Genomic DNA, 57,671 nt, shown 5'->3' with positions numbered 1-57,671 from the left:
GATTGATGAACTCCTGAAGAGGGCAGGATGATTTAGGGCGAAAACTGTGAGCTTCCCGATGAGCTTCCAACTGCCCGCGAATGGGAAAGAGTGGAAAGTGGGCGGATGATTGAAAGGCTCACGGTCAGGACTCCCGACCGATTCCTCCTTCGGACATTATTCGGGTTTTATCCGGATGCCACACTGTTCATCCAGGCATTTCAACAGCGTCGACAGATCGATTCCCTGTTCCTTTAGCCTCTGTATGAGTTCATCGCTGATCAAGTCCTTCTCCTGAAGGCAGTGCAGCAGGTTGCAGAAATCGTTGGCTTTGGGTTCGTTCGGATTCCATACATCGCCCCCCGGGGTCGCAACCGCAGTAAGCGTGCGTTCCCGTTCAAAAGGCGTTCCCCGCGCGGTTTCACCGCGTGCGCGCACCCGGATGTGGAAGACGCCTTGTACTTTGAGTGAATAGGCAGCAGTAAATTGCCCCTGCGAATCGTGGCTGAGCGCGATAAGCTCAGAAATCCCATCCGGTCGCACTATTTCGGCCCAGGCGTTTGCATTTCCCTGAAGCGGTGCATCATATTCGTACAGCGCAGCGATCAGGTGAATGACTGCATCCACCTCGAAACTCCCTTGCTTGACGTACGCCGTGAAGGTCAAGCTGGAATAGATGTGCGCCACAAACTCATAGGGTAGCGCCGTGTGCTGTGCAGCAGATAGCGATGTTCCGCCCTGCAACTTCAATATTGCATGCCATTGCCCGGCATGGCTTCCGGAAGCCTGGGCCGGAAGCACTGGCAACGCGCATCGGTAATAAGATGCATACGGGCTCAAGATGAATTGTGAATTGGTTGGCTCCGGTGGTAAAGCCGGCGTAATACTGGAGCCGTCCGGCGCCTCAAGCTGAAAATCGATCGCTCGCGGGAAAGGGCTCAATACGATCAGATCCATTCCATAATCCGCTTCACAGATCGAAACCGGGATACGATGCTCCGATTCTCTATCGAGAACACCCCGCGGATCGGCTGTGATCTGGGCATTCGATACGCCTGCGAGAATCTGCAGGAAATACTTGCTGAGCCGCATGGGTTGGTCGCCCGAAAGTGCGCCGGTCACCAGAAGATACCCGTTATGTCCTTGGCATAGGGTTGTCAATGCGGGAACACTGATATTGGAGGGCAGCCCCAGGCCGACCGCATAAGTATTTGCCGTGATGCTGCCCGTGACGTCGGCTAGAGGCGGGGGACGGTTCCACATTCCGTCGGTGAGCACGACCATGGCGGTAACGTCATAAGGTGTAGCTGCTGCCGCTTGCGCATCATCCAGCATCTGCTTTCCATTCACGACACCCTCACCAATGGAGGTGGCGCCAGCGGGATCGATGTCGCTTCCCGCAATATGTCCAATGGCGATGGTTCGCCCTGCGCCGCCCGGAGCAGCACCAGCCTCCTGGATTTCCATGAGGCGCTGTGCCGCTTCGTTGAAGCGGACAAGGCCGATACCGTCCCCCGGTTGCATGACACTAATGAAAACATTGGCGGCTTCACGCAGTTTCTGTACCTTGGGGATACCATCGCCAGCATCTTCATTCATGCTGCCGGAGCGGTCGAGCACAAGCGCCACAGCGGAGTGAGGACGCGCAATTGTGTTGGCAGCGATGTTGATTACCCAGCTTTCCCCGGTCTGGACGCAGCGCACGGTAACATTGCCGCTGGCAGTATCGCCTGGATTCATGGAGGTGTAGGACAGCCACAGCCGCGCGTAGGTGACCGGCAGAATCGGGTCGCTCGTCACCACAACGGAGGTGCCATTCGGTGTACCGAATCCGCCGGTAGGGCCTGCGGTAATCTCGAATGTGAGGCTTCGGCAGGACACTACTTCCCATACGATTGCCCGATGCGTTGTTACGCCGACACCGCCCATCCCGGCGGGAACATTCAGGAAATTTATACTCGGAGTGGTCAGGGTGATCGATTCAGGGGGAAGAAACAGTTGCAGCGTTTGCCGGATTACGCCTGCGCAGACGGGGCAGAAGGGCGCATAATCCCGCATATAACAGCTTGGCAGGGGGCGATAGGTGTCGCAGTCCGAGTAAATTGCGCCTTCATAGGTGCCTACCGCACCAGGCGCGGGAGGCATCGCGGGTGGGACGCAGGCGGATGCCGCGCATCCGGGGTTGCATTGCGAAGGCATGGGAGTGCTCGGCGCGATGAGGTCGCGCCACTTGTTCGTGGCAAGGTTCGTGTCGCGCGTTACATTCGGCTGAGAGGGTTCTCCCGCCGGTGTGCCTGCGCCATTCCCCCCATACTCATCGGCCAGTCCAAAAGCGCTGTGCCCCATTTCGTGGATCGCTATCTGCGCTGCCTGGGCGTGGGTGGAGCACGTGGCAATGGCTCCACCTGAGCCCCCATACTTGCTCGAATTGACTATGCAAAGTATCTGATGCCTGAGCGGGACCTGGGCGGACGCAACAGACAACCCGAGCACGGTATCCACGGTGAGCAGGCGATCGAGCGGTGTTCCGGCAAAGATGCTGCAAAATGTCGCGTCAAAGTAGGTATTGGCCGTGGCTGGAGTTCCCCCCGCGCATCCAGGGTCATCCGCGCCGCTTTCATTCGACACCACGTCGACGCGGTGCACGTTGATCCCGCAGAAGAGTTCGTCCAGCGGCGGAGTAGTGCGCAGGGCTGTAACAAAGTTCTGTACATCGGTATGGTACTGGGCCAGCTCGGTCGTACGGTATCCATCGCCCAGAATGACCAGGTTCCATCGCACACTATCGGAACCGTGATCAACGATCTTTGTGGTGCCGATGACATACCCGTCACTCGCACTCATTGCATGCCCCCTTTCTCTCCCCTAGGTATGTCAAATCGGGCCAACTCGGTTGAGGTGGCACGCTGCTGTGCGCCTGTAGCGGAAAGAGCAGAAACATTCAGTGACTCACCCATCAGGGCAATGGATTCGGCAGCGGGATTGTCCGGAAGAAGCACTTCAAAAATACTCTCCTTGACCTCCCCGAATTTTCGTTCAATCTTGCCATCGGGTGAGTGCACCTCAACGGAGCCGACGAGCGGCGAATGGATAAGCCGGTGAAACAGGAGCTGGTTGTTCCTGTCCTGGAGTTCCATCCAGAAGCCACCATTTTTTCTGGCCTGCGGCGCTTCTCCAACCGAAGGCGGACAAATCATGGGAAGTCGCTCGTACGAGACAAGGTGAACTACTCCATCTGCAATCCGGAATGTGAGCCTCAGCGTCCTGCGCAGATTGGGGTCGAGCCGTCGGGATTGCTCCGAATTTGGCATGCTTTCTCCTGTGGGTAGGACGGTACAGCTCGCGAGGGATAATGCGTTAAACTGGGTTTGCTGGCCCTAATCCTGATGCCTGCTCTGTTCACATTCGCCTGCACCCTGCTCCTGTTTGCCTTAAGAACTCGCTGAGCCACGCTGAAGTCACTCAGGCTTTCACGGTCTTACGTTCGAGCGCGTCCCTATCCCAGTGTGCGAGAGTGGCAGCTGCTTCATAAGTGGTTTGAAGAAACGAGAGCAGTGTCTGTGCAGGATTCCCGGTTGTTCGAACGGCTTCGTAGGGCAGGATGAATTCGCCGAGCTTGTCATGAAAATAAGCTGCCTCCGGCTGAACCTTGTACTCGTTGAAACCCGCAGGGCTGGGGTAGGCATAAGCATAAAAGGCAGCCTCTCCCAGGCCTGTCCCCGGCCAGAAGCCCGCACTCGATACCTCATGCGAATACGCTTCTTCCATTACACGGGTGGCAACGTTGGGCGCGCCTCCCGGATGTTTCGGCGCGGTACGTCCCGAGAACCGGGTTACCGCGAGATCGAACGCGCCCCAGAAAAAATGCACCGGACTCACTTTTCCTACGAAGCGGGCCCGAAAATCCTTCAAAACGCAGTCCACCTGTACCAGGGCGTGCCAGAAGAGGGAAACCGCGTCTTTATCATAGCTTGCATGCTGATCATCCTTCTCGAAAGGAATAGCCACTTCCACCTCCACCGGCCTGGCAAGGATTTTTACCTCGATGCCGAGTTCGTCGAGCGCCTGCATGGTCTTGCAGTAGAAATCAGCAACCGACATGGGTTCCAGCGCGAAGGTGCGATCGGCACCCTTCGATGTGGTGATATGAAGTGTGTGCGCGATAAAATCGAAGTCGAGGGCGAAGGTAAATATCCCGTAAGGAATAGGCGAAGTGGTGAGGCCGCGAGCGGTGACATAAAGCGTGGAGCCCCAGCAGTGGTTGATATCCGGCGAGAGCATGAGCCGCACCTTCCCGACTATCTGTGTCCACATATGGAGGGTGTTGCAGGTGTCCTGCCAGGCTTCCAGGGGAGGCAGTTTCGGCCAGCCAGTCCCGATATCCGCTATATGTTTATTTGTCATAGGTATTAGGTCGACGCCGAAAAATGGAAAAATCGCATCACTATAACGCCTGCCTACCATTCATCTGGCATATTATATCGGAACCGGATCGAGCGGAGCGATAGAATCTCTCGTTCAGATCAAGGGAAATCCGGGGAAGCTCAAGGCATGGACCACATGTTCCGGCCTCGTGATCGTAGCATCCACATTCGCGGGTTTCATCATTGCACACAACGGTAATTATGCCGGGGCCATCGGTGCTCGTACCTGCAGACCCAGCAGACGAAGAGATGCGGAAGCTTGACCAGCGAACGGGGTGCCATGCAGGCGATTCATTATTGCACTCATCTCCTGCGCTTTCCCTGTAATCTCTTCAAACAAACGACCCATACGCTGCCGGTCATCGCCCTTCAATGGTTCGAGAGGCTTCAATTTTTCCTGTGGGATTCGGACATTTCCAATTCTCCCTGAAACGATTTGATTGAAAGCTTTGCTTACGGAAGTCTACTGGCCTTACAGTTTTTTCTAGTTCATGTTGTTTCAAATAGCAAGAAGCTTTAGAGGCTCTCCGCGACACAAGAAAGCAGGGAGAAATGCAGATCAATAAACCCGTTCCTGAAGGTGAAGGATTTGACCGGATCGGACAAGCCTTCTGCGGGAGCAGGTGGGCGATATACAATATCGACTTACGCTCAATTGGGAGAGAAAGCTGGAATATCCAGAAGGTAGACTATTGCGGGTAAAGCTGATCGCGAAGGGTATCAGGGTTCTGGAGCAAGGCGTCCAAATCCAGCGGAACATTTTGTTTCAGTAATGCAGGGAAGAATAATTGATTTGAATAGTTCGGATGCCGGTTTCATGCATGCTGCATTGGAGCTTGCTGCCCAGGCGGAACAAGCGGGCGAGGTGCCGGTTGGGGCGGTCATGGTCAGGAATGGAACAATTATTGGGCGCGGTTATAATTGTCCCATCTCGACATCAGACCCCACTGCGCATGCAGAGGTGATGGCCTTACGGGACGCAGGCCGTCATCTTGGCAATTACCGGCTGACGGATTGTACGCTCTACGTGACTCTGGAGCCCTGCGCCATGTGCATGGGAGCGATTTTTCATGCACGTATCGCCCGGTTGGTGTACGGTGCAGCGGATCCGAAGACGGGTGCATGTGGAAGCGTGATTAACCTCTCTGCTGAGCTTCGGCTCAACCATCACCTGCAGGTGACGAGAGGGGTGCTCGCGGAGAAGGGGGGATACAAACTGAAGCAATTCTTTTTGAAGAGACGCGAGGCAAGAACAATGAACAGGGAAGAGATTGATGAGAATTGAAGTTAGTATTCCTTCTCAAACACTTGATTTACATGACAAGAACGATGTCGTCAAGCGTTACCGTATCTCCTCGGCGAAAAACGGGGTGGGACAGGAGAATGGCAGCTTTTGTACGCCATTAGGCAGGCACATCATTCGCGCCAAGATCGGGACCGGACAACCGGTCAATACGGTATTCGTGAAACGTCGTCCCACCGGCGAAATTTATACGCCAGAATTTGCCGCAAATTTCCCCCGCCGGGACTGGATACTGACCCGCATTTTATGGCTTTCCGGTTGTGAGCCCGGCTTCAATCGCCTGGGGAAGGTGGACACGATGCGCAGGTATATCTACATTCATGGCACTCCCGATAGCGTGGAGATGGGCAAACCCGGCTCCATCGGCTGTATCCGCATGCGGAACCAGGACTTGCTGGAACTGTTTGATCTAGTGGAGGCTGAAACGGAGGTGGATATCAGGAATACGTAGGTGTTTAGCCCCGCTGTATAGTGATATACGGTATAGGCACCTACAGAGGGGAATTAGAATTAGGGACAAGTATTAATATGGTTGCGCCACAACGACAGAGGTGGGGCGTCCAGCGATACAAAATAGTCAAAAGAATCCTGCCTTGCACTTTCCGCCATTCATTATTTAAACCAGGCTGCCGTTAATATCTCTCTTGCTGTTGGCTGTAATAGCTGTAATAAAGCACAGGTATAAAGAGGGTGAATCTGGTACTTCCTGTTCACTTCATCCATAAAAACGCAGCTTTGCTATCCAGCCCAATTTGAGTGATGATGTGTTTTCAGGTATCATATCCGTCCATGACAAAGTACGCGTTGTGGCTGTCTCCTTATGACAAAGTCGAATCGACCAGAAGAGGTGCGTCGCTGGTTGGGGCAAAGGGCGTATTTATGATCGGCGTCCAATGACGAAGACAAAGTACGTGTTCGTGACCGGAGGGGTGGTTTCTTCTCTGGGGAAAGGTATCGCCGCCGCTTCTCTCGCAGCCATTCTCGAAACCCGCGGCATCAAAGTTACCCTGCTCAAGCTGGATCCTTATATCAACGTCGATCCAGGCACCATGAGTCCCTTTCAGCATGGTGAGGTCTTCGTCACCGAGGATGGCGCGGAAACGGACCTCGACCTGGGGCACTACGAGCGCTTCATCAGTGGCAAGATGAGCCGGCGCAACAACTTTACCACGGGTCAGATTTATGAGAGCGTGATAAAGAAGGAGCGGCGTGGCGACTATCTGGGCGGCACCGTACAAGTCATTCCGCATATCACGGACGAAATCAAGCATTACATCAGGGCGGGTGCCGGAGACGCCCAGGTAGCCATCGTTGAAATCGGTGGAACCGTAGGGGATATTGAATCACTGCCCTTTCTGGAAGCTATCCGGCAGATGGCGGTTCAACTTCCGCGCGAAGATACCTGCTTCATTCACCTCACATTGCTGCCCTACATTGCCTCAGCGGGAGAGCTGAAAACCAAGCCAACGCAGCACTCAGTAAAGGAGTTGCGCGAAATCGGCATTCAGCCGGATGTGCTGTTGTGCCGTGCTGACCGTGCATTGCCTGGGGATGAACGGCGCAAGATCGCACTGTTCACCAACGTTCGGGAAGAGGCGGTGATCCTGGCGCTGGATGTGGACAGCATCTACAAAATTCCCTCGCTGCTGCACGACCAGATGCTGGATGAAATTGTCTGCCACAAGCTGAACCTGCTTGCCAAGGCAGCGGATCTCAGGACCTGGAAAAAACTGGTTCACGCGCTGGAACATCCAGAGCGGACGATAGAAATCGCGCTGGTTGGAAAATATGTCGATCTGACGGAGTCTTACAAGTCTCTTTCGGAAGCGTTGATTCACGCAGGAATTCACACTCGCAGCAAAATCAACATTCATTATGTGGATTCCGAGAGTATAGAAAAGGACGGTACCCGTTGTCTGGAAGGCATGGATGCTATCCTGGTGCCTGGTGGTTTTGGAAAACGGGGAGTAGAGGGCAAGATTATGGCCATCCATTTCGCGCGTACCAACCGCATTCCCTACCTTGGCATCTGCCTTGGCATGCAGCTGGCTGTCATCGAATACGCGCGTAACAAGGCTGGTATGCAAGGGGCGCACAGTACCGAGTTTCACCCTGAGACAGCTTATCCCGTTATTGCACTGACTATCGAATGGCGCTCCCGTGAAGGCCAGCTGGAAACCCGGACTGCGGATTCCGATCTCGGAGGGACCATGCGACTGGGCGGCCAGGAGTGCTTGCTCAAAGAGGGGTCTCTTGCCCGTAAAATTTACGGGTCGGACAAAATTATCGAACGGCATCGGCATCGTTACGAGGTTAACAATCGGTACATCTCCCGTCTGGAACAGGCAGGGCTGAGTATCAGCGCAGTATCGGCCGGAGAGGGATTGTGCGAAATGGTCGAATTGCCGCAAACCGAACATCCATGGTTTGTTGCCTCCCAGTTTCATCCTGAGTTCACCTCGACTCCCCGGACCGGACACCCTCTCTTTGCGGCATTCATCGAGGCGGCGGCAGTGTCCGCGGACAAGAACCTTTCCAGCGAAGGGGTGATACCGGCCGATAAGCCTGAACGCACCACAATGGGCGCCTATATCCAATAACCGTATTGCTGGAGGCGCCTTTCAAGACCGTTTAAGACCATTTAAGGTCGTTTCAGCCTCCCATCCTCCAGTCGTTCCCGGTAGCCCCCGGAAAGCAGCAGAACCGTTTTTAATAATTTACAGATAAATGATCAGGGAAAAATAGCATGAGTGCAATTGTAGATGTCATCGCCCGCGAAATTCTTGACTCGCGCGGGAATCCAACCGTGGAAGCGGATGTTTTGCTTGAATCCGGAGTATTGGGTCGGGCGGCTGTTCCTTCCGGCGCATCGGTTGGCACCCGGGAGGCTGTTGAATTGCGCGATGAGGACGCTCAGCGCTATTTCGGTAAAGGCGTACTGAAAGCGGTGGAAAATGTGAACACCGAAATTTCAGAAGCAATCATGGGACTGGATGCAATGGACCAGGCTTTTATCGACCGCACACTGATCGATCTCGATGGCAGCGGCAACAAATCAAGGCTTGGCGCCAACGCAATTCTTTCCGTATCGCTCGCGGTAGCCAAGGCGGCGGCGGAAGAATGCGGACTACCGCTGTACCGGTATGTCGGCGGCGCGGGACCCATGGCCATGCCTGTTCCCATGATGAACGTCATCAATGGCGGTGCCCATGCCAATAACAATATTGACATGCAGGAGTTCGTAATCATTCCTCTGGGCGCCCAGAGTTTTCGCGAAGCCCTGCGTTGGGGTGCAGAAATATTTCATACCTTGAAAGGCTTGCTCGACAAGAGAGGCATGCATACGGCGGTGGGTGACGAAGGCGGCTTTGCACCCGATCTCCCCAATAATGAGGCGGCATTGCAACTGATCGTGGAAGCAATCGAGAACGCGGGCTATCTTCCGGGGTCGGATGTCGCCATTGGCCTGGATTGCGCTGCTTCGGAGTTTTACCGTGACGGCAAATATCATCTGGAGTCGGATGGCCTGGTGCTCGATTCGACCCAGTTTGCCGATTATCTTGCCACCTGGATCGATAAGTATCCCATTATCAGTATTGAAGACGGGATGAGCGAACATGACTGGGATGGCTGGAAGCTGCTGACCAGCAGACTTGGGAAATCCGTGCAACTGGTGGGCGATGATATTTTTGTTACAAACGCGAGCATTCTGAAAGAAGGTGTCTCCCAAGGCATCGCAAATTCCATATTGATCAAGCTCAATCAGATCGGGACGCTTACCGAAGCTCTTTACGCGATTGAAAGTGCAAAGCGTGCCGGCTACACAGCAGTGGTCTCGCACCGTTCGGGCGAGACCGAAGATACCACGATCGCGGACATCGCTGTGGCGAGCAATGCATTGCAGATCAAGACCGGATCGCTTTCCCGTTCCGACCGCCTTGCAAAATACAACCAACTCCTGCGCATCGAGGAAGATCTGGGCGACACCGCCAGTTATCCCGGTCGCGACGCCTTCTACCAGTTGAAATAAGCCTTTTCAAATCCAAACGGACAGATCAGGAATTCCTCATGGGAGGAGTCCTGGGAGAAGCCGAAGTGAAAGTATTGACTCTTATACTCGTGGCATTGATTGTTCTGCTGCAATATCCTCTATGGCTGGGTAAGGGTAGCTGGCTGAAAGTATGGGAGGTCGATCAGCAGCTTGCAACCCAGTACGAAACCAACGAAAAACTCAAAACTCGCAATTCCGCGCTGGATGCGGAAGTGCGGGACCTCAAGCAGGGGTATGACGCTGTCGAAGAGCGCGCGCGCAATGAACTCGGGATGATCAAGGAGGGTGAGATTTTCTTCCGTACGGTGAACGATAAAAATGATTAGGATTTTGTGAGCAAAGGCTCAGCCATTTTTGTGACAGCGCATTGGCCAGATCTGACTTAAAGTCCAGCTTCGTTTCGTTCAACGCTTTGATGCGGTGCTGTTTGAACGAAATCGGATTTTCCATCAAGATGGTTTTGCAGAATATACCTCTCATGAAGGAAGTTGGTAAGCCACCCCAGACAGTATAATGAAGCTCCAAATAAAACAATGGTTGCCCCCGAGGCCGTGTTGAAAATGTAGCTCAGATACATACCCGCGACACCCGTTATCCCGCCGATGATCAATGCATAGATGAGCATGCGGCTGAAGCAGTCAGTCATAAGGCGGGCCGTGGCCGCGGGGGTGATGAGGGTGGCAGCGATCATGGTGACACCAACAATGTTCATGGAGGCAATGATGGTTAGCGTGAGGAGCAGCGAGAATACCAGTTGAACTCTGGCTGTCCTGATGCCGAACACTTGTGCCGTTTCCTGATCGAACGTAGAGAAGAGCAGCGGCCTGTACATCAAGAACATCGTTGTCAAGGTGGATAGGGAAACGAACCCGATGAGCAGCAGGTCTCCTTCCGTGATTCCAAGGATATTTCCGAACAGAGCTGCTTCGAAACTCTGGCTGAAGGCTCGCACCTGGCTGATGATGGCAATGCCCAGCGCGAACATGGCATTCGTGACTATGCCGATAGCTGCATCCAGCTTGATCGTGCCGCTCCTGGTAATCCGGTTGATCAATAGCAACGCAAGCAAGCCCATTGCCCCGGCACCGGCATAAAAATTGAGATTCAATATGAATCCAACCACTGCTCCGCCGAATGCCGCATGCGATAGTCCGTGCCCTACATAGCTCATCCCGCGCAGTATCACCAGGGCTCCAATCAAGCCGCAGGAAGCCCCCACCATCAGTGTTGCCAGCAGCCCATGCCAGAAAAATTCATACTTCAGCGGCTCAAGAAGAAATTCGATCACTGTCGCCATCTGAAAAGTGAATGGGTGTGCCAGTGGCAATCAGGAAATAGTCTTCATGCCTCACTATGGTGATATCGCCACCGTATGTCCTGGTCAGAATGTCATTGGTAAAGATGTCGCGAGGCTTTCCCTGCGCTATCAAGCCGTTCCTGAAACATATTACCCAAGGCAGGTGTGAAGCAACGGCGTTAAGGTCATGCGTTGTGAGCAAAATGGTAATACCTTCGCTATTGATATCACCCAGCAGATGGAGCACTTCATGTTGAGCCTTCATATCGACCCCTGAGGTAGGCTCATCCAGCACCAGCAGCGCCGGGTTGTTGACCAGTGCACGGGCGAGAAATGCACGCTGCCGCTGCCCTCCGGAGGTATTTGATATCTGCTGGCGCAGGCAGCGATAAATGCCCAGCCTGTGTGCCAGATCATGGACACGCTCTCGCTCTTCCGTGCTTGGCCATGGCCATATCCGCTTTCCGGTATAGAAGCCCATCAGGATGACCTCTTCCACGGTAACGGGAAAACGCCAATCCACGCTTTCCAATTGTGGCACATAGCCGATAATGCCGCGCGGAATGTCGTTCAATGCCTGTCCATTCAGGAGCACGGTGCCGGAAAGGGGCGATTGTGTGCCTAGAATGGTTTTAAGCAGCGTCGTTTTGCCGCATGCGGTTGGGCCCACTATTCCAGTGAATTGACCTCTGTCAATTTTCAACGACAGGCGTTTGAAGACGATATGACGTCCGTAGCCAGCCGTCACATCGCTGAGACTGATTGCGGGATGTATATGCGATTCAGTACTTGATATTGCTCGTGTCGACATTTGCCATGCACCCCGGATTACCGCCGAGTGCTGCCGTCATTATCGTCATGTTGTTCGCCATCATGCCGATGAAAGAGTTTTCCGGCGGCGGAGGCAGCGCATCATCGGAAAGCTGATCTATGAACTTGACGCCCGTCTCGCGGGCGATCTGCTCCATGATCTTGCTGGGGAAAACTTCAGAGCCAAAAATAGCGGGTACGTTCTCGTTCCTGATCTGCTTTATGATGCGGATTACCTCTCGCGGTCCGGGTTCCGAAAAATCGGAGGGTTGAATCGCTGCAATGATTTTCATCCCATAACGGGGAGCGAAATACGCGAAAGAATCATGGTAAGTAACGAGCTTGCGATTTTTCTCCGGAATGGTCGTTACGCAATCGAAAATTGCCTTATCCAGTTTACGCAGCTTGCCCAGATACACCGATGCATTTGCAATGTATCCTTCCTTGTGCACGGGATCGAGTGCAATGAGCTCATCCCGCACGACCTCGACATAACGCATCGCCAGCGCGATGTTGGGCCAGAGGTGAGGATTGGGATGGCCACGCTCGCGGGGAAAGCTGAAATCATACTGCCAGTCTTCCTTGCGCAAGATACGGTTTCCAAGCTCGAGAATCCTTACTCTTCCTTTCGTGATCTTTTCTGCCAGCTTCAGGGTGGGCAACTCGAGATCGAGGCCATTGGCAATAATGATATCGGCTGTTTCCAGTAGCTTTGCATCCCCGGGAACCGGCTCGAAGGTGTGAGAATCGGTCCCATCGGGAACGATTCCCGCGACATTGGCGTACTCACCGCTCACATTCTGGACAATATTCGTGATGGGAGCCACGGTGGTTACAATGAAGAGCCTTTTGGTCGCATCTCCGGAATGAGCAGATAACGGTTGCCCCAACAGAAGCAGTAGAAATGGGATGGCGATCTGACGAAGCTGCACGGCCGTTTTTTTCTGTCAAGGGGAAATGGCAAATGGCGATGGATATTCCCGCTTCTGCCGGAAATCGACCATCCTTGAATGTGCCTGTAGAGCCTACCATCAATCCAGTTCCGGTAATGTAGGGAAATCCTGACAAAGACTTCATTTATTCCTACGGGTTATTTCCACATCCCCTGACAGACATGCGCGTTATCCGCACGTATTTTTAACCGAATGGCGGTTTCCCTGGCTTTCGTCTGAGGGTATTACAAATCTGCAATATTTCTTATCATTTTTCTGTTGCGGCTTGAGCCTCCCCATAAGGAAACCGGGCATTTCGAGTGGGACGTGACCCTAAATCAGAGCGCGTGATCAAGGGCAGTTTCCGCCCTTATTCGACTCGAGCGGCTTGCCGTGTTGTTCTTTCGATTGAGGCAATACTTGCGGGAATGATGGTTCCCTGGTGCAGCAACGCAGCAGGGATCCAGACCTTGAATGAAGTGGAAGTCCGGGCTGATGCCAGAAATCTCATCGGGACAACCCATTCGGCAAACGAGGGTACCGTACTCAAGCGGCAGCTTGAGCAGCGGACGGTTTATCGACCAGGGGAATTGTTCGAAACCGTTCCCGGCCTGATCGTTACCCAGCATAGTGGTGAAGGTATTCAATCTATTCAATACCAGGGCGCACGCAATTGATTACTACTATACCTCCCGGCTTCCCGGCGAGCCCGATGCGGGGGGTTGCCGACAGGCACTTCCATCCTATCGAAAGTCGCTCTTTCCGAATCAATCTGGTCGGAAATTTTTAAAGATGAGCATACTGCTGAAGAACTATCGAACCCCTGAATATCTGGAGCCCAGACAATGGAACGTCTTACCATCTCACTGAATGATCAGCTTGCCAAGCAGTTCGAATCCGTGATGCACACCTTGGGTTATTTCAACCGGTCTGAAGCTGTTCGCGATTTGATACGAAACATGATTGAAACCAAACGGCAGGAAGAACATGCCGATGGATACTGTATTGCAACGCTCAGCTATATTTATAATCACCACGAACGCGAGTTGGCGCGCTGCGTTACATCAACACAGCACAACCATCACAACCTTATCCTATCCACCATGCATGTGCATATGGATCATGATAATTGTCTGGAAGTGACTATTCTGAGGGGTACGATCAGGAGTGTGAAAAATTTTGCCAATCTCGTTACTGCTACACCGGGGGTGCGGCATGGCAAGTTGCATCTTCTGCCTGTAGAGGTCGTGCAGGAGTGCGATTTTCATGACTCCGAGCCGCATGTTCATAGCAGCCCTCTTACCTGAGGAGGTGAGTTGCTGGGGATAGTGAGCCAGGGGTGCCGAAGAGATTTCGGGAACCCGTATCCGGCCGCTGCATGAAGCGGATTGCTTGCTCTGTATGAATTCCTATTCGAGCAGCTTATGCTCCGCCACGTAGCGGATCAGTTGCGCGTTGTTCTGCATGCCCATTTTTTCGAGAACGCGAGCACGGTAAGTACTGATCGTTTTCGCGCTCAGTTTCAGCTTCTGGGAGATTTCAGTCAAGGATATTCCGACGGCGATGAGCTTGAGGACGTCAAACTCGCGATTGGAAAGGGTGGAGTGGCGTGGCATGGTGGAGGAAGGGCCTAGGCCGAACAGAAGTTTCTCGGCCAGTTTCGGATCTATGTATCTTCCCCCGTGTGCCAGCCGGCGGATTACCGATATCAGCAGGTCAGTCGGACTGTTTTTTGTCAGATAGGCGGAAGTGCCGGCGCGTATCGCACGGATGGCGTACTCGTCCTCATGATATGTACTGAGCATCAGTACGCGATGCTTCGGATCCTCGTCCATGATTCGTTTGAGCACTTCGAGCCCGCTCATTCCGGGCATGCTGACGTCCAGCAAGGCGACATCCCATCCCCCCAGCCGCATTTTTTTCAAAGCATCAAGCCCATCGATAGCTTCACCCACAACCACGATATCGGCTGTTTCAGCAAGAATGCGCCTCAGTCCGTCGCGGAAAAGCCGATGGTCGTCCGCCAGAAAAGTCTTGATGATCAAGCACGCTCTCCTGAAAACTTTGGGAAGATATCTGCATCTGGCTCGAGGCCCTCCGCAGCATTGGAGTCACAAAGGGCTACGCGTGCAATGCCAGAGGCAGTGCAATCATTCAAGCGCTCGTTTCGCCTCATTGGGATGCTCATCGGGATGGATACGCAAACAGAAGTCCCCTGACCCGGCACGCTTGTGATATTGATATCGCCCGCAAGTCCTGCTGCCCGTTCGCGCATTCCGACCAATCCAAACGACTTCTTTCTTTTTGCACTCTCAAGGTCGAATCCTCTGCCATTGTCGCGAACTTCAACAATGACATTGCCTTCTCCCCGGGATACCCGGATCTCCACACGTCTTGCGCCCGAATGTCGCATCACATTCGTCAGCGATTCCTGGACAATACGGAATATCGCAACGATCTGGTCTTCATCCAGATTCACCGATTCCTCGGCCATTTGCAACTCACAGCTTATGGCGGTATGTTTCCTGAATTCGCTGGCCAGTTTTGCAAGAGCCGACTCGATTCCCAATCCGGGCGAAGCGGGACGCAAATGTTCCGCCACATCGCGCATACTCTGGTTTGCTCTCTCGACAAGTTCGGCCATATTGCGCCTGATGGTTTCCAGTTGTTCGTTGCCCTGATCTTTCGCGTTCTTCAGCAGCGAGATTTCCAGGTGCAGCGCTGCCAGAAGCTGACCAAGCTCATCATGGATCTCGCGGGCAATATATTTGCGGTCTTCCTCCCGCATCCGCTCGAAGTGAGCAGCAAATTCTCGTATTGCTGCGTCGCGTACCCGAAGTTCCTGCTCTACCAGAACCCGTGCCTCGGACTGTTGATGCTCCAGCCAGCGTCCCAGGTCCTCCCCGATCACGTTGATCAGATTCTGTTCCTCCGGCAGCAGAAAAAAACGGTCTTCGCAATAAAACAGTTTTATCCAGCCCCGTGCCTCACCGTAGACTGTGATCTCCTTCTGCAATTCATGCTTGTGATTTCCGGGGCATTGATCGGATATAAGCTCCTTGCCATCCAGTTCGATCTTGACGCTGGCAAGATGCGGAAACTGCATTGCCGTGATGAGTTCAGTCGAGATTGTGCTGCATACTTCCTTCAGCGATGAGGATTCCATACTCCGCCTGATCGAATAAAAGCAGTTTATTTCCTTCAGACGCTCGCGCAGCGATCCCTCGACTTGCCTGAGCTTGGTAACCTCGTGTTCAATGGCTTCCGCCATGGAATTGAAGCCCGTCCCCAGTTCGGCGATTTCGTTGCGGGTGGAAATGTCGCAACGGGTTGAATAATTGCCTTGCGCAATGCCGCTTATCTGGCGCCTGAGAGAATCGAGCGGGCGCAGAATATTGCGGCGTGTATAAAAAGTCGCAAGGGCCGCAAAGAACAGCGTAATGCATAGCACGACCAGTATCAGCAGGATTTGCTGCTCGAACTTGAGCTGCAGATTGCTGAGCGTGGCACGGGTGCGAGTGTCCAGCTCGTGCATGAACTGGTTGATGGGCGCCATGATTCTGATTTTCTCAGCCTCATAACGCTTGCCGAACAAGAGATCGATTGCAAAATTGCGCCGGGGAGGGCATGGCACATTGAAATTCCCCTGCTGATCTTCGCATAGCCCTTTCACGGCAGCGAATGCCTGTTTTTCCAGGTTGACGAGGTTGTCCGAGCTTTCCTGCGACTGCCGCAGCAGATTGAGTTCCCGTTCACTGAAACCTTCGCGGCGCATCAGTTCCATGAGGGAAATCGCATTTCCCTTTGCACCCGTGGCATCGGCATTTTCCAGGTGCGCATAGGCAATCGGGTAATCCCGGGGGCGCGGTCGTATGCCATTCCGGATGTCGAGTATTACAAAAAAATTGTGTTCGTAGGCCGGATCACCCGTTACCGCGTAGGTGCGAGCCATCCTGGTCAGATCCTCGGAACTTCGAAACAGCTCATTTGCCAGTTGTAGCGACCGGTGCTTCTGGCGCTCTGCCGCGGTAACGTCATCCAGCGTGTTTAACGCCCGAGAAGAAAGAAGTATGAGGACGGTGAGCACGAACAGGATGGAGGCGAGATAAAAATTCGTGAAAAGGCCGATCCTCATGTTTTTTCTATATGCCCTGGCTTATCAAATCGAGTTTTTTCCTCTCTCACCTCTCCTCAATCCTGATCTGCTTCAAAGCCTGCCCGCACTGCTGCGCTTCCAGCCAGCTTCGGGCTGTAATAAATATCAGCAAATCTTCATACATGAAATTGGAGAACTGTGGATATTTTCTAATGATCAATACTAAAAATTCCCGCATGATTGTGCAACTCGATTCTTATCGAGTGACGATCATAAAAAGAAATTTTTGGTAATGGGGAACTTGAAGGAAAGAACAGAGAGGGTACGGAGCGATGAATGGGCGCCAGTCAGGGAGCGCCTGGGCAAAACTGACCGCAAGCAACGGAAGTTTTTCATTCCTGCTCGTGGCGTATTGCTTGCAGCATGGGTATTGATTGGGGATTTCCTGTTTCTATCCTCGTTGGCGCAGGCAGCAGAAGTCACGCTTCCAAAAGGGCCAAAGTATGCACTCGATGAAACCAGATGGGTGACACTTGGAATGGGGTTCCGTGGAACCGGCCTATGGGTGGAAAATCCCGCCACAGGTAATCTAAGGAGCGGGGATTTCAGCATCGATAATGCTCGTTTCTACTTGAATGGGCAGATACATCAGTACCTCAAGTTCGAAGTCAATACGGAATGTTTTTTCTGCAACAACACCCATCCCAGCGATAATCCGAAGATGTCGTACAACATACTCGATGCGATTGGAAAATTTGAGCTCAACCGTTATTTCAACATCTGGGGTGGCCGTATGCTGGTGCCGACCGAACGGGGTGAACTGAGTGGCCCTTTTTTTCAATCAACACATGACGCTTTCAAGACACCGTTTTTTTCCCAGGATTTCAGCACAAAATTCGGCAGTGGTGGAGCTGGGCGCTACGGACGCGACGATGGAGGCACATTCTGGGGAAGCCTTGAACCGGGCTTCATCAGGGGCACCCTGGGATATGCCGTCGGTGTCTACCGCGGAGTCCAGTCGTCCCGCAGCGCCGGTCCCAATCAGGGCGATGACGTCTTATGGGCCGGCCGCTTCACTTATAACTTCCTGAATCCAGAAAAGAATCCAGGTTACTATACCAGCAGCACATATTTTGGCAAGGCAGGGGATATTCTCGCGCTTGCTTTCGGCGCTTCATATCAGAAGAATGGGGCTGGCTCCTTTGCTCACCGAAGTGATTTCCTGGGGCTGGTCGGTGATGCACTTTTTGAAAAAGTGCTGCCACGAAACATGGGCGTCCTTACCGCAAATGGCGAATACAAACAGTTTTATGCCAATTATTCGCCCGCGGCATTTCGTGATCCGGACTGTTTCTGTATGTTCGATGGCAAATCATGGACCATTACCGGACTTTATCTTTTGCCCATGAGGATCGGGATCGGCCAGTTTCAACCGTACGGCCGATTTACGAGTGTTCAGCCAAACAACAGCAGCAATCGGGAAGAGATCGAGGCGGGCGTCAACTATATCATCGACGGTTTCAACGCTCGAATTTCCGCATACTACCAGCACGGCGATCTTTTCACTAAACGACTGAATTATGCGCCCGATGCGGCTGGCGAGAAGGTCGATGTATTCAAGCTGTCATTTCAATTGCAAATGTAGGTATTGCAGGTTGGGTTCGGACAATCAGTTGTATTCGATTTTTCCAGATGAGGCTCGAGGTAAGGGGAGGAGATCCGTTTGGATTATTTGGGGGCACTGCTTTGAAATCAGCCGCAAAAACGCATCCGGGCTCATGTGATGAGGATTCGATATCTTCGCCTGCCAGTATCGCTGCCCTGCACCGGCTGTCCGCTCCTGACAATCCGCTGGATCTGAAGATGAATCAGACTCCCGCTTCCACATCGAGGGGGCGTCTGTGGCTGAAATTTGCGGAGAATTCCGGAACCACCCGCATGGTGGAGCGGGATCATCATGGCCCCCTGGTGGTGCAAAAACCTCTTTATCCCGAGGGGCATGGGGTATGTCAGGCTATTGTCATGCATCCGCCGGGGGGCGTGGTCGCAGGGGATGAGCTGGAAATACGAGTGCAGGCCGGCCCGTCTGCTCATGGCCAGATCACCTCTCCTGGCGCGACAAAATGGTACAAGTCCACCGGTCGTACTGCGCGCCAGGACGTTCATCTGCATGTGGAAGCAGGCGGCGTGCTGGAGTGGATGCCGCAGGAAACGATTTTTTTCAATAATGCAAAGGTCATGCTCGATCATCAGATCGTGCTGGAGAAGGATTCGGTTTACATAGGCTGCGAGATTTTATGCTTTGGCCGTACGGCATTCGGGGAATCGTTTGATAGCGGCGAGGTGAGGCAGCGCACGAGTATCCGCCGCGAAGGGAAGCTGGCGTGGTTTGAGCAGCTCCGCCTGGCGGGCGGAAGCAGGGCGATGAATGGGAGACTTGCGCTTGCCGGCCGTACCGTTTGCGCCACTTTTATCATGAGTGGCAAGCCCCTTCCAGCGCAGGCGATCGATCTTGTACGGGAAGAGGCAGTGCGCATCGGCGGAGAATCGGGGCAGGTGGGTATTTCACAATTCAAATCGCTGCTGGTAGCACGTTTTCTGGGGGATTCGAGCGAAGTGGCGAGACATGTGATGCTTTGCGTCTGGCGCGCCGTCCGTCCTGTCACGCTTGGCCGACCTGCGCTCGTACCGCGCAGCTGGAACACCTGATGCCATCCTGTTCCGCAAGTTTTTGGGAAGCAAGTTTTTGGAAAACAGGGTTTGGAAAAATCGCTGGAGGCCTTTTTCAGCAACGTCTGGGATTTTTAATGAGGAGATACAATGGATCTGACACCGAGAGAGAAAGACAAACTCCAGATATTCACTGCTGGATTGCTCGCGGAAAGACGAAAGGCGCGTGGCCTGCGGCTCAATTATCCCGAAGCGGTGGCCCTGATTACCTGTGCCATCATGGAGGGTGCGCGTGACGGCAATACAGTGGCGGAACTGATGTCGGAGGGGCGAAAAGTCCTGACACGCGCTGATGTCATGGAAGGCGTGCCGGAAATGATTCCCGATATTCAGGTCGAAGCCACTTTCCCGGATGGGACCAAGCTCGTGACTGTCCATAATCCAATCGTATAACGCAACCATGGGAGATTAATGATGGTAAGGATGGCAAGAAATCCCCTCATACCAGGCGAGGTCATCACACAGGCTGGCGAGATCGAACTCAATGTCGGCAGAAGAACGACAACGTTGAAGGTTGCAAATGGGGGAGACCGTCCCATTCAAATCGGTTCCCATTTTCATTTTTACGAGGTGAATTCCGCGATGAAGTTCGATCGCGAAGCGGCTTACGGCATGCGCCTGAACATCATGGCCGGCACGGCGGTGCGCTTTGAGCCGGGGCAGGAACGGACGGTCGAACTGGTGGAACTGGCCGGCAATCGGATCGTGTATGGGTTCAATCAAAAAGTGATGGGCAAGCTTAAATAGAAACCCTCCGGATCGAAGAAGAAAGGAGCTAGAGAATGAGTTTAAAGGTTTCCCGCCAGACTTACGCTGAATTGATGGGTCCCACGACTGGAGACCGTGTTCGCCTGGCTGATACGGAATTGATGATCGAAATCGAGAGGGATTTCACCACTTATGGTGAGGAAGTGAAGTTTGGGGGCGGCAAGGTGATACGCGACGGTATGGGACAGTCGCAGCACAATCACGACCAAGTGATGGATACGGTCATCACCAACGCGGTAATCGTCGACCACTGGGGCATCGTCAAGGCTGATGTCGGTTTGAAGGATGGGAAGATCGCAGGGATCGGCAAAGCAGGCAATCCCGACATTCAGCCCAATGTCACGATGTCGATCGGTGCGGCAACGGAAATCATAGCTGGCGAGAACATGATTCTGACCGCGGGGGGGATTGACTCTCATATCCACTTCATCTCGCCCCAGCAGGCCGACGATGCGATGATGAATGGCATCACCACGATGCTGGGAGGAGGCACTGGCCCGGCAGCGGGAACGGCAGCCACGACCTGCACGCCCGGCCCGTGGCACATCCATTCCATGTTGCGGGCCTCGGATGGCTTGGTGATGAATACCGGTTTTTATGGCAAGGGGAATGTAAGCCTTCCAACCCCGCTCGAGGAACAGGTTCTTGCCGGCGCATGCGGCATGAAGCTGCACGAAGACTGGGGCTCGACCTATGCGGCTATCGACAATTGCCTGAACGTGGCGGACAAGTACGATGTCCAGGTTGCAATTCATACCGATACCATCAATGAGGGCGGGTATCTGGAAAATACCATTGCTGCCATGAAGGACCGGACCATACACACTTTCCACACCGAGGGAGCCGGGGGAGGACACGCGCCGGATATCATCGCCGTGGTGGGCCAGGAAAACGTACTGCCCTCATCCACCAATCCCACCCGGCCCTATACGATCAACACACTGGACGAACACCTCGACATGTTGATGGTATGCCATCACCTCCATGCCAATATTCCCGAAGATCTGGCTTTCGCCGAATCACGCATCCGCAAGGAAACCATCGCGGCTGAGGATATTCTCCAGGACATGGGCGCAATTTCCATGATGTCCTCAGACTCGCAGGCGATGGGGCGCATCGGCGAAGTGGTTCTGCGCACCTGGCAGACCGCGCACAAGATGAAAATACAGCGCGGAACACTGCAGGAAGATACATCGAGGAATGATAATTTCCGCGTCAAACGCTACATTGCCAAATATACGATCAACCCGGCGATCACGCATGGTATTTCGCACGCCATCGGTTCAGTGGAGGTGGGAAAATATGCAGACCTGGTGTTGTGGCGGCCTGCCTTCTTCGGCGTCAAGCCATCAGTGGTTGTGAAAGGTGGAATGATTGCAGCCGCCCTGATGGGTGATCCGAATGCCTCGATTCCGACCCCGCAGCCCGTCCATTACCGCTACATGTTTGGCGCATATGGCGGCGGCATCAAGACTTCGTGCTTCACCTTCGTCTCCCAGGCAGCGCTGGCCGCTGGCCTGGTCGATCAACTGAAGCTGGACAAGAACCTGATCGGGGTCAAGGACACGCGCAATCTGCGCAAGAAGGACATGATCCACAATTCGGCAACGCCCAGGATGGAAGTTGATCCTGAAACCTACGAAGTGCGTGCTGATGGACAACTGCTGACTTGCGGGGCGGAGGATGTTCTGCCCATGGCGCAACGGTATTTCCTTTTTTAGGGATCACACATGCTCACCTTGAACACCAGGATAAGCACCGCAGAGAAGATTTCCGCGCAGCTCGTGTTGACGTACGAGTTGCGCGAGAACAGCCGCCTGCGCACCGCGCTTGCCTCGGGAGAGGAAGTGGCCATTTTCACGCCGCGCGGTACAGTGCTGCGGAACAACGATTTGCTCAGCGGTGATGACGGGCGCGTGGTGCAGATCGTGGCCGCACCGGAAGCCACCTACCGCATCACCTGCACGAACCCGCATGACCTGCTTCGCTGCGCCTTCCACCTGGGCAACCGCCATACCCAGACTCAAGTGGGCGAAGGGTTTCTGCGCATTGCCCGAGATAAGGTGCTGAAGGAAATGCTGGAGGGGCTCGGGGCGACGGTTGTCGAGGAAGACGCACAGTTCGAGCCGGAGGCGGGGGCCTATAACAGCGGAGGGCACCACCATCATGGGGAGTCGGGCCATGGGCATGCTCATGGCCCCCTCGCTCCGATCCCTGTGCACCAGAAGATCCATCGTCCCTCCGATACTTCTTCCGGATGAAGGAATACCGCGCTCTGCTATCCCTGCTGCAGCTCGCCAGTCCTTCGCTTCCGATCGGAGCGTATACATATTCCCAAGGACTGGAGTCGGCCATCGAACAAGGTCTGGTTCGGGACGAGGCTTCTGCGCGCGAGTGGATCCTCGAGGCGATCGGTATCGTTGCGGACTTCGAATTGTCGATCCTGTGGCGCTTGCTGAAGGCGTTTTCGGCAAGGGACGAAATAGAGGTGGCTGGCTGGACCGAACGTTTCATTGCTTCACGCGATACTGCGGAGTTCCGTGCGGAAACGATCCAAATGGGTTATTCGCTCGCAAAGCTCGTTGCTGATCTGAAGATCGGAGACTCTTCGCTGCGCGCCATACTGGGAAGTCAGCCGGAGATACCGCTTCCTACCGCATTTGCCTGCGCAGCAGAAGCACTGGCTGTGGCGCACGATGACGCCTTGCTGGGGATGCTGTTTTCCATGGTCGAAAATCAGGTGCTGGTATGCGTCAAGTCCGTTCCGCTCGGCCAGCTTTCCGGGCAGCGCCTGCTCCTGTCGCTCCATGACGCTATCGAGACCGCCTCACGCCGCAGTCGTGAGTTGGCGGACGATGAATTATCCAGCTGGTCTCCTGGCCTGTCGCTGCTGTCGATGCAGCACGAGGTGCAATACAGCCGCATCTATCGATCATAGTTCTTGATGGGAACAGAAAAATGAACGAACAACCTAATCCTCTTCGTGTCGGAATCGGCGGTCCCGTGGGTTCCGGAAAAACTGCCTTATGCGAAGCGCTCAGCAAGAGAATGCGCGATCATTATGAAATGGCTGTCATCACCAATGACATCTATACCAAGGAAGACATGGAAATCCTCCTGCGCGCCGATGCGCTGCCTCCAGAGCGCCTGATGGGGGTAGAAACGGGCGGATGCCCGCATACAGCCATCAGGGAGGATGCCTCCATCAACCTCGAGGCTGTGGCGCGCATGACTGCCGACTTCCCGGAACTCGATCTCATTCTCATCGAATCTGGGGGTGACAATCTCGCTTCCACTTTCAGTCCCGAGCTTTCCGATCTCACGATCTATGTCATCGACGTGGCCGGAGGCGAAAAAGTGCCGCGCAAGGGCGGCCCCGGCATTACCCGCGCTGCATTGCTCATCATCAACAAGATCGATCTCGCTCCTCATGTCGGCGCAAATCTGGAGATCATGGCGCGTGACGCCAGGAGAATGCGCGGAGATCGCCCTTTCGTGTTTACTAATCTGCATACAGGGGAGGGGGTGGATCAGGTAATCGACTTCATCGTGAAACAGGGGTTGCTGGATGAGATTCGGTCGCAGCAGCACCGCGCCTGATTCCCTTTTACAGCGGTTCGGCAAAAGCACATTACTGCATCTTTCATTCAGCGTTTTGCAAGGGTTTCACATATCATGACTTGGGCATCCCGTGTCGACGGCGCGTTCCCACAGCCCCTGCAGGTAATTCTGAGAGGTGTTGGACAGGTATTTTTCTGCTGTAACGCCTTGACAGGACTTATTTTCCTGATAGCGCTCTTCATCGGCGGAGTGGCTGCCGGGGCAGCGGCAACCGTAGGAGTGGTCACGAGTACAGTGACCGCCCGTCTGCTGGGATTCTCGAAAAAGGATATCGATGCCGGCCTGTATGGTTTCAATGGGACGCTGGTAGGCCCCTGCCTGTTCCTGTTTCTGGAGCATTCTCCACAGCTATGGTTGTACGTCATCCTCGCATCGATATTATCGAGCGTCGTGCTGGCTGCTCTCATGCGAATCCTTCGCCCCTACCAGGTTCCAGCCTCGACCGCACCGTTTGTCCTGACCTCGTGGATGTTCCTGGTCGCGGTCTATGGTTTTGAAAGTTTCACCCGCAGTCCCGTTTTGCCGGCTGCCGGTATTCCTGTTGCTGTTCCCGGCGCGGGCCGCCTGGCTGTCGAAAACTGGCCCGTCGCGCTATTCAAGGGGGTTGGCGAAGTCATGTTCGCGGATAGTGTGACAGTCGGTATTCTGTTTCTGGCCGGCATCGCCATTGTTTCCCTGCGCGGCGCCCTGATGGCAATAAGCGGAGCCTTTGTCGGAATCATCTTCCCGACCCTTCTGAACGCAAACCTGAATGCGATCGAAATGGGCCTGTACGCATTCAATCCGGTTTTGACGATGATGGCCATTGGCTGGGTATTTCTCAAGCCCAGCGGGAAAAGTGCCGCTCTCGCCGTGCTGGCGGGTGTGATGACGGTTGTATGCCAGGCAGGCCTTGCCAGTTTCCTTACCCCCATAGGCCTGCCGACTCTCACGTTTCCGTTTGTTCTGGTCATGTGGATGTTCCTGTTCGCCGCGGGAATGTCGAAATACTGGGTCGACCCAGATGCTGAAGAAGGGTGAGCAGGGGCAGCAGGGGTCTTATGACTGCGTCCGGGCTGAAATAGCCGAAATAAAATCAAACTGACGTTTTGCTATCATCCTTTCTGGGAATGTTATTGGAACACCCTGCTGCTGCTTGCTATTGCCCTTCGCACATTTATTGCCTCAGTATGAAATCGTTCCATCAATTTCAATTTTCCCTTTCCCGGTCGCGATATCCTGATCCCCTTTCAATTCCGCCATTCCCTTTGCTCCGCGAAAACGCCCCGTTCCGCCGCTTATTTCAAATTTCGCATCCGTCAAGTTGTACCTGGATTGATCATCGGCTGGTAAAAATGCACCCTTGTAGCTGCCTGTAACAGTGTCGCCATTTGCCGCTGTCAGGGCGAACGTACCTTCAAAAATAAAATGGTCCTCCATCGGGGTAATGCAATCATCGGCCTTGACCGAAACCTTGCCCATGTGGGTGCTTTTGCCGATACCTGTAGTAGTGCCGCCGAATTTGGAAGGACAATCCGGCCTGAATCCCGCCTGTTCGTGAGTTTCGACACTTGCCTTGAGCGGCCTGCTGGTTGCATTAGCCAGGGTCACCGACGGCAACATGAGGATTGCAGGCAGGATTGCAGAAATGATGCTGCGCGTTAAAGCTTGAAAAATTACCACAAGTCATACTCCTTTCTGGTAGATATTGAAAACAATCATTCAAATGGAACCGACAGGGCTCCCGCATCCTTCTCAGCGAGAAAGAAAGATTCCCACTGCAGTGTCAATGCGATTCGTTGATGATGCGTCCTTCGAAAGGTTGTAATTGATGCACAGGGCTTTGCGGATGCGTGGAAAGCAGCACTGGTTTATTCACGGGGGTTTTAACCTGCTGGTGGGACATGTTGAGGAGCACCATGTGCTTCTCTTCATTGAATATCCGGCGGTAAGCGAGAATTTTCCGGTCGCAGAGGTCATGCAGGATTTCGAGGCTCCCCGCGTGCAAGCTTGGCGCCTTGTTGCGGAGCCGGATGATTTTCCTGTAAAAATTGAGAAGGGAATGTGGTTCCGAAATCTGTTTTGCCACATTTATTTCCCTGAAGCTGTCTGCTACCGGCAGCCATGGTTCTGCTGAACCCTCACAAAAGCCTGCCCTGGGCCTTTCATTCCATAGCATCGGAGTACGGCACTCGTCGCGATTGAGAATTTCACTGCTGCGATCCACCAGAAACTGCGGTACCCATTTATGCTGGATGGCAATCGCATCTTTTCCGTCTTTCAGGGGAATTCTTACCCGAGGTATGCCAATCTCATCACCGAAATAGGTGAAGGGAATCCCCCGGCAGGTAAACTGGAACAGCGCCAGCAGTTTTGCCTTTTCTATGCTCCCTCCCAGGCGGCTGATGACACGGTTACGGTCGTGGTTGGCAAAGACGAGAGTGGGTATCAGCGGTTCGGGAAAATGCTTCTCGAATGTCATCAGCATTTCGCGGTATTTTTCCGCCTTGAAAGGTGTGGAAATGGCCTTGAAAAGGAAAACAGCGTGCAACCCATGCTGTCCGTCGTTTTGACAGAAGCGATGGATCAGTGCTTCATCTCCATGCGATTCCCCGATAAGCACCCTTTTGGGATTATCGAACTCATCCACAACGCGTCGCAACTCGATAGCGAATTCAAAGCTCTTTTCGTGGAGAAAATTGTTTTTCAGGTTCTGGAAAAAGATGGAAAGCGATTTATCCGATGGGGTCAAACGGGGACTGGGAGGGTTGCTGCGCAACTCGGAGTCCTCGTAGATCGCACTGATGATATCGAGGCGAAATCCATCCACCCCTTTGTTCAGCCAGAATCTGACGACGTCGAACATCGCCTGTTTGACTTCCGGATTGTGGTAGTTCAGGTCCGGCTGAAAAGGGAGGAAAGCGGTGTAATAGAATTGCTTCCGTTGCGGGTGGTAAGTCCAGGCTTTGTTACCCGCCATGGCGCGCCAGTTATTCGGGGGCCTCAAACCCTTTCTGCCTTTTCCGTCTTTCCAGACATACCAGTCGGCTTTGGGGTTGTCGTGCGAGCTTGCGGATTCGGTGAACCAGGAATGCTCGCTCGAAGTGTGATTCAGCACCAGGTCGAATACCAGTTTCATGTTGCGGCGGTGCGCCTCTTCAACCAGTTTTTCAAAGAGCGGCATATCGCCATATTCAGGAGAGATGGAGAGGTAATCGCTGGTGTCGTAGCCGAAGTCTTTTTGTGGACTTTGCGTGAAGGGCGACACCCAGATTGTTTCATATCCGAGATCGTGCAAATAATCCAGTTTTTCAATGATGCCCTGGATATCTCCGATTCCATCGCCATTGGAGTCGTAAAAAGAACGCACATAGACATGGTAAACAGTGGTTTTCTTCCACCATTCGCCTTCAGCGTTCGAATTGTCAAGGGCAGTGCGACTCATGGAATTGGCGGGCGGACCGAAAATCGTGGTATCGGGGTTTGAAACGCATGCTGGCCATTTTAATCTGAAAGCACTAGTTTGCCTGCTGTTTTCCAAGGTGGCTATGCTTGCGGGCATAAGCGAAATAGATAATCAGGCCGATACCCGCCCATGCAAGGAATAGCCTGATTGTCTCCCACCCCAGGCTCACGAACAGCAGACCGCAGCCGCCCATCGCCAAGGGGCCCACCATCCACAGCATAGGGGTCTTGAAAGGCCGATGGAGATCGGGTGCGCGGCGTCGCAGGACCATCACCCCCAGAGCGACCATGAAGAAAGCGAAGAGCGTCCCGGAATTGGAAATATCAGCCAGCATGCCTACCGGGAACATGGCAGCGAACAGCGCGACAGCTGTTCCGGTGACCAGGGTGACAATATGGGGGGTGTGAAAGCGTTTGTGTACATGAGAAAAAACGCCAGGCATCAATCCGTCATGAGACATGGTGAAGAGGACGCGTGTCTGCCCATAGAGCATCATGAGCACGACAGAGGGCAGTGCGACAATTGCCGCTGAAGCCACCCAGTTGCCTATGGTTGGGTAGCCGACCTCGCGCAGCACAAATGCCAGCGGTTCTTTGGAGAGGGACAAATCACCTCCTGGCTGGGCTCCCACTGCTCCCACCGCGGCGTAGGCGACGACAAGATAAATGAGGGTGCAAATTGTCAATGAAGCTATCAATCCTATCGGCACATTACGGTTTGGGTTGCTCGTTTCTTCGGCTGCGGTCGAAACCGCATCGAATCCGACATAGGCAAAGAAGATGGATGCAGCGGCCCCCAGGATTCCCACTCCTGAAAGCGGTGTGCCCCATCCGTTGGGCAGCATGGGTTGAAAGTTTATGGAATTTACTGCCGGCAGGGTGAGAACGATAAATGCGGTAAGTGCGATAATTTTTATGATAACCAGAACTGCGGTAAACCTTGCACTTTTTGTCGTGCCCATCACCAGCAGCACGGTAACGAACAACGACACCAGAAATGCCAGCAGGTTGAATCCTCCTGCCGATGTTGTGCCATCCAGCCCGACAATCATATCCGCCGGTCCTGCCGTCAGTGCCAGTGGCAGCCCGTAGCCTATTTCGTTCAGGAAGCCATTGATATAACCGGACCAGCCAACGGCTACTGCCGCTGCGGCGATCGCATACTCCAGAATCAGTGCCCAGCCGACCATCCATGCAGCGAGTTCGCCGAATATCGCATAAGAATAGGTATATGCGGATCCTGCTACCGGAATGATGGCTGCAATTTCGGAATAGACGAGGGCGGCCAGCGCGCAGACGAATCCGGCTATGAAGAAGGAAAACATCATGCCCGGGCCTGCCTTGTCCGCAGCAACCGAAGTCAATACAAAGATGCCGGTGCCGATGACGGCGCCGATTCCCAGCATGGTCAGATCAAATGCGCCAAGCTGTCGTTTGAGCCCTCGGGTTTCAGCCGATTCCAGGATGTGATCCAAAGATTTGACGCGCTCAAACAGCACAATGTCTCTCCAGTAATAAACGCAAAGGATTTCAGTTGGATTTTGACCGGGTTCGCTCAAGCTCGGCGTTTACGGGCAAGATCGTTATTTTAAACCAGCAGGCCGCTGCAAACCAAAATGCTGTAGGGAAAACGGCTTGAATGAGGAAGAATTATCGCAGGAATGCGTGGGGCGGCGGTAATTCGTGGATCAGCGGAGGAGCGAAGCTCATCGCCTGATCAGTCTCCTGAGCACGTCCGCCAGGACAACAGGGAGCGTTTCCGCCTGCTGCAATACGGCGTAGTGCCGTGCGCCAAACACCCGGGCAAGATATTGGGGCGCGTGCCGGTCAACGGTAATGCAGAATGGATGAATGGCCTGGAGGCGGGCTTCGGCCACGGCTTGGCGCATGTCTTCCACTCCGTAGCGACCCTCATAGTGATCGACATCGTTGGGTTTCCCGTCCGACAGCAGGATAAGCAGACGATACCGGGCGTTGGTGGCAGTGAGCAGGCTGGTGGTGTGGCGAATCGCGGCTCCCGCGCGCGTGTAGAGCTGCGGTTCCAATGCTGCAATGCGGCGCTGGACAAGCATCCGGTCGTTCTCTTCAAAATTCTTCAAGGGCCATAATGAGACATTTCGGGCGCTTTCTCCCGAAAAGGCATAAATGCAGAAAGGATCATCCAGTTTGGTCAGTGCCAGATAAACGAGCAGCAGCGCTTCCTTTTCAACGTCGATGATGCGCAACTCCTGGGAAACCCATCCATCCGTCGAGCCGCTGATATCGATCAGCAATGCAACGGCAATGTCACGCCGAGCTGCTTTTACTGATTGATACAAGCGATCCTGCGGGGGCAAGCCCGCTTGTCGTTCCGCGAAGGCATTCACGCAGGCGTTGATATCGATCTCCTCTCCTTCCGGTTGGCGGTGGTAGCGAATCCGCCGCGGTCGCAGCCCTTCAAGTCGAAGCTGAACCTGCCGCAGCAGGGCGGGACGTCTTGCCACCACGGATTCCGCCCAGGCGGCATCTCCCAGCAACGGCGGTTGAAGCCGAACGATGGCGCCCTCCTTATGATAACGCGAAACGCGGAAATCCCATTCCGGGTAGGCAATGCCGTGCGCCGCTCCCTTGCCGGGGAGGACGAGCGTCCTCCGCTGATCAAGGGGATCATCCGCCAGCAGGAGTTCGCGCACGGTTTTCGAAGATGAGATGAGTTGCGCTTCCGGTAGTTCGGACAGGGAATCCGCCAGATCGCCGGCATCGGCATTGTCGTCACGGTCAGCTGGCCGCTGGAGGCCCGCAGGATCTTCGACGTGCTGCTGCGGATCATCCTTCTGTACCATCCACATCCCTTGCGTCTCGTCATCCTCATCGGGAGTTTTTTCCCGGGCTTGCGGACGACGGGAAAGATTCGCGCTGCGCCGGGGGTTTGCGGAAGGCTGCATCATATCCCGGAGCGCTTCCTCGTATCGGATGGGTTGATTTCCGGAGGAGGGCGGCAGCATCTTACCCCACCACAGATCCTTGGCGCATCCTCGATAGCGAACCGTGGGCATCCTTGTTCGAGTCGAGATCTTCATGCTCATCTCCACCGCCCAGTCAAGCGAATCCTCGGGCTTCCGCGCAAGAGCAAGCGGGGGAGGAATGTCATCCGGACTAGCCTTGAGTACGCCACAATAAAGTTCTTCCACCGCCTGTTCGACCGCATTCAGAAGCGAAGGCGGCGGTCGCTGCGATAGCATCGCCCGGCGCAAGGCCGCAAGATCAAGCCGCAGTCCGGCAAAATGAAGGGCGAGGGCATGATCTGCGGCAACTGCTTCACTCAGTTGAAAGAGGTCAAGTGTCAGCGTGTCAATGGGAAGTGTTTGTATTTCCCGACGCCGGGCACGCCCGGCTTGCTGCAAGGCGAGCAGTCGAAAGAAATGATGCGGAGAAAGCGCGCTCTGTTCGCCCGGATCCAACTGCATGGGCAGGAAAATAGTGGCCCCATCGTTCGCCGGTAACGGGCGGGTTTCGATCAGATGTCGCGGGATGCGGCCAAACAGCCGGGATAGGGCCGATGGCGGCGCCGGAGGTTGGGCGACCCGCAGCGATACAGCGTGCCCGTGAACGGCCGACAGGAGAAATTCCAGGCGCTGGCGGCAGGCGGACAGCGTGCAGGAATTATCCGGTACGTTGTTGTCATGGTCCCACAGACGGGATACGAAAGCAGTTGCCTGGCGGGCGGCATCGATAATGAGTCCTTCAGGTTCGGCCATGCGGAAATAGCGCTAGAAAGAAGGGTATAAGAAAGAATGGGGGCACCGCACGAGGAGATTTGCCTATCCGATATTCAATCCACCAGCGTTGCGTCGACCAAGTCAAGCATCGCGGCCACGAGGACAGGATCATCGGATAATGGGGACACAAGTGCAACATGACAGGCCAGCCGGGGTGCAATTCCGTTGGCGATGAGGCGGGCTGTTGCCACCAGCAGGCGCGTGCTGGGTACTTCGGCGAGACCACGGTCTGCCAAACCGCGAATGCGTCCGGCCAGTGCCACAAGATCATGCGCCAGGACGGGTTCCGCGCCACTTTCGTGGATGACGATCTCGGCTTCCCGTTCAGGAGGTGGAAAGTCGAAATCAAGCGCGACAAAGCGTTGGCGAGTGCTCGGCTTGAGATCCTTGGTTACATGCTGATAACCGGGATTATATGAAATGACAAGCTGAAAACCTGGAGTGGCCTCAATCAGTTCGCCGGTTTTGTCGACAGGGAGAACACGCCGATAGTCCGTCAAAGGGTGGATAACGACGACTGCGTCCTGCCGCGCTTCAACCACTTCATCGAGATAGCAGATTGCGCCAGTGCGAACAGCGCGCGTAAGCGGACCATCCTGCCATACGGTGGCGTTGTCGCGTATCAGAAAGCGGCCCACGAGATCCGCCGCGGTCAGATCATCGTGACAGGATACGATGATGAGGGGACGCTTCAGGCGCCAGGCCATATGCTCGACAAAACGTGTTTTTCCACAGCCCGTCGGCCCTTTCAGCATGACGGCGAGGTGGCGCCGATGGCATTGCGTAAAAATGCTTACCTCATCGCCGAAAGGGAGGTAATAAGGCTCTTCGGCCTGCGGGTGCGGCACGTCCTGGCGCGTATTTTCTAAAGCGGGGAGCTTGATTAACGGATCCTCCATTATCGCGCAATCTATCCGCTGCCGGCGGAACTGGCATGACCGGCTGGAGCAAGCTCGGGTGCGGATGCGCTGGAATCAATTGCTGCGACGGACCTGGGCGCGGTTCGGAAAAAATTCCAGATGAACAGGGCTGCTCCGATTGCAAACACCGATGCAGTGGCGATCAGCATCAGGAAGTGCACCTGCAGTTTCAGTTGCGTATCGAGGTAGCCCAGGCCGAGGATCCGCTCCAGGTAAACCTGCCCGATGCCAGCGGTGCCGAAGGAGAGCGTCATGCCGAACATTCCCATCACCTGCATCCAGAACGCCCAGTAGCCGATACTGTTTCCTTCCACTTTACGATCACTGGTGAGGTGGGGCAGGGTGTAACTGACCATAGCCAGCACTGTCATGGCATAGGCACCATAGAACGCCCCATGTCCGTGCATGGCTGTAATAAGCGTGCCATGCGTCCATTTATTGACACTCGGCCAGGTATGCGCGAATCCGAGCAGACCGGCACCGAATACTGTGAATACGGTGCTGCCGATGGTCCAGTGAACGGCCAGTGAGTTGGGGTGGGAAAACCCGGCGCGGCGCATGGCAAAGTATGCATACATTGCCATGCCGAGGAGCGCCACCGGTTCCAGGGCGCTGAAGAAACCGCCGATAGGCAGCCAGTAATGAGGCACGCCCACCCAGTAGTAGTGATGCGCGGTGCCCAGGATACCGGCCATGAAAACCAGGCCGACGATCACGTACAGCCATTTTTCCATGACTTCCCGGTCGGCGCCGGACAACCGGATCAGCAGATACGCGAGCAGTCCGCCCTGTATCATTTCCCATACGCCTTCCACCCACAAGTGGATCGTCCACCAGCGATAGAAGATGCTGATGGTATAATTTTCATATTCGATCAGGGCCGGCAGATACAGCACGGCCGCAAGCGCCAGACCGGCTACCAGCACACCCTCGGTAACGGTCCAGCGTCCCGCCCGCTTGATTGTCATGAGGATGTTATACAGGAACATCAGCATGACGATGACAATCACGATCTTCAGCGGGAACGGTTGCTCCAGCATTTTGTTGCCGGCAGTCCAGCCAAACATATAACCGACAATCGCTGTTACTCCCATCAGCGTCCAGGCGACAAGCTGGATGTAGGCCAGTTTGACGCTGTAAATTTCGCTGCGCGATTCTTCCGGCACCACGTAGTAGGTTGCGCCCATGAAACCCGTAAGCACCCAGACAATCAGAAGATTGGTGTGAATGGCCTTGGTTTTATCGAAAGGGAGGAAATCCAGAAGCGGATCGGGCCCCAGGTACTTGCTCGCAGAGAGCAGCCCGAATACCAGTTGCAGGCCGAACAGGCACATGGCGATGGCGAAATACCAGTATGCGATCGACTGTGAGCGGTAGCGCATGGCGTCTCCTATTTCAAGGTTTCGAGGTAGGCAACGAGGCTGTCGATCTGTCGAGGTTCGAGATCCGTAGCAAAGTTGTCGGGCATGAACGACTGGTTATTGGCGGAATACATGGCGCCGGGAACCAGGTAAACGCTTGGATGAGTAATGGATTCGCGGATGTAGTCGGCGGATGTCTTCGCTTCTCCCTTATATTCAGGAGAGGCAACGATCGCCGTGGCACGGGTAGCGAGTCCGGCAAGAGTGGGACCCGCCAGATTTACCCCCGGTGCGATGGAATGGCACGCGTTGCAAGCGGGGGGTGAGGAGCGGAAGAGTGCTTCACCCTGGGCGACCGGGTCCGTGGAAACGGAAGCATGTGTCGGTGGCTGGCCGACATCGGTACCTGGAATGGTTGTGCCTGATACTATAATGGGGCGTGGAGGCCAGCCCTGGTTGTCGATATGACCGACCCAGTCGAGAAAGGCGATGACCTCGCTGATTTCCGTATCGCTCAGTTTCGGGTTCGGCATCAGGCGCCGGTGCTTCTCCTCCGAGTAGAATTGGGAAGGGTCCTTCAGGAAGGCGGTTAGATAAGGCGTACCCCGCTGCTGGGTAATCTTGGTCAGATCGGGCGCGTAGTATCCGCCTTCGCCCAGGAGAGTGTGGCAGTTGATGCAGTTGTTATTATGCCAGACGTCTTTTCCCCTCATGATCTCGGGCGTCAGCTTGTCTTCATTGGTGAGTCCGGGAAAGCGCCGGTGACTGTCGAATGTAAGGCCAATGAAGGCGATGGCGGAAACAAGGGTGCAAATAATAAAAAAAAGCCGTCCCTGTCGCTTGGTCATCGATACCTCTTTGAGATGTTAGAGATGAGTACTGCTGGCAGAGCTTATACGTTGATGCCGGACCAGTTCTTGATCGAGATCAATGCGGCGTAGACAATCGCCAGCGCGATTAATATAAGTACGATTCTGCTGAAGATTTTGAAGGGGAGAAAATAGCGGGGTGTGTGAGGCGGCATGGCAGCTCCAAATTTACTATCGGGGAAGTGGTGCGAGGAATCCGATTTCTGTTGAATTGGCAACTCTAATTCATAGAATACTACAAACGGGGAAAAGTTTTGTTGACACCGGTAAGCCTGACGTCTCTATCCGGGAGGAATGCGGGCGAGGGGTATAAGGAATTCAAGGAATTTGGGCGAATGGAACGAGCGTTGGTAATGAACGTTTACCATGCCGCACCTCTCCAACTGAAGACAGAGAACATCGATATACGTCGGTTCGCAATTATCATCGTCAGTTTACAGTTTACCTATGGAGGCAATATGAATACCGACTATAAGGGGTACACGATCATTACTGCATCGGAGCGGGACGATGCCAGTGGTCTCTGGAATGGCCGCTACAGGATAATGGATGATGAAGGCATAGTGGTTTACGAAAGCTTCGTGGAGCCTTTGCACGACGAAGACAAGGCATATGAGGCGGCTAATGTGGCAGCCCGTGCATGGATAGACGCCCAGTAAATTAAGGCTTCTGTGGCAAATCCGCAAACTCGCAATATGCTGTCATCGTACTGTTCGATAACGTACGGACGGTTCGTGATCGTCCTGATTTAATAATCAAAGGTCATGTTTTCTGTCATGGTTCCTTTTCTCACATCGCGGGGCACTCACCCGTAGCTACTTGTTTCTCATAAGGAGACTCACTTCATGAATAAAAAACCGTTTGTGCCGATTTTCTTGCCCGTTGCCCTGGCACTTTCGACGCTGGCTTTTGCCGATGAAAAAGTTCAATGGCCCGATGTTCCCCCCGCAGTTCAGAAAACGATAACTGAAAACACGAGCGGGGGCATAATCGAGGAGATCGAGAAAGAAACTGAAACGATAAGTGGCAAGAAGACAAAAATTTATGAGGCTGATGTGAGGCTGCCTGACGGAAAGAAGATCGAGATCAAGGTGGGCGAGGATGGGAAGCTTATCGAGATTGATAAAGATTGATCAGCAAGTTTTTACAATTCTGCCTTTGACTTCACACGGACTGTTATCAGTCATATAAGTCATTTCAAATGAAGAACCTTGTAGACGAATAATATTGTCCACAAGGTTTCCGCACATCGTTTGTCTACACAAACAAATCTTCCTGGTAAAGTCTTCAGCCTTGAAGGTGCCTATTTTGGCTGCCCTTCCTTCTCGTCAAGACAATCTCCCGGAGATCCCGGACGGGAAAGCAATCTATCGCGCAATAAATCCCTTTCTCCGCCGAACCATCGTTCCCATCAATCCCAGCCCGGCAAGCAGCATGGCGTAGGTTTCCGGTTCGGGAACCGGGGAGACTGTCACTCCTGAAAGTCTTATGCGGTACTCCTCGTTGAGCGTAACCGTGTCCTCCAACTGCGCCCACCCCGTCAGGGGCGATGCTCCTCCAGGCCCCGTTCCAGTAAGGATTTGAGTAAAGGGAGGGCTGACATCTGGACCAATATAATGGTCGGGTGTAAACCCATTGCCGCTTACCGGTGGCGTGCCCAGGGAAAGTACTGCCAGATTGTACCAGCCTGCTGCCTGGGGGCCATTCAGGTGGCCTGCCGGCAAGCCTGCATCAGGGCTGCCTAACATGGCATTATCATTTCCATATATAACGTACCCTCCCTGGTTAAACAGCACGAGCAGGGAGTCAAGGTCGCCACTGGTAGAATTGACAGCCGCGGAGAATGTAGTGGGATTGGAAATGTAAAGCCTGTACATGTCTATATCATTATTGGTCGAAATGGTTCCGTAGATATTTCTCAGCCGACCTTCATCCCCTGTCGGCATTTGTGCCGTACTCACCAATTGCCCTGCATCACCGATCTCAGTCCAGTCAACGGCGTGTACTGGATTAGCGAGAAGAGCCAATGTAAGTAATGGCACGGAAACGGTTATTTTTTTGAAATGGATCGCATTCAACTTCATTTGTCATCTCCAATCAGGTTATTAATTTTTGGGGTCCATCTATTTTTATTGCGGCACAAATTGTCGATTCGCAGAGATCACCTCCCTCTAGATTGTTAGTCCTTCTTATTTCGGGGTTTCTGTGGCAAATACGCAGGTATTGGCCTGGACAGGGAATACTTTCTATTGCTCCCCTGAAGATAACGATTATGGTTTGCTTTTTTCTAATGATTCTGAGAATTATTTATATTTAGGATAAGAAATTCTACTGTTACCGAACGAGGGTGCAGTCTTCATTTCCAGCATTTATTCAAAATCCATCAGTCTTCCTGTGCACGAATAAAAGCGCTTGCTTTTTCCCCATTGCCGGATATAATGAGAATAATTCTTATTATTATTGTCTTTGTGGAATTGCCGTTGCAGAACTGCGAGTGATATCGGAGAAGAGGGCACCTGCCGATAGGAAAGAGGGTTACGTCGGGATAAGAAAGCTCTATTCCGAATTTTTTCTCAGCTTTTCTTCCGGTAACCGCAAAACAGGAAAACCAGGAATATCGAGAAAAAGTCAAAAAAACTGAACACAGGTTATCCGTTGCTGCCGGGTCCTCCTTTCCCGGCAGCTTTTAGCCCGCCAGCCCGCTTTCGGGCAAGCCAGCCATATTTTTATTCCAAAGCCTGCCGGTGACTCACCGGCAGGCTTTCTCATGATATATCCCGAGAAAAAAGGAGCGGGTGGCGTCCGCCAAGCGGAGCCGGAGCAATGGTGAGAAACAGGAACAGATGAAAGGTGGAAAGCAGGCTGAGGGAGATTGTGTCCTGATAACCCCTCCCGGAGGAGGGGTTGGTGCCAGAGTTAGATCAGTTCAAGCGCTTTGTTTATTATTCCTGCGTTTGGCCATAACACCCATCAGGCCGAGACCCGCCAGCAGCATGGCATAGGTTTCCGGTTCGGGAATGGTGGGAACCTGAGTGACTGTAAAGGTCATCGTGTTGCCTTGACCCGGATCGAAGGGGCTGATCGTGAAGGCCGCGTCAGACGTAGTGCCAGCTGCTTGAAATCCCGTAAAGTCGAGATTGCGCGGGCCGCTCGATTGATCAAGCGTGAAGCCGGAAAGGGTCGAGCTGTTGTGTGCGGTGAACACGACCCCCTGGCCCTGGTCTGGTTCCCCGATGGTGTAGTGAAAGTCGGCCCAGTTCTGGCCGGTATTGTTGGTAACGGCTTCAGCCACCGTGTAGGGATTGCCGGGGCCGGTACTGTGCTCCACAGTAAAAGTCAGAACGATTGGATTAACGCTATCAAAAGTTTTGGTCAGGTCGAGTGCCCTGTTAGCCTCGTCGATGTTGAAGTCAAACGACCCGAGACCTGCTCCGCTTTCAGTTATGTTGGTAATGACGCCTGCGGCAGATGCCGTGGAAATTGAACCTCCGAACGCTAAAGCAGCCATCACTATCTTGGAAAAATTATTCATTTCTGTCTCCTTATTATAATCACTGCGTTTGTTAAAAGTTACGTTCGAGCCGCTATAGGCCTTGCCCGTTTTCCATGCCTTTCAAGTCTGAAAAAAGCAAACTATAGCCTTATTCTTGAAGCAAAACCCGTGCCGCATACAGTTTTCTCGCTAAAACATCAGCTTACACAGCTAACCCTGCTTTTCAGAGGCACGGGTGTAAGAAATTTCGGCAAATAGTGGGTAATCCTGGTCACGCCGCTGACCAAGACGGAAAGAACAAACTGCCGGCTTCCCTTCAAAATCTCATATTTTTGATAGGTTTACGTGGCTAACCCCTTCCAGAGGCGCAAGTGTAAGAAATTTCGGCAAATGGTGGGTGTATCCAGTCATGCCACTGGCCAAGACAGAAAGAACAAATTGCCGGCTTCCCTTCAAAATTTCACATATCGTGCCATAAACCGATGCGGAGATGGACTGCAAACAGGAGATGTGGACAGTACATCGCTTCATACCTATCCCCCATGATTTCGCAAGATGGCTCCGTTTGGCGACTTCAGATCGGTAAAATCACACAGGTATTCAAAGTTGCTGTTTTATTCTGTCTCTTAACAGAGATGGTAGACGGGTGTTTTTGCCCCATTCCCCAGCCTACCCCTTATCAAACCTTGACGAGCTTATTGCTTTTCCTTCATTGTTGAAATAAAATAAAAATAATTCTCATTTAATGAGATCATAAAAATTATTTCAAATTCTCATTTCCTGCTTTCAGTTCCGTGTTTTCAAGACGAGACATGAGACACAAGGCATTTTCGTCACACGGAATGCGCCCGCAGCAGCTCACGTAAAGTGAGACCAGAAATAATACCCAGTAAGCATTGAAGAATTTTCTTAACCATCCCGTTGGGATGAACGCCTGCGCGTGAACCGCGGCTTTTTAGCCAGCCAGCTCCTCCGGAGCAAGCCAGCCAGTTTATATTTTTTTATTCGTTTTGCCGGAGAGTACGGGCTGTGAGTAATAAAAATCAGCAAGATACGAATTTCACGAACACTTCGTGGCTTGTTTCAAATGGAACGTGTGAGAGTGGCAGCTCCGACGTGTTGAACTGCGTGCTTTCCCTTGAAAATAACAAACCTGTTCAAAAGCACGATGGGGGCAGGGCAGAATGCGGTTTTCGTCCATCTCGTCTTATAGTGGCCGTGCGTACCGCTCTGATCGGGCTTGGGCTGGCCTCGTGGGCCCTGTCACAGATAGCGATAGCAGAGGCAAACATTGTCGCGCAGGCTTCCGCTGTCACCTACAGTATTCCTGCAGGTGCAATGGCAGATGCCCTCAACCGGTTTTCGCAGCAGGCGGGAGTCAGCATTTCTTTTGCTGCGACTGATGTGAAAGACGTCGCCACACATGGGCTGAACGGCAAGTTTTCGGTTCAGAAGGGATTGGAGCATCTTTTGGCCGGCAGTGGCTTGCAGGGTGTGCCGCAGGGGGAAGGCTATCTTGTAAGGAAACAGCCAGAGGGAATGAGCGAGCAACCCCCCATACTCCCTCCTATCAGGGTGACTGCAAGTGCTGTAACCGAGCCGACGGATGGCTACATGGCGACCAAGAGTTTCAGCGCAACCAGGACAGATACGCCATTGCGCGATGTGCCTCAGTCCATAACCGTCATGACCCAGGATATGATCCAGGATCAGACCATGCAGAGCATTACCGATGTCGTGCGCTACGTGCCGGGTGTCGTGCCCTCGCAAGGGGAAGGCAATCGTGATGCGGTGATTTTCCGCGGCAACAATACAACCGGGGATTTTTATGTCGATGGCCTGCGCGACGACGTTCAGTATTTCCGCGATCTCTACAATATCGACCGGGTTGAAGTCTTGAAAGGTTCCAACGGAATGATTTTCGGCCGCGGCGGGGCAGGGGGCGTGATCAATCGTGTCACCAAGGAAGCCGGCTGGACGCCGGTGCGGGAGATCGCGGCGCAATACGGCTCTTTCAGCCACAAGCGTATTGCTGTCGATCTGGGTCAGCCCATCAATGACGTTGCCGCTGTCCGCCTCAACGCCATGTACGAGCACTCGAACAGTTTCCGCAATGGCGTGGACTTGGAGCGCGGCGGCGTCAATCCCACGTTCACGTTCAAACCTACTGCCCAGACGAAAGTCGTTTTCAGCGGAGAATACTTTTTTGACCGCCGCACGGCGGATCGCGGGATTCCTTCATTTGGAACAAGATCAGGAGTTGTGGATTCCGGCCGTCCGGCTGATACTCACCGATCCACGTTCTTCGGCAATGCCGCCAACAGTCCGACCCATGTCGATGCCTGGTCGCTGAATTCGCTGATCGAGCATACGTTCGATAACGAGGTCAAGATACGCAACCGCACCCGCTATGCCAGTTACGACAAGTTCTACCAGAACATCTATGCTAATGGTGTTGCGACGGCTGAGGATGCGACCGGTACGGTAGCGATTTCAGCCTATAACAACGCTACTCAGCGGGAGAACCTTTTTACCCAGACCGACCTGCTGTTCAAGCTGAACACCTGGGGCGTAAACCATGAATTCATGACGGGCGTGGAATATGGCCGCCAGATTTCGGATAATTTCCGCAACACCGGGTTTTTCAACAACAGCACCACAAGTGTAAGCGTGCCTTTCTTCAACCCCATCAGTTTTGATCCAGTAACCTTCAGGCAAACTGCTTTTAATCCAACCAACCGCAGTGGGGATGCGAACAACCACGGTGTGGTCGAAGTGGTAGGCGTCTATGTCCAGGATCAGATCACTCTGCTTCCCCAGGTGAAAGCCATTCTCGGCCTGCGCTACGATAATTTCGACATGAGTTTCATTGATAAGCGTGACGGTACCAGATTTCATACCAATGACGGGTTGCTTTCTCCGAGGGTCGGCTTAATCTACAAGCCGATCGATCCGGTTTCCATCTACGGCAACTACAGCCTGGCTTATATGCCGCGGGCGGGTGATCAGCTAAGTTCAATCAGTCCGAGCAATGCGACTCTCAAGCCGGAACAATTCATGAATCTGGAGCTGGGGGCCAAATGGGATATCCGGCCCGATCTTTCCTTTACCGCAGCCTTGTACCAGCTCGAGCGCAGCAACGTCATCGCTCCCGTTCCAAATGAGCCCACCCAGAGCATGCTGGTTGATGGACAGAGGGCTCGTGGGGCAGAGGTGGGCTTGATGGGACGAATCACCCCGCAGTGGAGCGTGATGGGGGGGTACGCCTATACCGATGCCGAAATTACCCGCACGATATCGGGTACGGGGAGTACAACTGTGCCGGCAGGCTCGATTGTGGCACAGGTTCCGAAGCATACCGTTTCCATGTGGAATCGTTACGATTTCACGCCTTTTCTCGGGCTTGGACTGGGCGTGATTCACCGCAGCAGCATGTACGCCGCGCTCGACAACACGGTGCTGTTGCCAGGCTTTACGCGCATGGATGCCGCGATGTTCGTGCGGCTCAACAAGGTCATCCGCGTACAGGCAAATATCGAGAACCTGGCCAATATCGACTATATCGCCTCCGCGAATAACAATAACAACATCCTGCCCGGGGCGCCGCGCATTTATCGTCTGACGGTGGTTGCCAATTTTTAGGCTAATAAGCTCGACCAAATATCCTTCCCTCCGTTCCCTCACCCGCAAGCAGGAGAGGGAATGGGAAAAGAGGGAGTGATAGCGTGAATGGTCGTGAGGATAGGATCGAGGCATTCAGATTCGGGGGATCGGCGCCAAATGGAATGAAAGAGTGCGGCGGCTGGCATCCGGCTGTTTGACCGCTTCATCCTATTTCTTCCTCTCCTATGTTTCCTCTCCAGAGAGGGAGTAGGATAAAGCAAAAAGATCAGAAGGGAGGGAGGACAAAAAGTAGGCTGAGGCTGATAAAAATTTAAGCCATACTGACAGCACTTCGACGACGCACGATCATACCGATCAGTCCCAGCCCCGCGAGCAGCATGGCGTAAGATTCCGGTTCCGGTATCATGCTGGGGCTGCCCACCGCGGCATTCATATTAAAACTGATTGAGCCACTGCCGGGGCCGGCGGCAAAGATGCCGAAAACGAGGTTTCCTGATTTTGAGTCGGGCGATTCTCCATAGTAGGAATTTAGGGAAAAGGAGGCATTCGAATATGAATTGAAACTTCCATTATCCTCATAGCCATAAAAGTTCGCGGAAGCGCTGACGGAGGCCGAGGTGGAGTCATAGTAATTATATTGTTCTCCCCCAGTTATATTTAATGTATAGGGGATAGTTACGGTCAACACGCCAGGCCCGTCGAAAGTGAAATTTTCCGTTCGATATCCAGAGGCCGAGGCGCTGGGGGTATCCCAGTAGTAAGAAGAATCTTCACCCAACGATTGAGCGTTGGCCGAGAAGGTTGAAGCGGAGGCGGAGGCAGAGGCATAGGTGTTGGTAGTGGCATCCGCATTTGCGGTGATGGACGAAGTCCAATCATAGATCGACTTTGTATTGTATTCGCTTCCTTCGTCGCGAACATGAGATGACGAGCTTAAGCTGGTGTATTCGTTGGAGAAAGTTACGGTAGGTACGTTTCCATCCACGCCCGTCACCGAAACCTGGAGCTGGCTCCAGTCGAGGGAGGCGCTGGCTGTTCCATCTGCAGCGTATGCTGACTGAGCAAATGCGAAACCGGTTGAGCAACTTATTAATATAAGACCGCGTCTAATCGAGTTCATGATAACCCCCCTTGAATATGAAGAGACAGATGCATCTGCATCTGCTTCAGCCGGCTAGCTGAAGCAAGACTATAAAGGGGAGATTCCCGGTTTTTCCGTACACTCGTGAACTGACAGGAAGGCTAAATAGGCGTACGCTGATAGCCGCGTCTTTTGCGCTTTTAACCGTCCTTTATTGCAGAAGATGGACCCTCTGTTCATATTGACCCGGTGAGCAAATAGTATTATTAATTCGGCGAGTAAACAGTTCAAATGTCATACTGGCGGAAGCGGTATCCAGTGACGTTCAAAGCTCGCCATTATTGGTTTGCGCTGGATTCTCGAGTCAGGCCAGGAATGACGAGATTCATAATACTTTCTGGCCGAGTCAATAGTGTGCCTATTCCTAAGCTTGAGCAAAGACTCAAGCGGCTGAGATAGCCAAGACAGAGGGATGGGTTGCCCAGGCACTTGGCTTATGGGAAACGCTCTAGCAGCATCGCGTCACTTTGCCATTGCCCCCATACCTTGCCTCCTGGCGCTCGCGGAAGAATTCCTCGTATGACATGACGGGCCGGTCGGGATGCGCATGGTGCATGTGTGCCACGTAAGTGCTGTATTCGGGCATGCCTACCATCAACCGCAGGCCCTGCCCGATATAACGCAATCCACTCACAATTCTGGTTAACATCGTTTGCTCCTCCTCGATAATTTTCCCCAAATTTTCCCGAAATCACCTTCACGTTCTGTCATCACGTCCTCGATACGGCTTCAACCGGCAATAACTCGAATGGCGCTTCCCTGGCGGTGGGGGTGCCGAGGGCGCGGGCGCGCAACACCGTGCGGATGCCGAATGCCAGCATGCTGATGAGTACCAGCATGAACAATGCCGCCAACGACGCATTGATATAATCGTTGAAAATCACCTGCTGCATCTGTCCGATGGATTTGGCCGGCGCAAGCACCGTGCCTTCCGTGACGGCTTCCTTGTATTTGTTTGCATGCGCCAGAAAACCGATGCGTGGATTGGGATCGAATATCTTCTGCCAGGCTGCGGTCAGGGTGCAGACAAAAACCCAGACGGCAGGAAGAATTGTCACCCACGCGAAACGATCCTGCTTCATCTTGAACAGCACACAGCTGCACAATACCAGGGCGATGCCTGCCAGCATCTGGTTGGAGATGCCAAATAGCGGCCACAGGGTATTGATGCCACCCAGAGGATCAACCACCCCCTGATAGAGAAAGTAACCCCAGCCTGCGACACAGACAGAAGTGGCAATCAGGTTGGCGATTATGGAATCGGTGCGCTTCATAAAAGGAATGAATGAACCCAGCAAATCCTGCAACATGAAGCGTCCGGCGCGGGTACCCGCATCGACTGCGGTGAGGATGAAAAGCGCTTCGAACAGAATGGCGAAGTGATACCAGAAGGCCATCATTGCCTGGCCACCCAGCACATCGGAGAGGATTTGCGCCATACCCACCGCCAGGGTGGGCGCGCCGCCAGTGCGGGAAATGACGGTATGCTCTCCCACATCCCGTGCCGTTTGCGTGATCATGTCGGGCGTGACATGGAAACCCCACTGAGATATGGTTTGGGCTGCGGATTCCGCTGTGGTGCCGATAATTGCCGCCGGGCTGTTCATGGCAAAATACACCCCGGGTTCGATGGTGGAGGCGGCAACCAGCGCCATGATGGCGACGAATGATTCCATCAGCATGGCACCGTAGCCGATGAAGCGTGCATCGCGCTCATTGCGGATCATCTTGGGTGTGGTCCCGGAAGATATGAGGGAATGAAAGCCGGATATTGCCCCACACGCTACCGTAATGAACAGGAAGGGAAACAGGCTGCCTGACCAGACCGGCCCCGAGCCATCCACGAACTGTGTCAATGCCGGCATCTTCAGTTCTGGCGAGATGATGAGGACGCCGATTGCCAGGCTGACCACGGTACCAATTTTGAGGAATGTCGAGAGATAATCGCGTGGCGCCAGCAGCAGCCATACCGGCATCACGGAGGCAATGAATCCGTAACCGATCAGGAGCCATGTGAGTTGCTCGCCAGTCAGCGTGAACAGCGCGGCGAGCGAGGGAATCTCCTGCACGTACTGGCCACCGACAATCGAGAGTATCAGCAGCACAAAGCCGATCAGCGACACTTCGCCAATGGAACCGGGGCGAATGTAGCGTGCATAAACTCCCATGAAAAGCGCAATAGGAATGGTGGCGGCGACGGTAAACGTTCCCCAGGGCGATTCCGCCAGCGCCTTGACCACGATCAGGGCGAGCACCGCAAGGAGGACCAGCATGATGAAGAATGTGCCGAAGAGGGCGATCATGCCCGGCAACTGCCCCATCTCGGACTTGATGAGATCGCCTAGCGAGCGGCCATCGCGCCGGATTGAAATAAAGAGCACGATGAAGTCCTGCACCGCGCCGGCGAGCACGACACCTGCGAGGAGCCAGAGCATGCTGGGCAGGTAGCCCATCTGCGCAGCCAGTATCGGTCCGACCAAGGGGCCAGCGCCGGCAATGGCGGCGAAATGATGGCCAAATAGCACATACTTGTTGGTTGGCACATAATCCAGCCCATCGTTGTGCTTGTAAGCCGGTGTCATGCGAGTGGGATCGAGCCCCAGCACTTTGCTGGTAATGAACCGGCTGTAGAAGCGATAGCCGATGGTGAAGACACAGACTGTTGCGACAACGATCCATAGGGCGCCAATCGGTTCGCCGCGATTCAGGGCGACAACTGCAAAGGCGAACGCACCGATGGCGGCAAATGCAAACCAGCCGAGTTTGCTGATAAGGGTATTCATTTTTTCTCCCGATTCGAATTCCTATTGAAGAGATTGAAGCTGATACTGCCCATACGAGTCCTCAAGATCGGCATTAATCCGAAGCCGGTGTGTACGAGCAGGTCTGATATATCGTAGATAATGATGAAGAGCTTGCGCTAGCGGGAAATTACCAGAGAAAGGTTTCGCAAATTACCAGAAGTTACAGTATGCGCAAGGATGCGGATAAATTCAGGAGGACTTTAGTAAAAGTACCAGAGAACAGCGGGAAGATTATAGCTAAGATGCCGATATGAAACTAAAACAAAAAATCATTCTTTTCGCGGTCGTACCGCTGCTCGTCGTGTCGTTCGTCATCGCGATGACAGTGCATCGTCATTCAGTCTTGTTGGCCGAACAACTCCGTCAAGTTATCAAGACAGCTTACCTCGCCAGCAAAGATGAAGAATTGAAAAACTACGTGGCGTTGGCGAAAAATTCCATTGAAGGCGCCGACAAAGCCGGGGCGGGGGATGAGGGCGCGAGGGAGCAAGCGAAAGCCACATTGGCAAAACTCGAGTATGGCGGCCGTGACGGATATTTCTTTCTGTTCGACATAAACGGCAAGTCGCTCATGCATCCCCGACTGACGGAAAGAGTTCAGCAGGTTTGGTGGGATTATAAGGATGCAAACGGCAAGCCGGTTATCCAGGACCTCGTCAGGAGAGGACGTACTGGGGGCGGTTTCGAGGATTACCTGTGGGAAAAGCCTTCGCTTGGTAATGCTCTTACGCCGAAGCGTGCTTACGTCGTGGAACTCCCGAATCTGGGCTGGATACTGGGCACAGGCGTTTACCTGGATGATGTCGAGGATGCTTTAACCCGTATCAATATGCAGGTTTCACGCAGTGTCTTCGATACGACTGTTTGGATCGCGGCTACCGCTCTTATAAGCGTTACCGTAATGATATTGTTCGGTTGGAGTTTTAACACCTGGGAGCGGCGTGACGCAACCTGGAAGGAACGCGAGCGCATTGCCGGAGAACTGCATGCCGGAGTTTGCCAGAGATTAGGGGCTGCGAAGTTGACGAGTGAAAGAAAAGCGCTGGAACTGACGGACGTGGATGGGCCGACAGATCTGGCTGAGGAGGCTTTGCGGCATACAGCAGCCGAGATTGGAGTGGCTATGTTAGAGGTGCGCGAAATCTCTCACGGGCTTCATCCCGAAACATTAATGCAGTTTGGACTTGCCCACACGCTGCAACAGCTTCAGGAGAAATGGGTGGGCTCCTTCGGTGGGGAAATTGAGTTGACGATTCCTGGCGAAGCTCGTCCACTTGGGCTTGACGGTAGTTTTGTCCTGTACCGGGTAGCGCAGGAGGCCTTGCAAAATTCCATAAAGCATGCGGAGGCAACCAGGATAGCGATACGATTGCGAGTCGGATGGCGGAGGGTAGAGCTTGTCGTGGCCGACAACGGACGGGGCCTTCCCGAAGGCAAGAACTTTACCTCTGGCATAGGTTTGATCAATATGAAAGAGAGGGTGAAAGAGATTGGAGGAATATTGAGTATTACTTCAACGAAAGAGGGCGTGATAATACGCGCCGTGGTCCCGCGGATCTAAATCAAGTAAGGGAAACGTTTAAAGTAAAGGGAACATTATGAATACTCCAAGGACTGTAAAAATAATGTTGGTCGAAGATCATCCTCTGTATCGTGACGCACTGCGAAATCTGCTCCAGACAGACCGGGATTTCCTAGTCGTGAAGGAGGTAGCGACTGCAAATGCGGCTCTCCAATACGCAAAACTCAGCGATATCGATGTGATGCTGATTGATATAGGATTGCCCCAGGGAGTTGAGGGATTAGAGCTTGTGGACAATTTAAGTAAATTCCCTCGCAAGCCCGCTGTGCTCATAATCAGCACGCATAAGAAGCGGGAATATATCGAGCGGGCAAAAAACTCCGGTGCGCAGGGTTATATCTCAAAGGACGAACCTGCGGAAAGGATTTTGCATGCAATTGATGAGGTCGCGGCAGGCCGGTCCTACTGGCCCCCCGTTAAAATTGAGTCAATACCCCAGACACCGCCTACACCTCGGGAAATGTGTGTCCTGAAATATATCGCCCAGGATCTGAATACCAAAGAGATCGCGAAGAAACTGAAGCTAAAGGTGCGAACAGTGGAAGCGCACAAGCTTAACATCCGGGATAAATTCGAGGTTAAGACCCCCGTTAAGCTTTATAAATTCGCCGTGAAATGCATGGAGCTCTATGGGGTTCCCGAATGCGTTGAAGCTGAAGAGTATGAAACGGGAAAGAGGCAAATTTTTCCGTGGCAGAGCAATCCACCACCTGCCCCGTCTCATTGATGCCAGTGGCTGCACTGGAATGACCGCTAAAGTGCCGAGGTCTCTCTTTACCTTGGGACAGGACCGGGAATGTGGGACACGCAGTGTACGCGTAACAGCTAGCGGAATGGACGACTCAGGAAAGGGGAACCGGCAAGTCCGAAGCGCCAGGGGACATCCTTTGCTTTGGAAATCCCTATACGCGGGCCTGTTACAACTGGAACAGGATCAGAGGAAGGGGTAAGCTGAAATGGAGGGGTATCGATCGGCATTCCGCTATGCTCGTGTGTGATGCCCAGCGCCTGACATACCCGGCCCGGGCCGGAACAGAGAAGCCTCTCATCGCTCAGCCCTCGCCGCTTACGCATGATAGCCAGCCCGGCAAGTGGTTCGATCGCGCGAATCAATACGCCAGCTCCATGTCCCGCGGGACGGCAGACAAAATTCAGGCACCAGTGAATGCCGTACGAGCGGTAGATGTAGGCATGGCAGGGAGGGCCGAACATCACCTGGTTACGCCTGGTAGGACCCGAAAAGCTGTGCGAGGCAGGATCATCATGGTCATAAGCTTCTGTCTCTACGATCCGACCGCCAACTCCGTTTATAAGCAAGGTGGCGCCTATGAGGGAGCGCGCAACGTCAACGGAAGAAGCTGAAAAATCGATAGGTGGTTGAATCATGCTCATGGTGCAGATTTTATACAGGGCGCCTCAAAAAACCAACTGCCTGCTCCTTGCTGTGACTTGCTCTGCCGGGCCTTACGTTATATGGCTTTTGCTGCTTCATTCTGCTGCTTCATTCAATAAGCGGATAGGATATTTGTCCTGCCAGGTTTTTGGTGGGGCTTTTGAAGGTTAAACTTAAGCTGAATGTTGATTGACGAAACCTCGAGAAGGAAAGCGGAGGGGGAAATATCAGCGCCCGTGCTCATGATTGCCGCAACCTTGCTTTTTGCCACCATGAGCATGTGTGTCAAGCTTGCTTCGGCAGAGTATGGTACGGGTGAAATGGTGTTTTATCGAGGCCTCATTGGAGCCGTGATCGTGTTTACACTGGCGCGAAGGCGGGGCGTCACGCTTCGCACCTCCGTTCCGGCGTTGCACTTCTGGAGAAGTCTGACGGGTGTGTGCGCACTTGGGCTCTGGTTTTACGCCATAGAAGCGCTCCCACTTTCTGCCGCCGTAACACTGAATTACACGGCTCCTATCTGGATGGCTGTCCTGCTCATCGGCGGCTCAGTTTTTCTGAAGCAGGGGCGAGCCGATGCGCGTCTGATCGGTCCAATTTTTGCCGGGTTCGCTGGCGCCGTCTGTATTCTTCGGCCTGCGATCCAGAATGATCAGACATGGGGTGGTTTCGTAGGCCTGCTCTCCGGCCTGCTGACGGCAATGGCATACCTCCAGGTGGCTGCACTCGGCAGAGCAGGTGAGCCGGATACGCGCGTCGTATTTTTTTTCTCCATTGCCAGCATGGGAGGGGGAGCCCTGCTAACATTCCTTGGGGATGGATGGCATACTCACACGCTGCATGGCTTGGGGTTGCTGCTGGCCGTGGGCTTGCTTGCGACATTGGCCCAGTTACTGCTTACCCGCGCCTATGCGATCGGAAAACTGCTCGTCAATGGCAGCCTTCAATACCTCGGCATTGTCTGGTCCTACCTGTATGGAGTATTGCTATTCGGCGACCGGATTACCGGCGTGTCACTGCTTGGGATGGGACTGATCGCGCTGGCGGGAATTGCGGCTACAGCATTACGTGAACCTCTTGCTTCTCCTGGCGAAATGGAAACGCCAGAAGGACTTTGAAACGGACGTTGAAAGGGATCCATGGAGGGATGGGCACCGAAAGGAAGAGTTGCCGCGGTAAATCAATGATACCGCGGCAACAATCTCGATCAGTTCGGCCCGATCGGCCCACCTTGTTCATACTTCGGATCCTTTAGGGGTCTTCCCTCCTTATCGGTGGGAAATTTCGGCACGTGGGATTCCGGGCTCGGCGAGCGGGGATCCTGGGCGCGTTCCATGCGCTTCTCCTGGTCTACATAACCTGTATCCACAGGTTCTTCAAGGATGTCGTATGGAGCCGGCCCTCCGGTAGGTCCTTTTTGCGAACCTTGTCCGGTGTAGCCGCTTTGACCGCCAGAACTTCCTTGGCCAGAACTCGCCCCCGTACCTTGTTGGGCATACGCCACACCTGCAATGCTGAAAACCGCCGCACCCGTCAGCGCCAATATCGACGCCAGTCCCCGGTTAATTGATGTCGAAGATGATTTCATAGTTATTCCTTCTTGTCGATCCAGCGATATTGCTGTGTCTGAAAGATTACGTAGCGAGCACTCGCAGGTCAGTGCGGTAACACACGAAGTTGCTCCTTTGAGGTGCAATCCGGGCGCGAATCGTAACTGGAGGGGAAAACATGGCGGAAACCGGCGGAGCTGAAAATTGCACCGACTGCTTTTCCCAAGAAGGTATTCAACAAGCCAGAATGATGCCGAATTTTTCATGGTCATCCTCTTGTTAAAGTAGCAAAATTGCGGTAATTCAATGATAAGGTCTTCTTCTTAATTATTCAGTACGTTATCACGTGTATACTGATGGGTGTGGCTGGGCCCACTCCAGGCTTATCCATGCCATTACGGTTTTCAGCCCGTTGACAGCAAATACCATTCCTCAATATTGCCTTCTGATTGTCCTGATGAGCGCTCCTCCTGCCTGGGCGCAAGCGCTTATTCTCGATACAACGGATAGTCCCAAAATCAAAAGTCAGAATGGCAATTTTGAAATGGTTTTCGGCGCGCGGGCTCATCTCGATGTACATGCCTTCGATAACGATAAAGCCCATTCCTCCTATCCACCGTTCGGGAGCCAGATACCCGGCAGCTTTCCCGATAGCGGGTTTAACTTCCGGCGGGGGTATACGGACGTAACAGGCAAAATCTATGATCTGGGTTTCAAATTCCAGAACGACTTTGCCGCTGGCACTTTTCCCGGCAGTCTGCGGGAGGTTTGGGTTTCAGCAAAGCTTGGCCCGGGTCTGTTGACCGTCGGCCAGTTCAAGGCTTATCGTGGTATGGAGGAATTGACAAGCTCAAATGAAGTTACCATGATGGAGCGTCCTTCGACTTCATCTACCGGCATTTACAGCGGACGGCAATGGCTGATGGGAGTGGGTTACAAGGGAATCTTCCGCGAGCAGATGGGTTACGCTGCGGATATCATGAGTTTGACGCACGCCGGTATGCCTATTTCAGGCTCGAGCTATGGAGGGCGCTTATTCTGGGTACCATTTACGAACGAAGGTAACATTCTTCACTTCGGATTCTCCTATAGTATGGATACCTCCAGTAGCGAATCCCTTGCAGCAAAGTTTGTGGATATTTACGGCGGTCGTCGCGGAATTACTAAATCTCTCGGGGTTGCTGGCAAAAGTTCGGCTTTATCCGGCCATAGCAGCCAATCGACCTTTGCCCTGGAAACCGCGTATGCGCTTGGACCGCTGACCTTGCAGGGGGAGTACGTAAATTCGACGCTCGACGATACGCATCTTGTATCAGGCAAGCAAAAAAATTCGACGATACAATCCTATTACGTGCAGGGGAGCTGGTTTGTGACGGGCGAGAGAACCGTTTACCGGAAAGAGCGCGGGGCTTTGGGCAAACCAAAGCCCAGAGGAGAATGGGGCGCTCTCGAACTTGCCGTACGCTACGATTTCGCTGAAAACATGGCTCAGAGCCTGATCGCGGACCCCTGCGGCACCGGAACCTCAAAATGCCAGGTAGAGGTCATTACATTGGGGGCTAACTGGTATGTTCGCAAGGGTCTGCGTTTCATGCTCAATTATTATCTGACGAAAGCCTCGATCGGGAACAGCGGTCCGGGCACCCCCAACCGGGAGGACAGTCCAGCCGTACTTTCATTTCGTACTCAGTTGAGTTTTTGACGACAGAAGTTTTGAGTGGGGATGCGCGGCCTCGAACGAGCATACTGCCTGAATCCTGTCCATCTTCATAAGGTCTGTCCGGAGGATGAATTCTCTATGTTCCTTGCCAGCCTCGCTGAAGCGCTATAAGGAGAGCCTACCGCTATAAGGGGCCTACATGCGCTCGATATATTCACCGCTATCGGTATTGACCTTGATTCTTTCCCCCTGCAGGACGAACGGCGGGACCATGACGACCAGTCCGGTCTCCAGCGTGGCGGGCTTGTAGGAACTGGTTGCGGTGGCGCCTTTCAGGTTGGGCTCGGTATCGGTGATGGTGAGCACCACACTGGCAGGAAGTTGCACGCCGATCGCCCGATCGTTGTGGAAATTGACTTGGATATCCGTATTCGGCAGCAGATATTCATACTGGCCTTCGAGGAAATCACGCGACAGGCTCAATTGCTCATAGTTTTCCTTATCCATGAAGATATAATTGTCGCCCTCCTGATAGAGAAAGGTCACTTCCCGCGGCTCGACGAAAGCACGTTCCACCTTGTCTTCGGTGCGGATACGCTGGTTGGTCTTTGTGCCTGCTTCGATATCTTTCATTTCCACCTGCATGAAGGCCCCGCCGCGGCCGCCAACATGGACGTGGTAACATTTCAGTACGCGCCAGATTCGCTTGTCCCATTCAATCAGATTGCCGACGCGAATTTCGGTAGCAAGAACTTTAGCCATATTTTTTTGGTGAATTCGTTTGAATCAAGAAGCGCGCATCTTACTACAAAAAACTGATGATAATTCTTCCCCGGTTGAGTTTTCGGCAGATTGCCGCCGCTGCCCCCGGTTGGCCGGATTTCTGGATGAGGTAAAAGCGCGCCATCCCGATTATCATGCCCGGCCGGTGCCTGCTTTTGGAGATGCCAGGCCCAGGCTTCTGATCATCGGGCTGGCGCCGGGAATGCACGGCGCGAACCGGACGGGCAGGCCTTTTACAGGCGATTTTGCGGGCGTTCTCTTGTATGGAACACTTTTCAAGTTCGGTTTTGCCAACCATGAAGGCTCTGCTTCCATCAATGACAACCTGGAACTGATGCAATGCCGCATCACCAATGCCGTCAAATGTCTTCCGCCGAAGAACAAACCGGAGGCAAGCGAGATCAGGCAGTGCAACAGGTATCTCGCGCATGAGATTTCGGCCTTTGCTGAAGGAGGGGGAAGCGCGCTGCTGGCTCTTGGTGCTGTCGCTCATCAGGCTGTGCTGATGGCATTCGGACTCAAGCCGAAGTCCCATGCCTTCAGTCATGGCGCTGTTCATGCGCTTGCTGGAAACTTCGGGCCTGATGACTCGAAACGTAACGGGTTGATGCTATATGACAGCTATCATTGCAGCCGTTACAATACCCAGACCCATCGCCTGACTACAGAAATGTTCGAAGAGGTGTTTGCAAAAATCCGCTCTGACCTGGCCTAATCTGGCTTTCCAGTGGGCGTCGCAGCGGAAAACTGGAGATTAACCATGCCCTATGTCAATATCCGTATTGCCGGCTCGCTCAGTCGCGAGCAGAAGAAGCAGATCGCTCAGGAAATAACCGATACGCTGGAGCGCATCGCGCATAAACCCAAATCCTATACTTATATCGCTTTCGATGAAATGCCCCATGAAAGCTGGGCCATCGCGGGCAGCCTGCTGGGTGAGGAGGACTGATCGCCTTGCAGGCAGAAGCGGTTTTCGATGCCAAGGCGTTTTGCGCCAGTCTTCCATCCCAGCCTGGAGTCTATCGCATGATGAACTCAGCAGGGCAGGTGATTTATGTCGGCAAGGCGATTGACCTCAAGAAGCGTGTTTCTTCCTATTTTCAGAAGAATGGCCTGGGGCCCCGCACGCAACTCATGGTTTCCCAGATTGCGGGAGTCGAAACCACCGTTACGCGATCTGAAGCAGAGGCGCTGTTACTCGAAAACAATTTAATAAAAAGCTTAAATCCTCGCTATAACATACTTTTCAGGGACGATAAATCTTATCCCTATGTGGTCTTGAGCGGACACAGGTTTCCCCGGCTTGGCTTTCACCGGGGCCCGCTCGACAAGAAACACCGCTATTTTGGTCCTTTCCCCGATGCGAGAATGGTGCGGGAGAGCATCCAGCTGCTGCAAAAGATATTCCGCATCCGTACTTGCGAAGACAGTGTTTTCAGCAATCGCACGCGTCCCTGTCTGCTCTACCAGATCAAACGCTGTAGCGGACCCTGCGTCGATCTGGTCAGTGAAGAAGCCTACGCGGAAGACGCAAGGGATGCAGAACTTTTTCTGCACGGCAAGCAAACGGAGGTTTTGAAAAGCATTACCAGAAAAATGCATGAGGCCGCCAATGAACAGGAATATGAGCAAGCGGCGTTGTTTCGCGATCAGATCCAATCCCTGCGAAAGATCTGCGAAAAGCAATTCGTGGATAGCGGGCGAGCGCTGGATGCCGATATCGTTGCCTGCGTGGCAGAGAACAACGGTGGCGGTCGGGTGTGCGTCAACCTTGCGATGGTCAGGGGAGGGCGTCACCTCGGGGACAAGAGTTTTTTTCCGCAAAATGCAGAAGGATATGATCTCGCCGCGGTAGTGGAAGCTTTCCTGACCCAGCACTACCTCAATCGCAGCGTTCCGGATATGATCATCGTGGGAGAGAAAATTCCGCGGGAATCACTCCAGGCTCTGCTCACGCAGCAGGCTGGGCATAAGGTGAGCATCAATGTGAACCCGATAGGCAGCAGACGCGTGTGGCTGGATATGGCGGCAGAAAATGCCACCCTTGCGCTGGAACAAATGCTGGGCCGCCAGGCAAGCCAGGAGGAGCGGCTGCAAGCTTTGCAGCAGGCTCTGGATATGACCGGGTTGAGCCGGATTGAATGTTTCGATATCAGTCATACAATGGGTGAAGCCACCGTTGCCTCCTGCGTGGTTTATGACAACTTCGCCATGCGCAACAGCGAGTACCGTCGCTACAATATTACTGATATCACGCCGGGAGACGATTATGCCGCCATGCGCGACGTGCTCTCGCGGCGCTACCATAAAATTGCGGAAGGCGAGGGCAATCTACCCGATCTGATCCTGATCGACGGGGGAAGAGGGCAGATCAACGCTGCTCACGAGGTTATGGTAGAGTTGGGGTTGAGCGATGCGAACCTGGTAGGCGTGGCAAAAGGCGAGGAGCGCAAGCCGGGGCTGGAGCAATTGATTTTCCCGGAGGTGGAAAAACCATTACAATTGTCAAAGGATCATCCTGGATTGCATCTCATCCAGCAGATTCGGGATGAAGCGCATCGCTTTGCAATTTACGGTCATCGCGCAAAGCTCGGCAAGTCCCGCATTAGTTCAAGCCTGGAGCAGATCGCCGGTATTGGCGCCAAACGCCGGCAAAGTCTGCTGGCAAGGTTTGGCGGGCTGAAAGGCGTGCGCACCGCGAGCATCGAAGAATTGCAGCAGGCTGATGGTATCAGTCGCGCGCTGGCAGAGAAAATTTACAGGGAACTGCATTGAATCTTGCCGGGCCTGCAGGCTCAGTAGCCTGCAGTAGGACGCTTTCCGGATTCGTTTTTTAATGGCATATTCCCGACCCTTATGCCTTTTAATCTGCCCAACGTTCTCACCTGGCTGCGCATCGTGGCGATTCCGCTGTTCGTGGGCATATTCTATTTTCCCTCGACCTGGTTATCGCACGCCGACCAGAACCTGATCGCAACCATTATCTTTACTGGCGCCGCCATTACCGACTGGCTGGACGGTTATCTTGCGCGCGTGCTGCGGCAAACCTCGGCCTTCGGTGCGTTCCTCGATCCCGTTGCTGACAAGCTCATGGTCGCTGCCGCACTCATCGTGCTGGTTTACCTGAGCAGGCTGGATGCGCTCATCGCTTTCATCATCATAGGACGGGAGATCGCCATTTCGGCCTTGCGCGAATGGATGGCCCAGATCGGCAAAGGCAAGAGCGTGGCCGTTTCCTTTCTGGGGAAATTGAAAACCGTGTCGCAAATGGCGGCCATTCCGCTACTGCTATATCACGAAAAAATAGGTGAAAGCTTCGACCCGCATGAGATAGGCACCTGGCTCATCTATCTTGCGGCGATATTGACGCTGTGGTCGATGGCCTATTATCTCAAGGTCGCGATTCCGCAGGCGATGAAGCATGGCTGACCAAGCTGCGATAAAGGGAGGAGAAAAAATGCAATCACTGTACAACCCGGATATATACCCCGACCAGGTTCGGGAAATGATATGCGAATCGGGAGAAACGGGAATCGGGATTGCCAACCGCTGGATGACAGGATGGCCGAAGAGAGTAGTGAAACTGCTGGTGGAGGATATGTACGAGGGCGCGTTTCAGTATCAGCTCTTGCAGGAACAGGATGTGATCGCAAGAGCATCAAACCTGAGCCATCTCGCGCCGATGGAAATTATCGTGATGTCGGGCCTGAACCCGGAGCCGCCAGAGGTGTAGGATGCTTTATTGATCCGGCCAGAAAATACTACGAATCTCGTCATTCCGGGCCTGACCTGGAATCCAGCAAACCGGAATCCAGCCCAAACCAATAAGGGCGTGCTTTGAACTCCGTTGGATCCCGGCTTCCGCCGGTATGACGTTTGTACTGCTTGCTCGCCGACTCAATAAGGGTTCACAAAAAACAGACGAACTTTGACCGGAAGAAACCGGCGGGAAACAGCTATCTGAATCTGTCTTGCACAATGCCGGTGCTACGGCCCCGACTTATCACGCTGTTATAAGTACTCCAAGATTGCTATTCCTTTATGCATAATGGGGGCAAACACCCGGAGTTACATGCTTTTTAACCTTCAGGCGAATACTTTTGGGTTACTGCTTTCTTGACAAAGATAGCGCCGCCCTTATAATGGCAGGCTGTTTTTCGCGGGAATAGCTCAGTGGTAGAGCACAACCTTGCCAAGGTTGGGGTCGCGAGTTCGAGCCTCGTTTCCCGCTCCAGTTACTGGGAAAATGGATCATTGCTGCGGTCTCTGTCGAGATTGAATTTGAGGGACTCAGGCTAAAAATATCCGTTTTCCCTTTTTGCTTTTTGTTCTCGCACCGCAATGGTGTCAAGTAGCATACGGTCGCCGTAGGTCATAGTAAGGCGGGGTGGCAGAGTGGTTATGCAGCGGCCTGCAAAGCCGTGGACGCCGGTTCGATTCCGACCCCCGCCTCCATCAGATCATCCAACAACACCCAAAAACCCGCCTGAGTGCGGGTTTTTTACTACCTTCTGCGGCGCTCGCAGCAATTGAAGTCAATGCTTCAGGTGTGCGCAAGATCAAGGTGTGGGACAAAAACAGCGCGCATGAGCGTTTGTGCAAGCACTTCGGCCTATTTCGGGAGGACAATAGTCAGAAGCCGGTCGGGGAACAAAAGCTGAAAATTTCATTTATCTCTCCTTCCGATAAATTCGATAAGTAATTATATTTGCCAGTACTCGGCCCCTTATTTCAATTATTTTCTCAGTCGAGGGAGAAAAAATATAATCTTTGCAGACCTCCAGCTCTCCAGGAGCAATAAATGAGTCTGACCCTTGAAGATGCCCTTCGCGCATACGCTAAGGCGCTCAACACTCTCAATCCTGCGCCCCTTGAGCCTATTCTTGCAGTCGATTTCCATTATTCATCACAAATGGTCTTCCAGGAAATCACATCCAGAGATACTTTTCTGGACTATTTCAGAGTGAAGCTGCAAGCAATCAAGAAATCCAGGCAACAGTGTTTGCAGAGATGGGAAAAATGCCAGAGTATTTCCGATATGAGCCTTGTGTAGTGGTTGCACAACATGGCAAGGACAATCTGGTCGGAGTCGTTCTTGGAGAAGTCGAATCAAATCAGCTAAAACGATTAGATTTCTGTATAGCTCCATGCCCTAGGTGTTTAGTCCCGCTGTATGCTGGTGTAGAGTATTGCCAGCTACAGAGAGGGGAATTATGGGACAGGTATTACATGGCTGCGCCACCACGACAGAGGCGGTGCGTCGAGCGATACAACATAG

At 53.4% G+C, this 57,671-nt stretch carries 54 protein-coding genes and 2 tRNA genes; 31 read left to right on the top strand and 25 right to left on the bottom strand.

Translation table 11 applies throughout. The features are described from left to right. Window positions 1-156: 156 nt before the first annotated feature. The 4 genes from AC52W5_RS01285 to AC52W5_RS01270 form a co-directional block, all read right to left on the bottom strand. Window positions 157-2,823 carry a M64 family metallopeptidase gene (locus AC52W5_RS01285; RefSeq protein ID WP_495669673.1) on the bottom strand — a complete coding sequence of 889 codons (2,667 nt, stop codon included), beginning with the start codon at window positions 2,821-2,823 and terminating at the stop codon, window positions 157-159. Then, window positions 2,820-3,290, bottom strand: a complete 471-nt coding sequence (locus tag AC52W5_RS01280) for a hypothetical protein (protein WP_495669672.1) — start codon at window positions 3,288-3,290, stop codon at window positions 2,820-2,822. Before AC52W5_RS01280 ends, AC52W5_RS01285 begins: the two co-directional genes overlap by 4 nt. Before the next feature lie 151 nt (window positions 3,291-3,441). Next, complete coding sequence (locus AC52W5_RS01275) at window positions 3,442-4,383, bottom strand: DUF5996 family protein (protein ID WP_495669671.1); 942 nt, start codon at window positions 4,381-4,383, stop codon at window positions 3,442-3,444. Window positions 4,384-4,602: 219 nt separating this feature from the next. Next, window positions 4,603-4,794 (bottom strand): hypothetical protein, encoded by a 192-nt coding sequence (locus AC52W5_RS01270; protein ID WP_495669670.1) that lies wholly within the window; start codon window positions 4,792-4,794, stop codon window positions 4,603-4,605. A gap of 381 nt (window positions 4,795-5,175) precedes the next feature. Between AC52W5_RS01270 and tadA the strand changes: the two genes are divergently transcribed. From tadA to ftsB, 5 genes are all read left to right on the top strand, one after another. Then, the gene (gene tadA / locus AC52W5_RS01265; protein ID WP_495669669.1) at window positions 5,176-5,688 is read left to right on the top strand and encodes a tRNA adenosine(34) deaminase TadA; all 513 of its coding nucleotides are present in this window, start codon (window positions 5,176-5,178) and stop codon (window positions 5,686-5,688) included. Further along, complete coding sequence (locus AC52W5_RS01260) at window positions 5,678-6,157, top strand: L,D-transpeptidase family protein (protein ID WP_495669668.1); 480 nt, start codon at window positions 5,678-5,680, stop codon at window positions 6,155-6,157. The genes tadA and AC52W5_RS01260 overlap by 11 nt, the downstream gene beginning before the upstream one ends. Window positions 6,158-6,599: 442 nt before the next feature. Further along, complete coding sequence (gene pyrG, locus AC52W5_RS01255) at window positions 6,600-8,306, top strand: CTP synthase (protein ID WP_495669667.1); 1,707 nt, start codon at window positions 6,600-6,602, stop codon at window positions 8,304-8,306. A gap of 146 nt (window positions 8,307-8,452) precedes the next feature. Next, window positions 8,453-9,736 (top strand): phosphopyruvate hydratase, encoded by a 1,284-nt coding sequence (gene eno / locus AC52W5_RS01250; protein ID WP_495669666.1) that lies wholly within the window; start codon window positions 8,453-8,455, stop codon window positions 9,734-9,736. 38 nt (window positions 9,737-9,774) lie between these two features. Then, window positions 9,775-10,083, top strand: a complete 309-nt coding sequence (gene ftsB, locus AC52W5_RS01245; RefSeq protein ID WP_371265868.1) for a cell division protein FtsB — start codon at window positions 9,775-9,777, stop codon at window positions 10,081-10,083. Between the two features lie 56 nt (window positions 10,084-10,139). On the opposite strand, the gene AC52W5_RS01240 is transcribed toward ftsB, so the two are convergent. The 3 genes from AC52W5_RS01240 to AC52W5_RS01230 are packed head-to-tail and all read right to left on the bottom strand — an operon-like array spanning window position 10,140 to window position 12,796. Beyond that, a complete protein-coding gene (locus AC52W5_RS01240) occupies window positions 10,140-11,054 on the bottom strand; it encodes a metal ABC transporter permease (RefSeq protein ID WP_256210371.1) in 915 nt (304 codons plus the stop codon). After that, entirely contained in the window at window positions 11,026-11,865 is an 840-nt protein-coding gene (locus AC52W5_RS01235) for a metal ABC transporter ATP-binding protein (protein WP_495669665.1), read from the bottom strand. Before AC52W5_RS01235 ends, AC52W5_RS01240 begins: the two co-directional genes overlap by 29 nt. Then, window positions 11,837-12,796, bottom strand: a complete 960-nt coding sequence (locus AC52W5_RS01230) for a metal ABC transporter substrate-binding protein (RefSeq protein ID WP_495669664.1) — start codon at window positions 12,794-12,796, stop codon at window positions 11,837-11,839. Before AC52W5_RS01230 ends, AC52W5_RS01235 begins: the two co-directional genes overlap by 29 nt. Before the next feature lie 320 nt (window positions 12,797-13,116). Here AC52W5_RS01230 and AC52W5_RS01225 point away from each other — a divergent pair, with 320 nt between their 5' ends. Then, window positions 13,117-13,473 carry a hypothetical protein gene (locus tag AC52W5_RS01225; protein WP_495669663.1) on the top strand — a complete coding sequence of 119 codons (357 nt, stop codon included), beginning with the start codon at window positions 13,117-13,119 and terminating at the stop codon, window positions 13,471-13,473. A gap of 168 nt (window positions 13,474-13,641) precedes the next feature. Then, on the top strand, window positions 13,642-14,103 hold the full coding sequence (gene nikR / locus AC52W5_RS01220; RefSeq protein WP_074974232.1) for a nickel-responsive transcriptional regulator NikR: 462 nt from the start codon (window positions 13,642-13,644) through the stop codon (window positions 14,101-14,103). A 102-nt stretch (window positions 14,104-14,205) separates the two neighbouring features. Here nikR and AC52W5_RS01215 read toward each other — a convergent pair whose 3' ends face one another. Together AC52W5_RS01215 and AC52W5_RS01210 are read right to left on the bottom strand one after the other, a co-directional pair. Continuing rightward, a complete protein-coding gene (locus AC52W5_RS01215; protein ID WP_081363518.1) occupies window positions 14,206-14,841 on the bottom strand; it encodes a response regulator in 636 nt (211 codons plus the stop codon). Further along, on the bottom strand, window positions 14,838-16,931 hold the full coding sequence (locus AC52W5_RS01210) for an ATP-binding protein (protein WP_495669662.1): 2,094 nt from the start codon (window positions 16,929-16,931) through the stop codon (window positions 14,838-14,840). Before AC52W5_RS01210 ends, AC52W5_RS01215 begins: the two co-directional genes overlap by 4 nt. Window positions 16,932-17,193: 262 nt before the next feature. Here AC52W5_RS01210 and AC52W5_RS01205 point away from each other — a divergent pair, with 262 nt between their 5' ends. The 9 genes from AC52W5_RS01205 (at window position 17,194) to yut (ending at window position 25,031) form a co-directional block, all read left to right on the top strand. Further along, window positions 17,194-18,537 carry a hypothetical protein gene (locus AC52W5_RS01205; RefSeq protein WP_495669661.1) on the top strand — a complete coding sequence of 448 codons (1,344 nt, stop codon included), beginning with the start codon at window positions 17,194-17,196 and terminating at the stop codon, window positions 18,535-18,537. A 47-nt stretch (window positions 18,538-18,584) separates the two neighbouring features. After that, window positions 18,585-19,601 carry an urease accessory protein UreD gene (locus AC52W5_RS01200; RefSeq protein WP_495669660.1) on the top strand — a complete coding sequence of 339 codons (1,017 nt, stop codon included), beginning with the start codon at window positions 18,585-18,587 and terminating at the stop codon, window positions 19,599-19,601. A gap of 111 nt (window positions 19,602-19,712) precedes the next feature. After that, on the top strand, window positions 19,713-20,015 hold the full coding sequence (gene ureA / locus AC52W5_RS01195; protein ID WP_495669659.1) for an urease subunit gamma: 303 nt from the start codon (window positions 19,713-19,715) through the stop codon (window positions 20,013-20,015). Between the two features lie 30 nt (window positions 20,016-20,045). After that, entirely contained in the window at window positions 20,046-20,369 is a 324-nt protein-coding gene (locus tag AC52W5_RS01190) for an urease subunit beta (RefSeq protein WP_074974226.1), read from the top strand. A gap of 35 nt (window positions 20,370-20,404) precedes the next feature. Next, on the top strand, window positions 20,405-22,111 hold the full coding sequence (gene ureC / locus AC52W5_RS01185) for an urease subunit alpha (RefSeq protein WP_495669658.1): 1,707 nt from the start codon (window positions 20,405-20,407) through the stop codon (window positions 22,109-22,111). Window positions 22,112-22,120: 9 nt separating this feature from the next. Further along, on the top strand, window positions 22,121-22,651 hold the full coding sequence (gene ureE / locus AC52W5_RS01180; protein ID WP_495669657.1) for an urease accessory protein UreE: 531 nt from the start codon (window positions 22,121-22,123) through the stop codon (window positions 22,649-22,651). After that, the gene (locus tag AC52W5_RS01175) at window positions 22,648-23,328 is read left to right on the top strand and encodes an urease accessory protein UreF (RefSeq protein ID WP_074974220.1); all 681 of its coding nucleotides are present in this window, start codon (window positions 22,648-22,650) and stop codon (window positions 23,326-23,328) included. The genes ureE and AC52W5_RS01175 overlap by 4 nt, the downstream gene beginning before the upstream one ends. Before the next feature lie 20 nt (window positions 23,329-23,348). Beyond that, on the top strand, window positions 23,349-23,990 hold the full coding sequence (ureG, locus tag AC52W5_RS01170; RefSeq protein WP_074974218.1) for an urease accessory protein UreG: 642 nt from the start codon (window positions 23,349-23,351) through the stop codon (window positions 23,988-23,990). 75 nt (window positions 23,991-24,065) lie between these two features. Then, entirely contained in the window at window positions 24,066-25,031 is a 966-nt protein-coding gene (gene yut, locus AC52W5_RS01165) for an urea transporter (protein ID WP_074974217.1), read from the top strand. 144 nt (window positions 25,032-25,175) lie between these two features. Here the strand turns inward: yut and AC52W5_RS01160 are convergent, their stop codons facing one another. The 8 genes from AC52W5_RS01160 to AC52W5_RS01125 form a co-directional block, all read right to left on the bottom strand. Beyond that, window positions 25,176-25,673: a hypothetical protein gene (locus tag AC52W5_RS01160; RefSeq protein ID WP_495669656.1), complete on the bottom strand. Its 498-nt coding sequence runs from the start codon at window positions 25,671-25,673 to the stop codon at window positions 25,176-25,178. Window positions 25,674-25,776: 103 nt separating this feature from the next. Then, window positions 25,777-27,435: a glycoside hydrolase family 13 protein gene (locus AC52W5_RS01155; protein WP_495669655.1), complete on the bottom strand. Its 1,659-nt coding sequence runs from the start codon at window positions 27,433-27,435 to the stop codon at window positions 25,777-25,779. A 73-nt stretch (window positions 27,436-27,508) separates the two neighbouring features. Continuing rightward, entirely contained in the window at window positions 27,509-28,954 is a 1,446-nt protein-coding gene (locus AC52W5_RS01150; RefSeq protein WP_495669654.1) for an amino acid permease, read from the bottom strand. Window positions 28,955-29,161: 207 nt separating this feature from the next. Continuing rightward, window positions 29,162-31,192 (bottom strand): nitric oxide reductase activation protein NorD, encoded by a 2,031-nt coding sequence (locus AC52W5_RS01145; protein WP_495669653.1) that lies wholly within the window; start codon window positions 31,190-31,192, stop codon window positions 29,162-29,164. 74 nt (window positions 31,193-31,266) lie between these two features. Further along, on the bottom strand, window positions 31,267-32,112 hold the full coding sequence (locus AC52W5_RS01140) for a CbbQ/NirQ/NorQ/GpvN family protein (RefSeq protein ID WP_495669652.1): 846 nt from the start codon (window positions 32,110-32,112) through the stop codon (window positions 31,267-31,269). A gap of 11 nt (window positions 32,113-32,123) precedes the next feature. Then, the gene (locus AC52W5_RS01135) at window positions 32,124-33,515 is read right to left on the bottom strand and encodes a cbb3-type cytochrome c oxidase subunit I (protein WP_074974206.1); all 1,392 of its coding nucleotides are present in this window, start codon (window positions 33,513-33,515) and stop codon (window positions 32,124-32,126) included. A gap of 8 nt (window positions 33,516-33,523) precedes the next feature. After that, on the bottom strand, window positions 33,524-34,342 hold the full coding sequence (locus AC52W5_RS01130; RefSeq protein ID WP_495669651.1) for a c-type cytochrome: 819 nt from the start codon (window positions 34,340-34,342) through the stop codon (window positions 33,524-33,526). Between the two features lie 44 nt (window positions 34,343-34,386). Further along, entirely contained in the window at window positions 34,387-34,518 is a 132-nt protein-coding gene (locus AC52W5_RS01125; protein ID WP_495669650.1) for a hypothetical protein, read from the bottom strand. 99 nt (window positions 34,519-34,617) lie between these two features. Here AC52W5_RS01125 and AC52W5_RS01120 point away from each other — a divergent pair, with 99 nt between their 5' ends. Next, window positions 34,618-35,022, top strand: a complete 405-nt coding sequence (locus AC52W5_RS01120) for a hypothetical protein (RefSeq protein WP_495669649.1) — start codon at window positions 34,618-34,620, stop codon at window positions 35,020-35,022. Window positions 35,023-35,208: 186 nt separating this feature from the next. Beyond that, a complete protein-coding gene (locus AC52W5_RS01115) occupies window positions 35,209-35,496 on the top strand; it encodes a hypothetical protein (protein WP_074974202.1) in 288 nt (95 codons plus the stop codon). Window positions 35,497-35,730: 234 nt separating this feature from the next. Here the strand turns inward: AC52W5_RS01115 and AC52W5_RS01110 are convergent, their stop codons facing one another. Together AC52W5_RS01110 and AC52W5_RS01105 are read right to left on the bottom strand one after the other, a co-directional pair. After that, window positions 35,731-36,447: a PEP-CTERM sorting domain-containing protein gene (locus AC52W5_RS01110; RefSeq protein ID WP_495669648.1), complete on the bottom strand. Its 717-nt coding sequence runs from the start codon at window positions 36,445-36,447 to the stop codon at window positions 35,731-35,733. Window positions 36,448-37,289: 842 nt separating this feature from the next. After that, window positions 37,290-37,895, bottom strand: a complete 606-nt coding sequence (locus AC52W5_RS01105) for a PEP-CTERM sorting domain-containing protein (protein WP_074974200.1) — start codon at window positions 37,893-37,895, stop codon at window positions 37,290-37,292. Between the two features lie 990 nt (window positions 37,896-38,885). Between AC52W5_RS01105 and AC52W5_RS01100 the strand changes: the two genes are divergently transcribed. Next, on the top strand, window positions 38,886-41,498 hold the full coding sequence (locus AC52W5_RS01100; protein ID WP_495669647.1) for a TonB-dependent siderophore receptor: 2,613 nt from the start codon (window positions 38,886-38,888) through the stop codon (window positions 41,496-41,498). A gap of 292 nt (window positions 41,499-41,790) precedes the next feature. Here AC52W5_RS01100 and AC52W5_RS01095 read toward each other — a convergent pair whose 3' ends face one another. From AC52W5_RS01095 to AC52W5_RS01085, 3 genes are all read right to left on the bottom strand, one after another. Further along, window positions 41,791-42,600 carry a PEP-CTERM sorting domain-containing protein gene (locus tag AC52W5_RS01095; protein ID WP_081363517.1) on the bottom strand — a complete coding sequence of 270 codons (810 nt, stop codon included), beginning with the start codon at window positions 42,598-42,600 and terminating at the stop codon, window positions 41,791-41,793. Between the two features lie 469 nt (window positions 42,601-43,069). Beyond that, window positions 43,070-43,270, bottom strand: coding sequence for a YbdD/YjiX family protein (locus AC52W5_RS01090; RefSeq protein WP_074974193.1), 201 nt, complete (start codon window positions 43,268-43,270; stop codon window positions 43,070-43,072). A 61-nt stretch (window positions 43,271-43,331) separates the two neighbouring features. After that, the gene (locus AC52W5_RS01085; protein WP_495669646.1) at window positions 43,332-45,404 is read right to left on the bottom strand and encodes a carbon starvation CstA family protein; all 2,073 of its coding nucleotides are present in this window, start codon (window positions 45,402-45,404) and stop codon (window positions 43,332-43,334) included. Between the two features lie 271 nt (window positions 45,405-45,675). On the opposite strand from AC52W5_RS01085, the gene AC52W5_RS01080 reads away from it, so the two are divergent. Next, window positions 45,676-46,986 carry a cache domain-containing protein gene (locus tag AC52W5_RS01080; RefSeq protein ID WP_495669645.1) on the top strand — a complete coding sequence of 437 codons (1,311 nt, stop codon included), beginning with the start codon at window positions 45,676-45,678 and terminating at the stop codon, window positions 46,984-46,986. Window positions 46,987-47,023: 37 nt separating this feature from the next. Next, window positions 47,024-47,734, top strand: coding sequence for a response regulator transcription factor (locus AC52W5_RS01075; RefSeq protein ID WP_495669644.1), 711 nt, complete (start codon window positions 47,024-47,026; stop codon window positions 47,732-47,734). A 98-nt stretch (window positions 47,735-47,832) separates the two neighbouring features. Here the strand turns inward: AC52W5_RS01075 and AC52W5_RS01070 are convergent, their stop codons facing one another. Continuing rightward, window positions 47,833-48,399, bottom strand: a complete 567-nt coding sequence (locus AC52W5_RS01070) for a DNA-3-methyladenine glycosylase (protein ID WP_495669643.1) — start codon at window positions 48,397-48,399, stop codon at window positions 47,833-47,835. 183 nt (window positions 48,400-48,582) lie between these two features. On the opposite strand from AC52W5_RS01070, the gene AC52W5_RS01065 reads away from it, so the two are divergent. Continuing rightward, window positions 48,583-49,518 (top strand): DMT family transporter, encoded by a 936-nt coding sequence (locus AC52W5_RS01065; RefSeq protein WP_495669642.1) that lies wholly within the window; start codon window positions 48,583-48,585, stop codon window positions 49,516-49,518. Window positions 49,519-49,607: 89 nt separating this feature from the next. Here the strand turns inward: AC52W5_RS01065 and AC52W5_RS01060 are convergent, their stop codons facing one another. Then, a complete protein-coding gene (locus AC52W5_RS01060) occupies window positions 49,608-49,988 on the bottom strand; it encodes a hypothetical protein (protein WP_074974181.1) in 381 nt (126 codons plus the stop codon). Between the two features lie 419 nt (window positions 49,989-50,407). Here AC52W5_RS01060 and AC52W5_RS01055 point away from each other — a divergent pair, with 419 nt between their 5' ends. Continuing rightward, a complete protein-coding gene (locus AC52W5_RS01055; RefSeq protein WP_495669641.1) occupies window positions 50,408-51,652 on the top strand; it encodes an OprO/OprP family phosphate-selective porin in 1,245 nt (414 codons plus the stop codon). Between the two features lie 153 nt (window positions 51,653-51,805). Here the strand turns inward: AC52W5_RS01055 and efp are convergent, their stop codons facing one another. Continuing rightward, entirely contained in the window at window positions 51,806-52,372 is a 567-nt protein-coding gene (gene efp / locus AC52W5_RS01050; protein WP_495669640.1) for an elongation factor P, read from the bottom strand. A 19-nt stretch (window positions 52,373-52,391) separates the two neighbouring features. On the opposite strand from efp, the gene AC52W5_RS01045 reads away from it, so the two are divergent. The 8 genes from AC52W5_RS01045 to AC52W5_RS01010 all read left to right on the top strand — a co-directional run bounded on the left by AC52W5_RS01045 (window position 52,392) and on the right by AC52W5_RS01010 (window position 57,446). Beyond that, window positions 52,392-53,108: a uracil-DNA glycosylase gene (locus AC52W5_RS01045; protein ID WP_495669639.1), complete on the top strand. Its 717-nt coding sequence runs from the start codon at window positions 52,392-52,394 to the stop codon at window positions 53,106-53,108. Between the two features lie 45 nt (window positions 53,109-53,153). Continuing rightward, entirely contained in the window at window positions 53,154-53,342 is a 189-nt protein-coding gene (locus AC52W5_RS01040; RefSeq protein WP_074974177.1) for a tautomerase family protein, read from the top strand. Window positions 53,343-53,347: 5 nt separating this feature from the next. Beyond that, window positions 53,348-55,168 carry an excinuclease ABC subunit UvrC gene (uvrC, locus tag AC52W5_RS01035; RefSeq protein WP_495669638.1) on the top strand — a complete coding sequence of 607 codons (1,821 nt, stop codon included), beginning with the start codon at window positions 53,348-53,350 and terminating at the stop codon, window positions 55,166-55,168. A gap of 81 nt (window positions 55,169-55,249) precedes the next feature. Continuing rightward, a complete protein-coding gene (gene pgsA / locus AC52W5_RS01030) occupies window positions 55,250-55,822 on the top strand; it encodes a CDP-diacylglycerol--glycerol-3-phosphate 3-phosphatidyltransferase (protein WP_495669637.1) in 573 nt (190 codons plus the stop codon). Beyond that, window positions 55,815-56,126 (top strand): hypothetical protein, encoded by a 312-nt coding sequence (locus tag AC52W5_RS01025; protein ID WP_495669636.1) that lies wholly within the window; start codon window positions 55,815-55,817, stop codon window positions 56,124-56,126. Before pgsA ends, AC52W5_RS01025 begins: the two co-directional genes overlap by 8 nt. A 426-nt stretch (window positions 56,127-56,552) precedes the next feature. After that, window positions 56,553-56,627, top strand: a tRNA-Gly gene (locus AC52W5_RS01020). Between the two features lie 147 nt (window positions 56,628-56,774). After that, window positions 56,775-56,848, top strand: a tRNA-Cys gene (locus AC52W5_RS01015). Window positions 56,849-57,194: 346 nt separating this feature from the next. Next, entirely contained in the window at window positions 57,195-57,446 is a 252-nt protein-coding gene (locus tag AC52W5_RS01010) for a hypothetical protein (RefSeq protein WP_495669635.1), read from the top strand. The last annotated feature ends 225 nt before the right edge of the window (window positions 57,447-57,671 follow it).

The sequence above is a fragment of the Nitrosospira sp. CT genome, from assembly GCF_059489795.1.
The sequence above is the reverse complement of the archived record's forward strand: the minus strand, read 5'-3'. Positions and strand labels throughout refer to the sequence as shown.

Bases quoted from the DNA above. Each gene is read 5' to 3' on its own strand.
- tadA (WP_495669669.1), top strand. From the start codon at position 5,176: ATGCAGGGAAGAATAATTGATTTGAATAGTTCGGATGCCGGTTTCATG.
- AC52W5_RS01145 (WP_495669653.1), bottom strand. From the start codon at position 31,192: ATGGCCGAACCTGAAGGACTCATTATCGATGCCGCCCGCCAGGCAACT.
- AC52W5_RS01105 (WP_074974200.1), bottom strand. From the start codon at position 37,895: ATGAATAATTTTTCCAAGATAGTGATGGCTGCTTTAGCGTTCGGAGGT.
- AC52W5_RS01110 (WP_495669648.1), bottom strand. From the start codon at position 36,447: ATGAAGTTGAATGCGATCCATTTCAAAAAAATAACCGTTTCCGTGCCA.
- AC52W5_RS01075 (WP_495669644.1), top strand. From the start codon at position 47,024: ATGAATACTCCAAGGACTGTAAAAATAATGTTGGTCGAAGATCATCCT.
- AC52W5_RS01070 (WP_495669643.1), bottom strand. From the start codon at position 48,399: ATGAGCATGATTCAACCACCTATCGATTTTTCAGCTTCTTCCGTTGAC.
- AC52W5_RS01190 (WP_074974226.1), top strand. From the start codon at position 20,046: ATGGCAAGAAATCCCCTCATACCAGGCGAGGTCATCACACAGGCTGGC.
- AC52W5_RS01235 (WP_495669665.1), bottom strand. From the start codon at position 11,865: ATGTCGACACGAGCAATATCAAGTACTGAATCGCATATACATCCCGCA.
- AC52W5_RS01090 (WP_074974193.1), bottom strand. From the start codon at position 43,270: ATGTTAACCAGAATTGTGAGTGGATTGCGTTATATCGGGCAGGGCCTG.
- AC52W5_RS01055 (WP_495669641.1), top strand. From the start codon at position 50,408: ATGAGCGCTCCTCCTGCCTGGGCGCAAGCGCTTATTCTCGATACAACG.
- AC52W5_RS01115 (WP_074974202.1), top strand. From the start codon at position 35,209: ATGAATAAAAAACCGTTTGTGCCGATTTTCTTGCCCGTTGCCCTGGCA.
- AC52W5_RS01175 (WP_074974220.1), top strand. From the start codon at position 22,648: ATGAAGGAATACCGCGCTCTGCTATCCCTGCTGCAGCTCGCCAGTCCT.
- AC52W5_RS01010 (WP_495669635.1), top strand. From the start codon at position 57,195: ATGAGTCTGACCCTTGAAGATGCCCTTCGCGCATACGCTAAGGCGCTC.
- AC52W5_RS01140 (WP_495669652.1), bottom strand. From the start codon at position 32,112: ATGGAGGATCCGTTAATCAAGCTCCCCGCTTTAGAAAATACGCGCCAG.
- AC52W5_RS01065 (WP_495669642.1), top strand. From the start codon at position 48,583: ATGTTGATTGACGAAACCTCGAGAAGGAAAGCGGAGGGGGAAATATCA.
- ureA (WP_495669659.1), top strand. From the start codon at position 19,713: ATGGATCTGACACCGAGAGAGAAAGACAAACTCCAGATATTCACTGCT.
- AC52W5_RS01135 (WP_074974206.1), bottom strand. From the start codon at position 33,515: ATGCGCTACCGCTCACAGTCGATCGCATACTGGTATTTCGCCATCGCC.
- AC52W5_RS01240 (WP_256210371.1), bottom strand. From the start codon at position 11,054: ATGGCGACAGTGATCGAATTTCTTCTTGAGCCGCTGAAGTATGAATTT.
- AC52W5_RS01130 (WP_495669651.1), bottom strand. From the start codon at position 34,342: ATGACCAAGCGACAGGGACGGCTTTTTTTTATTATTTGCACCCTTGTT.
- AC52W5_RS01275 (WP_495669671.1), bottom strand. From the start codon at position 4,383: ATGACAAATAAACATATAGCGGATATCGGGACTGGCTGGCCGAAACTG.
- AC52W5_RS01210 (WP_495669662.1), bottom strand. From the start codon at position 16,931: ATGAGGATCGGCCTTTTCACGAATTTTTATCTCGCCTCCATCCTGTTC.
- yut (WP_074974217.1), top strand. From the start codon at position 24,066: ATGACTTGGGCATCCCGTGTCGACGGCGCGTTCCCACAGCCCCTGCAG.
- AC52W5_RS01080 (WP_495669645.1), top strand. From the start codon at position 45,676: ATGAAACTAAAACAAAAAATCATTCTTTTCGCGGTCGTACCGCTGCTC.
- AC52W5_RS01200 (WP_495669660.1), top strand. From the start codon at position 18,585: ATGAGGCTCGAGGTAAGGGGAGGAGATCCGTTTGGATTATTTGGGGGC.
- ureC (WP_495669658.1), top strand. From the start codon at position 20,405: ATGAGTTTAAAGGTTTCCCGCCAGACTTACGCTGAATTGATGGGTCCC.
- eno (WP_495669666.1), top strand. From the start codon at position 8,453: ATGAGTGCAATTGTAGATGTCATCGCCCGCGAAATTCTTGACTCGCGC.
- AC52W5_RS01155 (WP_495669655.1), bottom strand. From the start codon at position 27,435: ATGAGTCGCACTGCCCTTGACAATTCGAACGCTGAAGGCGAATGGTGG.
- ureG (WP_074974218.1), top strand. From the start codon at position 23,349: ATGAACGAACAACCTAATCCTCTTCGTGTCGGAATCGGCGGTCCCGTG.
- AC52W5_RS01260 (WP_495669668.1), top strand. From the start codon at position 5,678: ATGAGAATTGAAGTTAGTATTCCTTCTCAAACACTTGATTTACATGAC.
- AC52W5_RS01025 (WP_495669636.1), top strand. From the start codon at position 55,815: ATGGCTGACCAAGCTGCGATAAAGGGAGGAGAAAAAATGCAATCACTG.
- pgsA (WP_495669637.1), top strand. From the start codon at position 55,250: ATGCCTTTTAATCTGCCCAACGTTCTCACCTGGCTGCGCATCGTGGCG.
- pyrG (WP_495669667.1), top strand. From the start codon at position 6,600: ATGACGAAGACAAAGTACGTGTTCGTGACCGGAGGGGTGGTTTCTTCT.
- AC52W5_RS01285 (WP_495669673.1), bottom strand. From the start codon at position 2,823: ATGAGTGCGAGTGACGGGTATGTCATCGGCACCACAAAGATCGTTGAT.
- efp (WP_495669640.1), bottom strand. From the start codon at position 52,372: ATGGCTAAAGTTCTTGCTACCGAAATTCGCGTCGGCAATCTGATTGAA.
- AC52W5_RS01060 (WP_074974181.1), bottom strand. From the start codon at position 49,988: ATGAAATCATCTTCGACATCAATTAACCGGGGACTGGCGTCGATATTG.
- AC52W5_RS01085 (WP_495669646.1), bottom strand. From the start codon at position 45,404: ATGAATACCCTTATCAGCAAACTCGGCTGGTTTGCATTTGCCGCCATC.
- AC52W5_RS01040 (WP_074974177.1), top strand. From the start codon at position 53,154: ATGCCCTATGTCAATATCCGTATTGCCGGCTCGCTCAGTCGCGAGCAG.
- nikR (WP_074974232.1), top strand. From the start codon at position 13,642: ATGGAACGTCTTACCATCTCACTGAATGATCAGCTTGCCAAGCAGTTC.
- AC52W5_RS01280 (WP_495669672.1), bottom strand. From the start codon at position 3,290: ATGCCAAATTCGGAGCAATCCCGACGGCTCGACCCCAATCTGCGCAGG.
- ftsB (WP_371265868.1), top strand. From the start codon at position 9,775: ATGGGAGGAGTCCTGGGAGAAGCCGAAGTGAAAGTATTGACTCTTATA.
- ureE (WP_495669657.1), top strand. From the start codon at position 22,121: ATGCTCACCTTGAACACCAGGATAAGCACCGCAGAGAAGATTTCCGCG.
- AC52W5_RS01095 (WP_081363517.1), bottom strand. From the start codon at position 42,600: ATGAACTCGATTAGACGCGGTCTTATATTAATAAGTTGCTCAACCGGT.
- AC52W5_RS01125 (WP_495669650.1), bottom strand. From the start codon at position 34,518: ATGCCGCCTCACACACCCCGCTATTTTCTCCCCTTCAAAATCTTCAGC.